Raw genomic sequence first — 53,318 nt, 5'->3', positions numbered from 1 at the left:
GTTAATCCAGCGTCCTATCTTATTTTTGGTATAGAGATCTATCAGCTCAAGTTGTTGACAATCTGCCGTCTTTTAGCACTATTGCAGAACCAAATTATAACCCTAGCGTTGTTTTTTTCTAAAATATACATATTATGACATTTCCACGCAAATTAGGAGCAGACCGGTGTTAATTTTTAGGATTTTTTAAGTTATTCTTTTGTAAATTGTCAAGAGACCCCATAAAAATGAGTTGCTTCATACGAAAGAATATACCAGCTGAGGCAAGAAATCACAATACCTTGTGGTTGCTCCCAGCGTCGTATACTGCAGATTTGATTTTTACTCACTTTTCTGGTATACTTAAGACACAACATAATCTCCGAATTCAATTATTATGAAGCGGGGGAACCGATTTTAGGGGTGAATCTTGATAGTATTATCAAGAGGGGCAACTTGGGTGTCCTAATCCGTCAGCTAACCTCGTAGGAGTACTCCAAGCGTGAATCTACTTTAGAAGATGTCGTTAAAAGTAGATCACGCTTTTTGATTTCATAATAGTTGAAAGGAGATGGACCGCATGCAAATCTGCAATAACATCCACGCTAACTTTCCGATTAACATATTCCGCTTTACTGCTACTCAATGCTGCAAAATATCACATAATCAACGTCCCAATCCTCATGTAAGACTTGATGGACATTGAGACACGGTCTGCACAAGTCAAATTCCAGACAATATACCAGTTTAATGTCGTTAATAAGGGTAACTTGTGGTGAACGGTCGAATGCGGAAGTCTAGTGTCGAAGCTTAATGGCTCAGCATTAATTCAATGAATGAAGGGGGAGACGTTGATGTCAGGTCAACCGCTAACAATTGATCAAATCCGTACATTCATGGACAAGAATCTTGGGAAGAAGGTAGTTTTAACCGTCAATCACAGTCGTAAGAAGAAGACGATTAATAGAGGTATCGTTGCTGAAACTTATCCGAGGCACTTTGTTGTCAAACTGGACAAAACAGCAGCTGTTAAAAATGCATCTTACACCTACGCCGACTTACTAACAAAAACAGTAGAACTTGAATTTCAAGAACAGGATCGAGTCTCCTAGCACAAAGAGAGGGTGAAGCTTAACGCTTCACCCTCTTCGTTTTATCCCGCTTTAGTTACTAAACTTAAACCAGCCAAAATCGAAGTTAGAACCGGGCAGGAAGATAAAGGTAACAGTCTGCTTCCCGGTCACCTTTTCGATCGGAAACTCCAGTTTCTGGTATTCCTCAGATGCAGGGAATTCGATAATCTGGCGGGTTTCTCCATCTTCATCGGCAAAGCTGATGTGAATGGTATTTTTGCCTTGGGGAGCCCTGCCGTATATTACCAGCTTATCAGCACCGGAATCACCAAAGTCCATGTCTTCGAACACCAACGAGACGTTGTTGCCGATCCCCTCAATCGTGTCTTCCTTGATGGTGTAGGTATCACCATAAAGCTGATCATGCTCCACAGCGCGATTTTGAGCAAAAGCTCGCGGCGATTCAGTAAACTCGAAGCCTTTAATCTGCATCCGCTCATATACAACGAGGTAGATGTCGTTAGGTCCCCTCAACCGTCTGTTGAGGCGGTAGGTTTCAGGCTGATACACCATCCATTTCGGCGCTTTCTGATAAACATCATCTAACAGTTTCCGGCTGCCCTCCTGGTTCGGCACGCCGTCCCAAATCTCAATCCTAACTTCAGCCCGGGAGTTGAAGAAGATCGGGATCGTAATCTCATCGGATCCATCGGGACCGAAATCCAGGTTCTTAAAGCCCAGAACTGCTCGCTGATGCAGTGGAGTCGCAATGCTCCGCTCACTACCGCTGCCCAGTTCTCCTTCACCGTAGTCATAGAGCGCGGCGGGTACAAACTCGTAAGGACTTTTAGCTACTGCCCCTAAGCCCACACCTTCAAACTCCAGCTGAGAGATGAGCTTCGGCTTGTCGCTGCCGTTGGTGGTAATGCACCGGAGCCGGAACTTACCATCTCCTAATGCTCTCACTACAGCTTGATGGCCATCTGCTTCTACCTCAGCGTAAGGCACCGGAATTCCCAGATCATTAACCACGCTCCACTCCAGCTCCTGGTAAGAAGCATTTTCCGGATAGATGCGGGCTTGAACCGTGATTTCTTTTCGATCTTTGGTCAGCACCCGATCCGGATCGCAGTGCAGCTCGACTTTGCGAACGGGAACTTCCTCACTGCTTCCCATCACGATTGGTCTGGCCTGGTTTTCCATCAGAGCCGAAACACCGATTGCTGCACTTGGATCAACCGGCAGTGCCTCGAATTCAAGGATCTCACTGGGCAGTCCCTTAGATGAAACCCGCACCTGGATTTTTCCAGGTTCGAGTTTAGCACCGATGATTGCCATCAGCTTGCCGCTGAACAGCCTGCGGCTTACGCCTTTGTACTGATCATAGTCAGTGCTGTCTCCGTTATCGAGACCGAGGAGGCGGCCAGCACCGCTGACTTCAACCTCAACGCGGTTAGTGGCATTCTCTACCGGATTGCCATCTTCATCTTCCATGGAAATCTCAACAAAGATCAGATCAGTACCGTTGGCCTGTAGCTGGTACTTATCTGGTTTAAGAATAATCTTCTTGGGATCTTTGAACGATCTTCTCACTGCTGTGGCAATCACTTGATCGTTTTCATCATAAGCAATTGCTTTCAGTTCGCCTTCCTCGTAAGGAACCTTCCACCAGCCGATTAACTGATCCCCATGCTCGTGGTCGATATCAAAGGTGCCGATCGTTCTGCCGTTCAGCTGCAGCTCAACATTCGGCGCATTCGAGCAGACCCGCACATCAATAATCTGACCCGGGTTGAAATCCCAATAGGGGAAGATATGAATCATGGGATTGGTTTTGTAATCGGTCCAAGCAGATTGATAGATATAAAAGGAATCTTTCGGGAATGTAGCAGTATCTATCTGCCCAAAATATGAATTCTTGGTGCGGTATGGAGTCGGCTCACCGATGTAATCAAAACCGGTCCATAAAAACTGGCCTAAGGAGAACTGGTGATCCCTTTCCGCGATAATGCAGTACTCCGCTGACTTAGCCCCCCAGCTTACCGTGCTGTTTCCAAGAGCTGAGCACTGCTCGTCATCATCAGCCAGAATCTGCTGCTCAAACGGGAAATGATAAATGCCCCGGCTCTGCACCACTGAGCTGGTTTCACTGCCGTAGATTACCCAGTCCGGATATTTTTCATGATGCTCTTGGTAGAGCCTTTCGGCGTAGTTATATCCCGCAATTTTTAAGATGTCAGCGCATTTTTGGGCGTTTTCCCACGCCATATAGTTGGAGCCGATTGTAACTTGAGCGTTTTCTTTCGGATCATGCTCTCTCACATAATCCCGCAGCATTCTCGTGATTGCCTGCCCCCGCTCGCTCGCATGGGTATCATAGATCTCGTTACCGATACTCCAAAGCAGCAGGCTGGGATGATTGCGGTCCCGCCGCACCCAGCTGCGCACATCCCGCTCTGCCCAATCAGGGAAAAACCGGGCATAGTCGTACTGGGTTTTGCGCTTTTCCCACATATCGAAAGCTTCATTAACAATAAAGAAGCCCATCTTGTCTGCAAGATCCATTAAAGCCGGCGCCGGCATATTATGGGCTGTTCGAATCGCGTTTACACCCATCTCTTTAAGTATCTTAAACCGCCGCTCTAGCGCCACTTTATTAAACGCTGCGCCCAGCGCTCCCAGATCATGGTGCTCGCACACCCCATTTAATTTCATCTTCCTGCCGTTAACGATCAAGCCCTGATTCGGGTCAAGAACAATTTCCCTAAAGCCCACATTTTGAACAATGGTTTCCACCGCTTGAGCGCTGCCTGCCGGTTTAAGCTCGCTCACCAACCGGTATACATTCGGTTCGTCTGGACTCCAGAGCCGCGGATCAGATACATACAAGACCTGCGAGTCTATCTGCTGTCCACCCTTAGCTTTAACTAAGCTTTTAGAAACAGCCATGACCCGATTTTGGGCATAAATTGTGTGAATTAGTTCTGCATCATCTTTCAGCACCAGCTCGGTATCAATTTCTACCCGCCACCTGCCGTCTTCAGGCTTAATCGATACATAAGTGCCATCGGTAGGAATGTAGTTACTGCCGCGGGTGATCAGATACACGTCGCGATAAATTCCCGCTCCCGAATACCAGCGGCTGTTCGGCGCTTGATGCACCACTTTCATTAAGATTTCATTTTCGCCTTCAATAATAAAGTCAGTCAGATCATGCTCAAAGGAGGAATAGCCGTACTTCCACTCCCCGACCAACTCGCCGTTGACGTACAGAGTGGAATCCATATAGACACCTTCGAAATACAGCAGCAGGTGTTCGGGCTTGGTTTCGCAGACCAGTTTTCTGCGGTACCAGCCAATGCTGTTTTCATAGAGATTTAAGGTATCGTGAACTAACCAGTCGTGAGGCAGATCGATGGGCTGAAATTCCAAATTGGTCGGTTCAGCAACGTCCAAACTGCTCTTGGCAAACTCCCACCCATCGTTAAAAAGCCGCTTCTGATTCAACCAAATTACCTCCCTGTAATTTTATTGGCTCCTATTGATTGCCTTTCAGGCCAATCGCTTCAGCCGCTGTGCGCATCCCGAGAATGGTTTCCTGGATCAGGTCATCTAAATCTGCACCCAGCATCTGACAGCCTGTTTCAATTACTTCCCGATTTACACCGGCAGCGAAGTTCTTCTGCTTGTACTTCTTCTTAACAGACTTGACTTCCAAATCCAAAACACTTTTGGAAGGCCGCATTAAGCAGACCGCGTTGATTAAACCGGTCAGCTCATCTATAGCATAGAGAACCTTCTCCATGAAGTGAACAGGCTTAACATCGGTGCAGATTCCATAACCGTGGCTGCACACAGCGTGGATGATTTCTTCATCAACGCCTCGCTCGCGCATGATTTCTGCGCTTTTATGGCAGTGCTCATCAGGATATTTTTCATAATCCAAGTCGTGCAGCAGCCCGATAACACCCCATTTGTCCGCATCTTCGCCGTGTTTGGCGGCAAAATGGCGCATCACTGCTTCTACAGCTAGGGCGTGCTTCAACAGCGCGTCGGATTGATTATACTCGGTTAACAGCTCCCAGGCCTGCTCACGCGTTAATTGGGCCATATCCAATCCCCCCAAATCCTATGATAATTGTCCTGAAATTATGTGGAATATCAAGATGGTACTTCGCACTAAGTCCTGGAAAGTCCTGCCTAACCCTACCCAACGAGACACTGTTTATCTGCGTACTGAAGCTGATGCAGGTACCTGTAAAGGCTGTTAGGATCAGCGAGCAGCTCGGAATGGGTTCCTGATTCTGCCACCTGCCCCTGATTGATAACCACAATCCGATCGGCTTTTTCGACAGTGGACAGGCGGTGGGCAACCGCGATTGTAGTTCTGCCAACCATCAAACGCTCCAAGGCTTTCTGGACAAGATATTCAGATTCAGAATCCAGCGCTGAGGTAGCTTCGTCAAGAAGCAGAATTGGAGCATCTTTTAAAATCGCTCGGGCAATGGCAATCCGCTGCCGCTGTCCTCCCGACAGATAAGCACCCCGCTCACCGACCTTTGAATCATATCCATTGGGAAGCTGAACAATGAAATCATGGGCGTAAGCTGCCCGGGCGCAGGCTTCAATCTGGTCCATGGTTGCGTTTGGGCTGCCGTATGCAATATTCTCGGCAATGGTCCCGGTAAAGAGATAGCTTTCTTGCGGCACATAAGCGGTCAGCCCGCGAAGTTCCTCCAGGCTTAAATCATAGATTGGGCGTCCATCAATCACAATCTCACCAGCTGACGGCGCATAAAACCCTAACAGCAGCTTTAAAATAGTGCTCTTGCCTCCACCGCTCGGACCAACCAGGGCATACATCTGGCCTTTTGGCACTGTCAAGTTAAGCTTGCGCAGCACCTGCTCTCCATTGGGATAGCAAAAATCCAGCCCGGCAATCTCTACCGCGGTTGACGCATCTGCAGCGGTTCTGGTCCTACTTGGCTTGATTGATACCGGTTTAGGCAGCCTGACCGGCTCTTCCTGCTGATCTAAAAGTTCCAGCACCCGCTCTGCTCCCGCCAGTCCGGTCTGGATCTGGGTGATCTGGTCGCCGAGACTGCGAAACATCCGAATAGCATCATTCTGCATCTGCACCATGAAAACAATATCACCAAAGCCTACCCGTCCTCTGAAAACGAAGAAGCCGCCAATAATCATCAGCCCCACAGCGCTGAGAAAACTGGTAAAGAAATTGACTGAACCCAAAGCTGCGTTACAGCGAACTCGCCTATCCGCCAATGCCAGCACCGAACGGTTTTCCTCGCAGTAATCGTTATTCATCTTCGCTTCCAAACCATAAATCCGGGTAGTCTGCATTCCAGCCAATAGATCTGAGAGCCTTTCCGTAAGCTTACCCAACCGCTCCTGCACCTGATTTGAGAGCTTCCGCACTAGTTTAGCAAAACGGGCGTTAAGGTAAGTGAAGATCAAGCCTAAGCCAATAGTAAAGGCAGCGAGCTCCGGACTGCGGATGAACATCACCGCTAATGCGGCGGTACCGCTCAGCACGCTCTGGCAGATTGCCTGAATATTGCTGCTGTAAACTAACTCGAGGGTTTTTAGGTCGTTAGTCACCCGGGAGGTTAAATCTCCACTGTGGTTTTCTTCCAGAAAGCTGGCGGGAAGCCGCTGGATTTTCGCAAAAGTGATGGTGCGGAAGTTTGCGCTGGTGCGGTTGACCACATATGTAAGCAGATAGTAGCTGATTCCGCCTACCAAAGCGGTTCCACCCAGCAGCCAAGCTGTTTGAGTCAGTTTTGCAAGTAGGACTGCCAAATCTCCTAACTCCATCGCTGCGGACATGTCGGCAAAAAATGCAGCCACAATATAATTGATGGCAAAGGACAGCAGACTAACTGCTGTTAAGGAAATAAAGTAAAGCGGCTTGAGCTTGATGTATTTGATAATCCTCATTAAAGTACGCTTTTTCATTCTTCTTCCTCCTCAACCAGCCTGCTGCAGCTGGGTTTGGTATAGGCGGTAGTATGTTCCTTTAAGTTGTAGGAGTTCCTCATGGGTACCCGCTTCAACAATCCGTCCCTGATCAATCACCAGAATCCGATCTGCGTTTTTAATCGTAGACAGCCTGTGGGCAATGACAAGGGTTGTTTTGTCCTGCATCAGCCTCTCCAAAGCCTGCTGAACCAGGTGTTCCGCTTCCATATCCAAGGCAGAAGTTGGTTCATCTAAGAGCAGAAGCTCCGCATCTTTTAAAAATGCTCTGGCAATAGCAATTCTCTGCTTCTGCCCGCCTGATAGGCGGCTCCCCCTTTCACCCACAACTGTGTCGTATCCATGCGGCTGCTGGAGGATAAACTCATGGGCCGCTGCCGCCTTGGCTGCGGCAGCAATTTGGTCATCATCGGCACCCAGCCTTCCAAAAGCGATATTTTCTTTGATTGTTGTGGGGAATAAAAAGGGATCTTGAGTAACTAACGAGATGCGGCTCCGAAGCTGCTGGGGATCCCATTTCGCATATTCATGGCCGAAAATATTGATTGTACCGGAATTAGGACGATAGAACCCGGTAATTAGCTTAAAGATTGTTGATTTCCCTGAGCCGCTGGGACCGACTAATGCTGTTATCTCGCCTTTTTTGATCTGAAATGACAGATCTTTAAACAGCTCTGATTCTCCATAACCGAAACTGACACCACAAAATTCCAAAGCAGTGTCGTTATCCGCGGGATCGGTCACTCCCCCTACCGGTTCTTCTGGAATCTCTAAAAGCTCCTGAATACGGCCGTATCCTGCCATTGCCCGGTGATACTGGCCGATATAATGGGGCAGTGCGGTTAAAGGATTGCTGACATGGTTAAGAAGATTGATAAAAGCAAATAAGGAACCAATCGAAAGCCGGCCGGAAATCGCCAAATATCCGCCGTATCCGAAGCAGATTAGAAAAGGCGTAAGTCCAACCAGGTAGGAAACCGCGTGCATCAAGCTCTGCTGCCTGCCTAGTTTTAAGCCGTGCTGCAGGCTTCTTTTTACAAAGCTCTGGAATTTTTTCTCCCGCTCTACTTCAATCCCGAAGGCCTTAACTTCAAAGCTGCCGGCGATGCTGTCCTGAACCTGGCTGTTGATATCACCGAGGCTGTCCTGCAGTTGGCGGCTGGCTTGATGAATCGGTTTAGAAATTAAGGTTACCGCCGCTGCCAAGACTGGTGTGACAACTATCACCGCTGCGGTCAGCTGCCAGTTAATGATCAATAAATAGATTAAAGCCCCAACCGCAGATAAAGGAAAGTAAATCAGGGGCATCAATCCGCCTGCCAGAAATTCTCTTACCAGGGTAACATCATTGGTTAAGCGGCTGATCAAATCACCGGAATGGTGCTGCTCCAGATACGAAATCGGCAGCCGATTGAGCTTTTCCACAGCCTGCTGCCGCATCTGCGCCCCGGCCTGCTCGCCGAAGCGGCCTAATGCCAGCCTTCTTACAAAAACAACGCCCGTCATCACAACCGTAATTACTGTAAACCAGATACCGACAGCGAGCAGGTCCTGATAGCTGCCACCGGTAATTGCATCAACTCCGGTCCGCAGAACTGCTGCTACACTCAGATCCGCTAATGCTTCTACCAAAATACAGAGTAACGCTAAAATCAAGAGTGGGCGGTGCTGTTTGAGATCCGCTAATAACTGCTTAAAATACTGCATATTCTCAACCTCCTTGATTAGAGGATATCAGGAACAGCTGGGTCGGGCTACGGTCCGAGGAACGGATATTTTTCCTCCTTAAGGCTGAGATGAAAATAAGACTGCCGTTCTAACACAGCAGTCTTATCTCAAAAAATAATATTTTTCATGCTAGAGCATTACTGAAACCTGATCCCGATCCATGCGGGCAATGCACTCCTTGAGTTTGTTGCGCAGATAAGCATCTTCTGCCGCGACGTTGCGAACTTGGCGCAGCAGATCGATGCCGCGGCGGAACGCAAATACTAAGTCACCTTCATCAATTTGCGATGCCTCCATCAGCACAGTAAAGCTCTCTCCCTGGGACCAGCGGTAAGCTAGAACCGCAATATGGTCGTTAAATTCAACCGTTGAAAATCCTAAGAACCGTTTTTCCATGTTGGCAAGCTGGAATACCAGCTTATAGGCGGGGGTAAAGTTCAGCTTATGCCGAATTTTAGTTTCATTGCGGCGCGGTTCATAGCCAATCGCTACCGCCAGAGCATTCAGCTCGGAAATGCTGTACTTGTGGAACCAGCCTTCCATAAACAGCTCGGTAATCAAAAGCTCGTGGCCGTGGATGTGACTGGCAAACTCTCCGGCACTGGTAAGTTTATCTCCCTGCAGATAACCTAAAGCCTGAAGCAGAGCTTTCTTATCCTGATACTCCTGGTAATACCGGCTTTGTGGGTCAATCTGCTGCTCCCGCTTGATTAAGTTCTGATAGCGGTGGACCAGTTTCCGATAGCGCTTGCTGTCTTTGCGGCACTCGCGCTGCGTTTCCTGCGGGCAGTCCACAACCTCTGTTTCGTTAATAGCCTGATTAATGGCTGCCAGCTGCTGGCGCAGACGCCTTTTTGCCCGCGGATAGCGTTCCTTCCGCAACCGGTTCTGCAGCTGTTTCTGCTGACGGAGCATCCGCTCAAAGACTGCTGGGCAGGCTTCCTGGTCAGTATGCTCGCAGAACTGATCAAGCTCTGCCTTCAAATCATCGATCCGCTCCCTGAGAAACTCCCGCTCATCGAGAGCTTGGTATGTAGCAAAGTTCTGGCCTAGGATGCGGTAAATCTGCTCATCATCATAGTTTTTAATTAAGTTGAGAATCGAGTTATAGGTCAGGGCAAACTGGCTCTGAAGCGGTTCAATCTGGGATTCTTTCATGCTGGGCAGATCATGTGGATCATAATAATTAAAATCAACCAGCATAAACACAAAGCCTTCGGTATCAATTCCCCGCCTGCCGGCTCGTCCCGCCATTTGAAAGTATTCCCGGTTGGTAATCGCCCTAAACGACCGGCCGTCCCACTTAGTGCTGGAATCGAAACAAACACTGCGGCAGGGGAAATTCAGCCCCACTGCGAATGTTTCGGTACAGTACAGCACTTTGATTAAACGCCTGGTAAACAACTCTTCAACCACATCTTTTAGAGCCGGCAGCATTCCGGCGTGGTGGTAGCCAATGCCTTTGAGCAGCAGGCTGCGCAGGCCTTTCCACCGCTCACTTAAGATGCGCGGATAACGGGCACTGACTGCATCGATGACAGCCTCCGCTTCTCTGCGCTCATTAACTGTCAGGAAGCTGTTGTCAGCTCCCAACTCAATAGCATTTAACTCAGCTTTTTTGCGGCTGAAAGTGAAAAACAAACAAGGCAGATACCCATCCTTTATTTCTTCGATTAGGTCCACATGGGTAGTTGCAGGAACTTTATAGCCGTCTGCCTGCTTGATCCTGCCCAAAACCTTTTTAGCCCGCTTGCGAAACTGATTAACTGGAACAGCACCCATGCTTTTTTCAAAGATATAGTGGCGCAGGGGCACAATCCGCTCAAAGTGAGTGACGATCTTAATCTCCTGCCGCTGAGTCTGGCCGATCCACTCCGCCAGCTGCTCCACATTGGGAATAGTAGCGCTTAAGCCTAAAAACCGCATTGTATCCGGCATGAAGATCAAGCTTTCCTCCCACACGCTGCCCCGCTCTGGATCATCGATGTAGTGGATCTCATCAAAAATCACATAGCGCACATCGGCAACCCGCTCAGGAGACTGCTGAAGGAGGTTGCGAAAAATCTCAGTGGTCATAATCAATACCGGAGCTTCGGAATTGATCACCACATCACCGGTTAAGATCCCGACTGCGTCTTCGCCCATAATAGCTTTAAACTCTTTAAATTTCTGGTTGCTGAGCGCCTTAATCGGCGCGGTGTAAACTACCCGCCCATTTTCTTTGTAGATTTTTTCGATCAGGTAATCGGCAATTAAGGTCTTACCCACACCGGTTGGAGCGGCAACCAGGACAGAATAATTCTGATCAATGTACTCTACTGCTTCCTGCTGGAAGGGGTCGAGTACAAAACCGCGATAAACCTGAGTTGTGCCGTTATTACTCAAAGAAATCCTCCTTATAATCCCAGATTAGCTGCCGCGTTGGGCAGCTGCTGCCAGCGAAATTTCCGCAGCGTAGGCACTGGAAGAGACTGTATCACCCATACCCACCGTGCTGACAGGGTTCGGGACGATATGGGCGGGGACAACCAAAGCCCAGTGGTCATCCAGTTCCATAATGCCTGTAGCAAGTACTGCCTCGCCTGCCGGCAGTCCTAAACTCTGCGCTTCGCTGACAAATTCCTGCAGCTGCTTCATACCAACATCACTTAACGGATAATCAACCATCTGATCAACATCTTCCAGCGGCACCGCGCCTCCCTGCATAGCTTTCACTGCATTAACCGCGGAAGCAAACAAGCAGGCCTGCCGCACAATCTCCGGATCAACTCCATAAGGTTTCATGAGTACAACTACATAATAACCAAGATTATGCAGATGGATACGGGGAACGTTCAATTCCCTGGCCACCGCGAGAGCTCCCTTGTAGAGGCTGAAAGCTCTCTCATTTTCTGCAATCTCGGCTGCTAATTCACCATACCCGAGTCCTGCTAAGAGCCGGCGGATCTCGTTTTCATTAATTCCGAAACTGGTAAACAAAGGCGCAAGACTTTTTAGCAGTTTCTTTTCGTCATCCGCATCGGGCATAGGCACATATTCTAAGTGCAGTTTTAATTCCGGATTCTTGGACTTAAGGCGCAGCAGGTCATCACTGCTCAGCTTAATGTACTCATCTAAAGTTTCTGCCCGCCCTTCAATCCGGCCGTGGTGGTAGCCAGCCATAAAAGCTACATCTATAGTCTGTCCTAATTCAGGTAAATGGGACGCTATTTCCGGATCAAATCCCATTGCCGCTTTCGGGTTGCGTGTACCTAAAATCACGCGATTAGCTCGAGGTGAAGTGATTTCTTCATCGCCAAATTTAAAAGTAATTCCTTTAGCATACTCAAAAATGTAATTAAGTTTTGTCCACTGATCATTAACTGATTCCCGAACCGGAATCCAGGTAATGCCGCTGTTTACCTCGGGATATAATACCCTGGAGTCAAAACTGGCAGCCTGTTTCGACGATAAGACCGGGCTGTAAACGGAGCTGGTGGCTCCTAAAGCTGCCATCTGGTTTGCAATAATTCCAGCCTGTCCGCCCATCGCCTCCGAACGCTGCAGAAAGACCTGACTAAACCAATCACCAAGCTTGCTGTCCATGACCCCGTAGTGGGATTTACCTACCTTGATGCACTCTTTAAGCAGAGCCATAAACTCAGTATTGGTAGTGACAGGCCACACTTCGGTTGGTTCCGCAGGAGGATTGTCCAAAATCTGTGGTTCCTGCTTCATGATGCCGGCAATCATGTCTGCGTTCAGCTTAATAACTACGTCAACATTTGCATTAAATCCGGCAAATACCCTGCAGTTAAGTTTAGTTGTAATCGCATGCCTTAAATAATCGTGCCACATTACGCGTCTGCCTCCCTTATCCACCAAATCTAACTTCTATATTAACGGTTCTGCGGAAATATCCTGCCTGGAAAGCCAATAAATACCCAATGGGCAAAGTATTGCCAAGGGTGTTGTAAATCACTGGCGAAAGGTGTATACTTATCAATGTAGTAATAATTAATGCGAAGGAGGTGCCTTTCTTGAATACACTGCAAGAAAGAGTGCAAAAAGTGCTGGACTTAATCCGTCCCCAAATTCAAGGCGACGGTGGAGATGTAGAGTTGGTTGGCATTAATGAGGACAATGTTGTTACTGTTCGTTTAACCGGTGCGTGTGTTGGGTGCCCCATGTCCCAATTAACTTTAAAAGCAGGTATTGAGCGCATTCTCAAACAGCAGATTCCGGAAGTCACAGCTGTTGAGGCTGCTAACTAGTAGATGATGATAAGGTAGGCGGTCTGCGCCTACCTTTTGCTTTTTAAGGGAGGTTTAAGAGTGGAGCAGTTTTTTGCAGAAGCAGAACAGCTGGGGTTAGACGCGGTCGCTGTTACCCATGCGGAGAAATTCACAGAATGCCTGTGGCATTTAGAGAAAATAAAAAGCGAAGGGCATTATCCCGATTTTACCGAGCAGGATCTCCAGATTCGGATTGATCCCAAAGCAGTGCTGCCGAGCGCAAAAACAATCATCAGTACTGCAATTGCCTACAAAACTGAGCTGCCGAAGTTAAGTCCTCAGTCCGGGCTGCTCTCCCGCTACGCATGGGGTATTGACTACCACCGAGTCCTGACCCACAAGCTGGAAACACTGGCAGAGTGGATGCAAAAAAACCTCGGCGTTAAGAACTATGCTGTCTGTGTTGATACTAAACCCACCCTAGACAGGGCTATCTTTTTGCGGGCTGGGCTTGGATGGCGGGGCAAGAACTGCTGTGTTTTCCATCCCCAATTTGGATCCTGGATCTTTTTAGGCAGCATCCTTGTGGATGTGGAACTGCCGCAAATCAACCCTCATCCTTTTTCATCAGCATCTCCCTGTGATAAGTGCGATCTGTGCATTCAAGCCTGTCCAACCGGAGCACTGTTTGCCCCGTATCGGATCAACCCGTATATCTGCATTTCTTACTTAACCCAGATGAAGGGCTTTATTCCGGTTGAGCTGAGAGCAAAAATCGGCGTTAAATTGTGGGGCTGTGATAACTGCCAGCAGGTGTGCCCCATTAACAAACAGGCTCCTTCCTGTTCCCATTTGGAGTTTGCTCCCAAAGACGAGCAGAGCATCCCGGTGATCCCGCTGTTAAACATCAGCAATCGGGAGTTTAAGCATCGCTTTGGCGATACACCCATGGGCTGGCGCGGCAGAAGCGTAATCCAGCGCAACGCTGCGATCGTGTGCGGAAATCTCCAGTTAGGCGAAGCTGTTTCCGAGCTTAAAACCAGTCTGGAGGATCCCAAACGGGTTGTGCGGGGCACTGCTGCCTGGGCATTGGGAAAGATTGGCACCAAAAAAGCCAGGGAAATCCTGGCTGATCATAAAACCAAAGAAACGGATCTGCAGGTATTAGCTGAAATTGAATCAGCTTTAACCAGTCAGTGAGCGTTCCGAACCCGTACCGGAAATCCATGCTCTTTGAGAATCCGGACCGCTTTTTCTGCCGACCCGATTTTAGCAAAGCCCAGTCGTAATGTGCCGCCTTCGCCTTCCCGAACCCTAAGAATCTCAATATCGTCTATATTTACGTCCTGCCCGCCTAAAATAGCTGCTACCTGTCCAATCATACCCGGACGGTCAGGAATGGTAACAATAATCTCATCTAAGAAAGGCCAGTAGCCTTTCATTTTCGCCGGAATCTGATCGCGAACAGTTTTAGCCGCTGCCAGCTGCATTTCAAAATCCGGTCTTAATTCCTCGGCCAAAGCCCGCTTCATTTCGTTTAAACAATTTGTGAAGCGATCAATCATGGCAATTACCTGCTCTTTATTGCTGAAGCAGATATCCTTCCACAAACCGGGATTGCCTGAAGCAACTCTGGTAGTATCCTTAAAGCCCCCGGCAGCCAAAGCTAAAGTCATGGGATGTTCTCCAGCGAGCTCAGCTGCTGTCTGCACCAAGGCGGCAGCCGCAAGATGAGGCAGATGACTGATCGCTGCGGTAATTTTGTCATGAGTGTCCGGATCCAGGACCAGAGCTCTGGCACCAACTCCTTCTACTAGATTTCTCACCCGTCCCAGCGCCTGCGGATCAGTTGTCTCAGTTGGAGTCAGCAGATAAAAAGCATTTTCAAACAGATACGGATCTGCTCCGCCAACACCCGCTGTTTCCGCCCCTGCCATAGGATGCCCACCCACAAAGGCGTTGTTGGGCAGAAGCTGCTCTGCCTGAGCTACAAATTCACTTTTTGTGCTGCCCACATCAGTGACCACAGCCTGTGGCGCCAGGTACCCGCGGATGTTTTCCAAGATTTTTAAGTTGGAGAAAATCGGCGCGGCTAAGACAACCAGATCTGCATCCCGCACCGGTGAATAATCAAGCGCGTATGTATCAACAGCTCCTAATTCTTTGGCCATTTGCAAACTGTTCTCATCAAGATCGATACCAACAACTTTATCAGCCAGCCCGTGCTTACGCACCGCCATTCCTAAGGAGCCGCCGATCAAACCGACTCCGATGATTACCATCTGATCAAAGATTACAGCCACGGGTACTCCTCCTAATTCACAGTCCATTAAACTGTAATATTTGACTAAACTATTCCAAACCCTTCTTGATCGCTTCCCGCGCCAGCTCATCGCAGCGATTGTTCCAGAAATTGTCGCTGTGGCCTTTCACTTTAATCCACGTGATTTCATGCTTCTTGGCTAATACCAGCAGTTCTTCCCATAAATCTTGATTGCTCACCGGCTGATTTCTGGCGTTTTTCCAGCCCCGCCTCAACCAGCCGGAGAACCAGTCCTGCAGAAAAGCATTAACCAGGTAAGCGCTGTCAGAGTAAAGATTAACTCTGCTGGGAGTTTTCAGCCGCTTTAAAGCCTCGACAGCAGCGGTCAGCTCCATTCTCTGATTGGTCGTGTTCGGCACATAACCGCTGTATTCTTCAACTACTTCACGAATATGATCATGATAGATAATAACTGCCCCCCAACCTCCCGGACCGGGATTGCAGCTGCAGGCACCATCGGTGTAGATTTCTATTGTTTTTTGCGTCATGTTTACCACTCCTTGGATGGATTCTTCGTTTTTCTTGGCATTTCGGACGGAGTATGATAAATTTAAAATATATCCACTATTATACTTAGGAGGTGAAACCGTGGTAGAGAAACTGGAAGTTCTCACTGAAGACTCCCGCCATGTGGGCAAGAGCTGCGCCAAGTGTGAACAAAAACTGGAAATCGGTGCTGAAATTGTCGAATGTCCCCGCTGTCACGCAGTCCACCATGCTGACTGCTGGAAGCAGAATGGCGGCTGCGGCCGCAGAGGCTGCGCCCAGGTCGCCAAAGCAGTGGTCGGTGAAAAATCTGCCGGTGATGGTCCACCTCCCCCAATCCCGCCGCATAGAATATTACTGGGACTCGGGATCGTACTTGCTGTTATTTTAGTTTCTATTTTGTGGCCAGAACCACCGGATCCGGCTGCGGGGCGGACCAAAATTTATGTTCTGTTTGAAGCATCACTGGATGAGCAGAATGAATTGAACCGCATTATTAATGATTTTAATGCCGAAAGCAGCGATATTTATATTGAACTGCAGACATCATCGCGCAGCATGATTGAAAACCAATTGGTTGTGCGCATGGCAGGCGGCGATGCTCCGGACATTTTTGCGCTTCCCTATGACCGCTATGAAGCAATGCTGGATCAGATCGGAGCAATGTATCAGCTCGGGGACAGCGATAATCCTGTCTATGGTGTGCAGCATCCTTCTCAGCTGAGGGTAATTAGTATTTTTGTCCACACTCCCCATCCATATGAAGCTGTCGAAGTGCTGCGCTATCTGCTGCAGGAGATGCCCCGCCGAGATTTAACAGAGCTCAAAGAGCAGGCTCATATTCTGGATCCGGAGTATATGGTCGATGTCGATACCTTCTTGAGCTTAACTGAATAAGCAAAGGAGCCCTTTTTATGAACATTGCAATGTTTACTGACAGCTACACCCCGTATATAAGCGGTGTTGTCCGCTCAATTCAGCGCTTCAGCCGCGGATTAACCGCGCTCGGACACAATGTTTACATCTTTGCACCACAGTATTCGAAAAAACAGATGGCCAATGTCAGTGAGCAGGATGGGATTAAGGTCTTCCGCTTTCATTCCTTTCCTGCTCCTACCTGTCCTTCCTACGCGCTGCCGATTCCCATCTCCTTAAAAGCAGATCGGCTGATTCGCACGCTCAACATCGACATTATTCATACCCATTCACCATTTATCACAGGACAGTTAGGAGCAATCTTGGCGCGGAGAAACCGCATTCCGCTTGTATTTACTCATCATACATTATATCAGGAATACAGCCATTATTTACCCGGTCCGCAAAAATTGACCAAGCAGATGATTACGAGCTATCTCAAACGCTATTTTCGCCACTGCCATCATATCATCGCCCCAACCGAACTGGTTAAGGACTATATCCTGGATCTTTATCATATCACAAATCCGATCACCATCGTACCGACGGGGATCGATCTCAGCCAGTATGAAATGGCTGATCCTGACTGGCTCCGTCATAAGTATCAGATACCGAAGCACCAGCGGATCATTTTGTATGTGGGACGTTTATCAGTAGAAAAAAGTCCCCGCTTAATCTTGGAAGCATTTCTGCAGCTGAATAAATCAATTGCAGATCTCCACTTGGTATTTGTAGGGGATGGTCCAGAAAAAGTCAACCTCGTCAAAATGGCCAAAGCTCACGGCTTGGAGAAGCAGGTTACCTTTACCGGCGCAGTTGATGCCAAAGAGGTAGTCCACTGCTACAGCGGCGCTGAGCTGTTTTTATTCAGCTCCACTACCGAAACCCAGGGTTTGGTCATGATTGAGGCCATGGCAGGGGGTGTGCCGGTCGTAGCGGTCAATGCCACCGGTTCCAGTGAAAGCGTTATAGATGGCTACAACGGCTTCTTAACTGAAAATTCCACTGAAGCTCTGGTTGAAAAAGCCGAATTGATCTTAACCAACCGAACACTATGGCAGGAGCTGCGGGAAAATGCCCTTAAAACAGCTCAGCTGTACAGCATTGAAAATACATCCAGGCAGCTGATCACTGTGTACGACCAAACCTTAGAACAAGAAAAAGTCAGTTAACAGATTCATCCCTCCCCTCATAGGCTGTAATAAAGAGCCTCACGGTGGAGTGAATCATCTTGTCCAAGCAGAGAATAATCAATCCTCACCGGATTTACGACTACCAATATGATCTCTATGGATATAACTATGACTTTGATAATTATTCGTTCGCTAAATCTGCCCAAACTAAGCAGAAGCTAAATCCAAAACAGGTCAAAAACAAAGAAGAGCCGGGGTAACCCAGCTCTTTTCTTTGTATCTTAAAACTGTACCTGCGGTACTTCTTCTGCTCCCGGACGCGCTTCAAAGAACGGCCGCGCTTGTTTTCCGAACATGTTAGCGATCACAACTGTCGGGAACTGTTTGATTTTCACATTCCACGCCTCAACCGCTTGATTGTAGCGGCGGCGCCCCTGAGCAATTTTATTCTCAGAAGCAGCCAGCTCATCCATTAAGCGGGTGAAATGCGTATCCGCTTTTAACTGGGGATACTGCTCAACAATTACCAACAAACGGCTTAAGGCTGATTCTAACTGCTGATTAGCTTCCAGCGCTTCTGAAGCAGAACCGGCACCAATCAAACGGGAACGGGCGTTAGCAATTTCCGAAAATACTCCTTCTTCATGGCTGGCGTAGCCTCTCACGGTTGCCACAAGATTGGGAATTAAATCAGCCCGATTCTGCAGCAGGTTTTCAACCTCTGCCCAGCTGGAATCTACTGCCGTTTCCATGCTTACCAGCGAGTTATAGCTGGAGACGACTCCACCGATAAGAGCCACTAAAAGAATTACAATAATGCCTAAGACCAAAGAACCTTTTTTCATCGCTGACCCTCCAATACTTAGTCTAGAATTTACGGCTGGCACCGCCGCCACCGCTGCGTCCTCCGCCAAATCCTCCGAATCCTCCGCTGCGTCCTCCCCCACCGGAGCGCGGAATCCGGGTAGTCGGAACAATTACAGTGCGGGGATACCCTCTGCCTCCGGTTCCGGAACCACCTGTCCCCCCCGGAGTATTTGGAGGCTGCTTGCGGGCCATCACTGAGATAAAGATAGCTATCGCAACAAAAACCAAAAATGCTGTTAAGTCACCTGAATCGTCGGTTTTTCTATCTAATTCAAAAGACTCATCGCTCAATACTGCTTGAAAAACTCTTGCAGCTTCAACCAATCCGGTATTGTAATCATTCTTCGCTAGATGCGGGATGACGTATTGATCAAGAATGGCGCCCACTTTTCCAGCTGGCAGCACGGTTTCAATGCCGTATCCGGTCTCAACCCGCAGATCCCGGGATTCAAGTACCAGTAGAATTAAAATACCGCTGTCTTCCGGACCACCTATTCCCCATTCTGCAAACAAATCTACAGCATAGTTCTCTAAAATCTCATCACCAATATCTGAAATTGTTACAACTGCTAGTTCTATTCCCTGCTCCTCTGCCAGAGATTCGGCAATGGCTGTAATATGTGCCCTGCTGCCGCTGTTGAGGATACCTGCAAAGTCATTGACATATCCGACCGGCTTAGGAAAAGCAGCTGCAACAACCGGTGTTACTGCCAAAATCAAAAATAACACTATTAAGAAACGATTATATCTGCTGATATTCAGCCCTCCCTCACCTAATACTATGCATAAATATATTATACTACGAACACAAAATAACTGCTATGGTAAATTTTCGACCGGAATCTGATGGTATACCTGGACATCCGGCTGCCACTGGAACTGATCCGCAGTGATCTCCTGGAGCATGCGGTAAATCTGATCAACTTGATCAGGAAGGACATCCACACTAAAGGTTACTTCCGCAAGGTACTCAGTATCATGAATTATCACACCGCTGTTGACTAGTTCATTCTGGACCTTGCCCATCAAGGTGTAGTCTACGGTTACCTTAATGCGCTGGTGAGGCACATAGCGGACAATTCCCGCTGCCCGCAGTGCTTCCGCGGCTGCACCGCCGTAAGCGCGGATTAAACCTCCCCGGCCGAGGAGTGTGCCGCCAAAATAGCGGGTGGTTACGACCACTACATTAACCATATCAAGAGATTTGATCGCCTCTAGGGTAGGCAGTCCGGAAGTGCCGCTTGGTTCACCGTCATCAGAGCATTTCTGCTGCTCAGCCTGGTTGCCGACAACATAAGCGTAGACATTATGGGTAGCATCCCAGTGCTTTTTGCTGATTTCGGCGATGAACTCTTCCGCTTCTTCAACTGTGCTGACCGGCTTTGCCCGGCCGATAAACTTGGATTTGCGCTCAATTAAAACTATTTCACTGGCTTTCGCCACAGTTAAGTACTCACTTAACAACCTGATTCACCTCATTGTCTGCTTATCTCTCAATATTCTCCTTTGTCTTGACGAAATCCTATAAATATCTGATATAATCAAGGTGCCGATAAATCGGCTGGGAAGGAGGCAGGCGCAAGCCTCAATTTATGGATATTATTCACCAAATAGCTCAGGAACTAAAAATTAGTGCTAAACAAGTGGAGCAAACAGTTAAGTTATTAGACGAAGGCAACACCATTCCCTTTATTGCGCGCTATCGTAAAGAAGCAACCGGGGAGTTAGACGAAGTAGTAATCCGCAATCTCGCTGACAGATTGAGTTATCTGCGCAATCTGGAAACACGCAAGAGTGAGGTGCTAAGCTTAATTGCGGAGCAGGACAAACTGACAGAGGAAATTCAAAAGCAGATTCAAAGCGCGGTAACTCTCCAGGCCCTGGAAGACATCTATCGACCATTCCGGCCTAAGCGCCGCACCAGAGCTTCGATCGCCAAAGAAAAGGGGTTGGAACCCCTTGCAGACTTGATTTTCGAGCAGAGCGGCGCAGCTCTGGACAAGCTGGCTGAACCTTTTATCAGCGAAGAAGTGGATTCGATCGAAGCGGCGCTTCAAGGGGCAGCCGATATTCTCGCGGAACGCTTTGCCGATGATCCAAATCTGCGGCAGACAGCCCGCCATTTTACCTGGAATTATGGCGTGATTGTCTGCGAAGCGGCCAATAAGGAGCCTTCGGAGCAGGATTTGGAATTCAAGATGTACTTTGATTACCAAGAACCGGTCCATAAGATTCCCCCCCATCGGGTGCTGGCGATCAATCGAGGGGAACGGCTGAAAGCTTTAAAAGTTAAGCTTTCTGTCGAACCGGAACCGATTTATCGCAGCTTTGCCAAAAAGCTGATCACTTCTTCTACCAGTCCCGGATCCCAGTGGCTGCACGCTGTGATTGAAGACAGCTATCAGCGGCTGCTGGCACCAAGTGTGGAGCGGGAAATCCGCAATCAGCTGACGGAAACTGCGGAAGAACACAGCATTGCCATCTTTGCCAAGAACTTAAGGCAGCTGTTGATGCAGGCTCCGGTGCGCGGCAGAAATCTGTTAGGCATTGATCCGGCGTACCGCACCGGCTGTAAGGTCGCTGCGCTCAACAGCTATGGCGACCTGCTGGCAACTGCGACAATTTATCCTCATGATCCCCGCAATCAGTGGGAGCAGTCGCTGCAAGTGCTGGCTGAGATGGTTGATAAACATAAGATCGATTTAATCACGATCGGCAACGGCACTGCCAGTCGCGAAACAGAACAGCTGGTGGCAGAACTGATTAAAAACCACAACCGCAAACTAGAATATCTGGTGGTGAATGAAGCCGGAGCCTCAGTTTATTCCGCATCAGATCTAGCCAGGCAGGAGTTTCCGGAACTTGATGTTTCCATGCGGGGAGCAGTCTCAATTGCCCGCCGGGTTATTGATCCACTGGCAGAACTGGTTAAAATCGATCCTAAATCAATTGGTGTCGGCCTCTATCAGCATGATGTCAATCAAAAGGAGCTGGCCAAGGCTTTAGGGGAAGTTGTGGAAAGCTGCGTCAACTATGTGGGTGTGGAGCTAAACAGCGCTTCTCCCGCTTTACTGAGGCATGTTTCGGGCTTAACCGCACCGGTTGCGGAAAGAATATCTGCGTACCGCAGCGAAATCGGAGGATTTACCAGCCGGGAGCAGCTTAAAGAAATTAAAGGTTTGGGAGCAAAGACATTTGAGCAGTGCGCCGGATTCCTGCGCATCGCCCAAAGCACAGATCCTCTCGATAATACCGCTGTGCATCCTGAATCCTATCCCTTAGCCCGGCAGATTCTGCGGTTAATCGGATATGAGACCCAAGATTTAAATACATCGCTTCCAGAAATCAGGGCTAAGCTGAAGACCCTGGATCCCAAAGCGGTTGCTGCAGAGCTTAATGCCGGTGAACCTACAGTCCGAGATATTTTAGCCGCCCTGGCCCAGCCGGGCAGGGATCCCAGAGATGAGCTTCCTCCTCCGTTCTTTAGAGCAGATGTGCTGGAAATCTCTGATCTGCGTCCGGGGATGATCCTCAAAGGCACTGTCCAAAATGTGGTTGACTTCGGCGCCTTTGTTGATATCGGCGTTCAAAAAGCGGGATTGGTCCATATCTCCCAGATCAGCGAACAATACATCAGCCATCCCACCGATGTTCTGCAGGTCGGGGATATTGTGACCGTGCAGGTGCTCAGTGTCGATGAAGCGCAGGGCAGAATCAGTTTAACGATGAAAATCAAACAGCACCCGTAAATCGGGTGCTGTACTTATTATCCGCGCTCCTGCGAGCGAACCTGCTCAAAGCCGTTTGGATAGCGCTTACGCAATTTAGCAATGTTTTTTTCCGCAATTTCGCTGAGGGAAAGGCCTACAGCATCCGCTAAGTTAGCCAGATACCAGAGCACATCTCCCAGCTCTTCCTCCACTTTCTGAGCGTCTAGCTCGTGGCCGTGAAAAACTACTTTTTTCAGATAATCGCAGACTTCTCCTGCTTCACCGGCTAAGCCCATGCCTAAGTTGGCATATAAATATAGATCTTTAACTTCTGTATTTAAAGTGCGTTTTGCTTGCTCCTGATAGTCATCAAACTGGTTCAAAATAATCACTCCTGATCAGCAATCCCGGCAAAAGCTTCCGGCATCCGGAAAATATGAATTCGATCCAAAGGCCAATAAGACCAAATTGCTCTGCCGACAATATTCTCCCGCGGTACGAATCCTACCCGAGGATCGCGGCTGTCTAAACTGTTATTGCGGTTGTCCCCTAAGACAAAATAATGGCCCTCGGGAACGATGTGAGGGTTGAATCCTCTGATTGTGGTCTCGGCAATATAATCTTCTTCGATTACAACGCCGTTAACATATACCTTTCCGCCGGCAATCGCAACAGCGTCTCCCGGCACAGCAATGACTCGTTTAATAAATTCTTCTTTAGGATTGGCCGGATATTTGAAAACTACAATATCTCCATGCCGGGGTTCCCGGAACCGATATGTCAGCTTATCCACCAGCAGCCGCTGGTTATTTTCAAGCGTAGGCATCATTGAACTTCCATCCACAACAAATGACTGCGCAATAAAAATAATAATAAAAGCAGTAAGTACGGCTGCCCCGACAATCGTTTCAATCCACTCTTGCAACGGCGATTTAGTTCTTTTTACCTGCATCCCCTTCACCTCTATATGAAAATTCCACATCAAATAAATAAATTCCTGCTAACCTCCGATAAAGCTAGCAGGAACAAGCTGGTAAGATTAAAGTTCCCACAAGCAGCTGCTGCAGACCTTTTTATACTGCTGCACTTTTTCCTGAAATCTCTGCTGATCGCCTTCTTGAAGTGCCTTATCAATCTCGGTTTTCAGCACCACACCTGAGAGCAGCAGTTCTACCTGTTCCCGAATTAACCGGGAGATTTCATCATCTTTCGCACTCTCAGCGGTAAATTCCTCAACCGCCTGCTGATACCAGTCTGGAACATCACCGGCGAACCTAAACTCCATATAAAGCACACCGTTAAAGCGGCGCAGCACTTCAACCGCCTGCACCGGGTCATGCACCCACAGCGTTCTGCTCTTTCGCTTCTGCTTCACTAAGCGACCGTTTACCAAGGAAATTTCCTCACGCTCGACTGCCCCCAATTCCAGTTCAAAAGACGGTCCCTCCGCTCTGGCCTGCGCTATCATCATTGTATCCGGCAGATATGCTCGTGAGGTCACAATCCTAATTCGTTTCAGCAGCTCTTTGTTTTCCAGCAGATAGTCCAACAAGTACTTGCTCATGCGGTGTTTGAGCGGGGTTTTACTGAACCTGCGAATTGCATCAACAACAATCATCATCCACCACCCCTACTCTGAAAGCAGATTGATATTATAAATATATGGCTAACGGCACTGTCAAATGCCTGTTAGATCCCAATTATCAATCCATCATATGCAAGCGATACCCCCGGCGGCAGTTCTGAGTTCACTGCGCCGTGCTCCAGCAAATGGGAAAGATGAGTAAAATAAGCCTGATCCGGCTTGAGCTTGCTGATCAGCTCCAAAGCTCCGTCAACATGCATGTGCGTTGAATGAGGCTCGTAGCGCACTACTCCTAAAATCAGGACTTTTAAGCCCGATAGCAGCTCAAGCGATGGCTCCGGAATTTTACTGCAGTCGGTAATATAAGCCATATCGCCAATCCGATAGCCGTAAATTGGCAGATTACCGTGGAAAATCGGGATTGGAATCACCGTCAAATCCTTAATCTGAAAGGGACCATCAACCACGTTTGGCTCCACCTGCGGTTTTCCACCCCCGATTTGAGTTTTGCGGAAAACATAGCTGAACACCTGCAGCATTTCCTCGATGGTTTCCCTATTACCGTAAAAAGGCACCGCTTTACCTGAGCGCTGGCTGAAAATCCTTAAATCATCAAAACCAAAGACATGATCTGCGTGGCAGTGGGTGTACAGCACAGCATCAACTGTGCTGATGCCTGCCCGCAGCGCCTGCAGACGAAATTCGGTAGCAGTATCGACTAATAAGGACAAACCCTTAGTTTCGATTAAAATTGACGAACGAGTGCGCTGATTGCGCGGATCCTTACTTTGACAGACATCACAATTACATCCAATTACCGGCACACCATGGGATGTTCCGGTTCCCAAAAACGTTATTTTCACTTCTATCCTCCTGGCATAATTAACCACTTGACGCGAACAAGTGTTCTGTATTACAATTGATTTGCGATCATATGTTCGTAAGGGGTTGGTGAAAATGATCGTCTACTGTCAGATTAACAGGGCAGCAATTGAAGCCGATCAGCGAGAACACCTGCTGCAGTTCTGCCGCAGCTGGACCGAACAGATTGAAATTGAAACGCCCTGTACTTGGTACTGCCGTCTTCCAGAACACTTTGCGCCGGCTGAATTTGGTGCTCAATTTCTAACACGGCTGAAGCAGAATTATCTTGCGGGTATCTGGGGTGCCGGTGCCAGTAAGATAATTGCTAAACTAGCCGCCTTGACCCGCGCAAATACCTATATCCCGGGATCAGAAAGCAGCGCATTTCTTGCTGGCTTATCCCTTAATTTACTGGATCTACCGCAGACTTCCCAGCTTAATAAGCTGGGGATCGATACATTCGGAGCCCTGGCCCAAGTGCCTTTAAAATCTTTAAGACTCCAGTTTGGCAGTGATGCAGAAATGCTTGCCAAAATTGCCCGCGGTCAGGATCCCAAACCCTTTACTCCGGATAAACCAATCAAAATTCATTGGGAGTTCGATTTCTTGACCGATCCAGAAATCGCTTCTCCAGTGGGCCAACCACAGCTGGAGCTGTTTCTGCGGCAGGGTTTAACCGCAGTGGCTGAGCAGCTTCGTTCCCGGCGGCTGCTTGCGGCTAAAATCCGCCTGGACTGGCGGCAGAACGGAACAAATTTTACTGCAATCCGCCGCTTTGATCCACCCACTGCAGAGCAGGATGTATTTTATCGCTCTTTACTGGTAGCCATTCCCAATGAACCGATTGATCAAATACAAATATCCGGGTTGGATCTTGCTCCTCATCTACATAAACAATTAGACATCTTTGGGGAAAATCCTACTAGTCGAAAAATTGTTTCTTTAAAATCCCAGCTCAGCAGTGTTTTGGTGCAGCTAAAACCATCCCGCCGCGAAAAAATCTTAGCCATGTGGGAGCAGTCCTATCTCTAAGATCATCAACAGCGAGATCACCGTTGAAACCGCCGCGAATAAACCCCAAGCCTTTATCTACCAGCGCCCGTACAAAATAGACCTAATCGCAGAATACTGGCGGGAATCCGGGCAGTGGTGGCTGGAGGAACCGGAGCTGCATGTTTACCGGGTTATTTCAGAGGCGGTTTTATTCGAGCTGCACCATTATCCTGATCAATCCCGCTGGGTGCTTTATAAAATTTATGATTGATGCAGTTAGGTGATGGAAATGTTTGCCCACTTACATGTGCACTCCTTTTATTCTTTTCTAAGCGGCACTGCTTCGCCCACCGCATATCTGGAACGGGCCGCCGAACTCGGCATCCCGGCAGTAGCTTTAACCGATCACAATAATGTCAGCGGCGCGGTAGAATTTCATAGAACAGCTCTTGCGCTGGGAATTAAGCCGATTCAAGGGGTAGAAATCACGATCGAAGGCGGATATCACCTCACCTTGTTAGCCCAAAACAGCTTGGGCTATCAGAACATCTGCCGGCTGCTTACCGCCGGATTCCAAGTAGACCGCAAACAGCCCATCGTCACCTGGGAAGATCTGTCCGCCTGCCATCAGGGTCTGTTGGTGCTCACCGGCTGCCGCCGGTCAGCCCTGTGGCAGGCGCTGCTCAGGGGAAAATACCAGGCGGCGCTTGAGCATGTAAAGAAGCTGATCGGGATTTTCGGCCGAGAAAACATTTACTTGGAGATGATCAACAGCTATCTGCCGAAAACCAAGACTGTTTTGGCAGCAATTGCCGAACTAAGCGAGCATGTTAAGCTTCCTCTCGCTGCCACCAATGATGTGCATTACCTTGCTAAACATGATTTCCGGCTGTATGATTTAATGGTCTGCGCCCGAACTTTAACTCAGCTGAACGACATTCATCCTGAGCGGCCGTTAAATGCAGAGAACTATTTTGCTTCACCGGCAGAAATGGCGCAGAGGTTCAGACAATACCCTGAGGCGATTGCCAACACCAAAGAAATAGCGGAGCGCTGCGAAGTTTCCTTAACACTTGACCGCAATCTTTTTCCCAGGTATCCCCTGCCAAAAGGATTCCGTTCCGCCGGACAGCTGCTGCGGCACTTGGTCTTCCGGGGAGCGGTGAAGAGATATGGCAGAATCACTCCTAGGATTGAAAAGCGCTTAAATCATGAGCTCAGCATTATCGACCAGCTGGATGTCAATGATTATTTTCTGGTGGTCTGGGATATTACCGCCTATGCCCGCAGAAATAATATTCGCTACGCGGGGCGCGGTTCTGCCGCAGATTCTGCGGTTGCTTACTGTTTAGGCATTACAAATGTTGATTCGATTGCCCGCAATCTCTTGTTTGAGCGATTTTTAAGCCTTGAACAGGCCCGCAAGCCTGATATCGATGTGGATTTTGATGCGGCCAAAAGAGATCAAATCGCTGCCTATGTTTATGAAAAATATGGCGAAGAGCACACTGCTTCCGTCTGCACTTTTGCAACCTACCATGCCCGCTCTGCACTGCGGGATTTGGGCAAAGCTTTCGGCTTGAGCGAAGGGGAAATTAAGCAGCTGACCCGCAATATTCCTTCCTACATTCCGGCCGATGGAATCCGCAAGGTTTTGAAAACCCTGCCGGAGCTTAAGAATCATCCCCTCAAACAGGAGCAGTACCGCGAGCTTATCGATCTGTGTGAGCAGTTAACCGGTATTCCCCGCCATATGGGAACCCATTTAGGCGGTATGGTGGTAAGCGGACCGCCTTTGAATGCGGTTACTCCGCTCCAGCCTTCCGCCAAGGGAGTGCTGATTACTCAGTTCGATAAAAATACCATTGAAGATCTGGGTTTGATTAAACTTGATCTCCTCTCGCTGCGAACATTATCGGCTGTGCATGAGGTGGACACAGCTTTGAAAGCAGAGCATAATTTCAGCTATGACCAAATTCCTTTAGATGATGCCGCAACTTACCAGATGCTGAACAGCGGTGATACTGTCGGCGTTTTTCAGTTAGAAAGTCCGGCCCAGCGCAATCTCCAGGCGCGGCTTCTAGCTGACAATATTGAGGATATTGTAGCCAGCGTAGCTCTCATCCGCCCCGGACCGATCAAGGGCAACATGGTTGAACCGTTCATCGCCCGCCGTCACGGGTTAGAACGGCCCACTTATATTCATCCCAAGCTGGAACCGATCCTCAAAGATACCTACGGTGTGGTGCTTTATCAGGAGCAGGTAATTGAAATTGCCACCGAGATCGCCGGCTTCACTCCGGGAGAATCGGATCGGCTGCGCCGAGTCATGTCGAAATTCCGCTCTCAAAATGAGATGGACCAAATCGGCGAGCTTTTTATCAGCAAAGCGGTTGCTAATGGTGTCAGTAAAGAAACCGCCGAAATCATCTTCTCTTATATTTTGGGCTATGCCGGCTATGGATTCTGCGAAGCCCACGCGGCAGCTTTTGCCGATACCGCTTATAAAACCGCTTATCTGCTCAAACACTATCCGGCTCAGTTTTACGCAGCCCTGCTCAATCACCAGCCGCTGGGCTTTTATCCGCCGAACACCCTGTGCGTCCAGGCGCGCCAGCGGGGCATTACCATTCTGCCCCTTGATATCAATCTAAGCGAGGCTGATTTCACAGCTGATGACAATTCCATCCGAATCGGCTTAAAACAGGTCAAAGGCATGGAGGCCAAATTTATTGATTCGATTCTTGCCCAGCGCCAAAAGCAGCCTTTTATTGCCCTATCGGATTTTGTATTCCGCACAAATGTGAGTAAAGATGTGATCGAAAACCTGATTCTAGCCGGCGCTTTTGATAGTTTTACCCCAAACCGCCGCTCTCTGTTATGGCAGCTGCCCAATTATCTTAGCAACAGGCAGGGCAGTCTCTTTCTTTTAGAATCAGCTCAAGAACAGGCGCTGCCGGATTTTACGCCGTGGCAGCGGTGGATGTTAGAATTTGAAGTGCTTAATTTATCTGCTTCGACACATGTAATGGACTTCTTTAGACCACGGCTTGCGCAGCGAAAGTTTGCCTCCAGCCGCGATGTTAAGAAGCAGGCAGAAGGAGCTAAAGTCAAAACAGCTGGCTATGTAATCCGGCCGCACCGGCCGCCAACCCGCAGCGGTAAAATCGTCGTCTTTCTTACCCTTGAAGATGAGTTTGGACTTCTTGATGTAACCGTATTTGAAAATGTTTATCAGCGCTATGGAGAAAACCTGTACCAGCATCCTCTCCTAATTGTTGAAGGCACGGTTTCCAGCCGTGGAGGCAAGGAAGTAAGTCTTGTGGCCGAAAGAATTATGCCCCTTACTCGATCCGGGTGATTTTTACTTCTGCGCCATCAGCGGCGTTGATGTAAATTAAGAATTGATCAGATCCATGGTTTACACGAAATTCATAAGTCAGCACCTCGTTAAAATTCGAGTCTAGAATTACCGCCAAGCGCTGGCTTATAATCTCGGCAGATTCCTTAATAAACTGCTGCGCTTCTGCCGCTGTCAGCTTCGGAATCAGATCTCTAGTGTTTTTGAAGCTGTGGTAGGCTGAACCCTGGAAACCAACAATTTCGCCATTATCCGCGGCAACCTGTACTTTCAGGTGCTGCGGATAAATCACTACTCCGTCTTCCAGCAGCGCATAACTGCACATCAGGCGATTTAATCTTAAATCTGTTTCTATCAGTTCCAGCTTGGGAAATCCCCGCTCGTTCAGAAACGCTTCTGCCTTTTCAACCATTTCATCTTTACCGAGCCGATTCGACTCAACAATGCGGGGATTAGTCATCCATAAAACATGTCCTCCCAGCTTGGAGACTTCTATTATTACCGGACTTTGGTCTGCTGCTGTCATGGTTACTGTAAAGGTAGGCAGCGGCCCTTCTGTCTGATTAGTTACAGCTGCTTCCCGCTTTATTTCTGCTTCCGGGAGAAATGCCTCGGCAGCTGCCTTAGCTTCGGCTTCGGCAATGGGATCACCTGTAGGCAGCGGTCCTTGCAGCCGGCCCAACTCACTGGGAAAATTAGAGTCGACAAACCGCTCCATGCCATCTTCAATCATGACTAATGCCTGCATCAGGGGATAGCGCTCATCCGGTTCAACAACGGCTCGGGAGATTGATGTCTGGACATAGCGGCGCCAGTCTACCCAGCTGGTCCGCCGTTCTCCAAGGGCCAGCTGCGTTTGGAGCTCACCATTAAGATATTGAACCTGTTGATACAGATTGGTCAATTTATCTTCAAGCTTAAAACCGCTTTGAGCTGCATTTACTGCAGCTGCCTGAATTTCGGCCAGAAGGTTTTCGGTTCGAGTAAGATTTAAGCTGTTGATCGGCAGCTGCCCAAGATTAGCCTGGGAAGCATAAACTAAGCGGAGGATGTTGGCTGCGCTTTCCAGCTGCAGTTTAGGCGAGCTGCTTACTAACAGCTTACTGAGCTCAGTCTCTAAACCAGCAACATGGATCGCTAACTCTCGAAATGCCCGCTGATACCCCGCTTCCAGCTGCATCCGATATGTTTGGTTTAAATAATATTGACTGATGCCGAACAGCAGCAGTCCGAATACTAAAACCCAAGCTCCAAAAGTTTTTAATCGCCCCATTATCCCACTCCTAACCTGCAAAGATATGCTTACCGATAGTCTTCATAACTGGCCGCGAACGAATCCAGCGATTCTGGGTTTTATTGGGATTATAAAAGTATAATGCGCCGTTGGTGGGATCAAGTCCATGCAGTGCCTCGTAGGCGGCCTGCCGGGCAGCCTCATCCGGTTCCTGGTTGATTGTACCGTTAGCCACTACCTGAAAAGCCAGCGGCTCATAGATCACTCCGGCAATAGTGTTGGGAAACTCAGGATGGTCAACGCGGTTGAGAATCACGGCAGCAACCGCAACCATACCCTCATACGGCTCACCCTTAGCCTCGGCATGCACAGCCCGTGCCAACAGATCAAGCTCATTGTCTTTAATAGAAATCCGGGGCTGCTTGTCCTTTTCATCCGGCTTGGATGGCGGTGTCCCACGGTTAACTGCGTAAAGTACCAAGCCTGCGACTACAGCCAGGCACAGCACAGCATAGCGATAATACTGCTGCTTCCACTTCAATCGCACCCGAAACCCTCCTTTTAATCCGCATCTTTACTGATAGCTTAACCTCCTTGTTTAAATTTTAGAGATGAAAAGATGAGTTGAAAAATAAATTCCCGCAGATACTAACAATGAGGTGAATGCGGGAATGCTGACATGGATCAAACGCTATCGCTATACAATTCTGGCTCTAATTCTTTTGATGCTGCTGCCGCTGGTAGTTGTCTTTGTTAAAGGTTACTTCACCCTAAAGGACTTTGATATCGGAGCACCGCTGCAGACTGCGTCCATCTTTGATCGAGAAGGAAAACTAATTGGCACACTGGGCGAAAACGGACGCTATGTTACCATTGATGAGGTGCCGAAAGACCTGGCCAACGCCGTAGTAGCTGTGGAAGACAGCCGGTTTTACCAGCACGCTGGGGTTGATGTGATTGGAATCATCAGGGCTGTCTTTGCTAATCTCCGAGCAGGCGATACCGTACAGGGAGGTAGTACAATTACCCAGCAGGTGGCCAAGAACCTCTTCCTGCATCCGCGGAAGACCCTAGCTCGCAAGCTTGAGGAGCTGGCTTTAGCAGTGCTTTTGGAAGCTCGCTATTCTAAAGATCAGATTTTAGAGCTTTATCTTAACTCTTCCTACTTCGGCGAAGGAGGCTACGGAGTAGAAAGCGCTGCCCGCACTTATTTTGATAAATCAGTATCGGAGCTGAATTTAGGCGAAAGCAGTCTCCTGGCCGGTCTGCTGCAGGCTCCCTCCTCTTACTCGCCCTATAAGCACATGGAAAGGGCGTTGAATCGGCGCAGTATTGTCCTTGACCGAATGGTGGCTGTGGGATATTTAGAGCCGGACGAAGCAGAACGAGCCAAATTCACACCGGTTAAACTAGCAGAGCTTACCGGCGGCACCGCCCGCTACTTTCTGGATTGGGTAAGCCAAATCCTGATGGAGCAGTTTGGCGAAACCGCTGTATTCAGCAGTGGACTTAGAGTACATACATCCCTTGATTTAGAGATGCAGAAAATTGCAGAAGAGATCTTCAGCGAACAAGAGCATCAAGGCGCCCTGGTCGCGCTAGACCCCCAGGATGGCACTGTTTTAGCCTTGGTGGGCGGCCGCAGTTATCAAGAAAGCCAGTTTAACCGCGCGGTAAACGCCCGGCGTCAGCCTGGGTCGGTGTTTAAACCGATCATCTATGCCGCAGCCATTAAAGAAGGCTGGCAGGTAAACTCGATTGTCGAAGACATCCCCCGAGAGTACAGCGGCTACAAGCCCGATAATCATGGAGAAGCCTATTGGGGTCCGGTAACCATGAAACACGCGATTGCCATGTCCCTGAATAACGCAGCCGTCTGGACTCTAAATGAGATCGGCATTTCCGCCGTTTTCAAATTTGCCAAGGAAGTGGGGATCGAGCTGCCTCAAGAAGACCGCAACCTTGCCTTGGCGCTAGGAGGACTAACCAATGGGGTCACTCCCCTGGAAATGACTGCAGCTTTTGTCCCCTTCGCTAACGGGGGGGCATACTTTGCTCCCAACCCAATTGTCAGGATCGTGGACCAAGAAGGAACCGTGCTGTATGATTACCGACCTGACAAAAAGCAAGTTTTATCGCCGCAGCAGGCTTATCTTGTCAGTGATATGCTCCAGGCGGTTATGGACTATGGAACCGGGTCCGTGGTTCCGATCGAGCGTCCATCAGCAGGGAAGTCAGGTACTACTAATAATCAGCGGGATTTGTGGTTTGTGGGCTTTACTCCCGACATTGCAGTGGGTGTGTTTATGGGCAACGATGATAACTCACCCATTGAAGGCTACGGAGGATCGATTGCCGGACCAATCTGGGCTGAGTTTATCAACCGGGCTTTGGAAGATAAGCCAGCCCGCGATTTTCCCGTGCCTTCGCTGATTGTGACAGATGTAATGATTGATGTGTTTACAGGACTCTTAGCTACGGAGCGGTGTGAATGGACCGAACTTGATGCCTTCATTGAAGGAACCGTTCCCACCGAGCGCGCTCCCTGCGCCATCGATTGGACTCCCAGGCAGGAGCGGCAGCTGCCTATTCCTGAATTGCCTGAAACTCCCGAGCCGGAGCAGGAACAGCCAGAACCAGAGGTGCCGGAAGAACCAATAGAACCCACACCAGAGGAACCGCAGGTGCCAGTGGAGCCGGAAGCTCCCCAGCAACCTCCGGTGCAGCCTGAGCAGCCTGCGCCGGAAGAACCCATCCTGCCCACAGAACCGGAGGAGGTGCCAGAAGTTCCGCCAATGCCGCCTCAGCAGGAGCCGGAACCGCCGCCAGTTCAACCTCAAGAGCCGCTTCAGCCTCTGCCAGAAGCTGAAGCCGAAGCAATAAAAAAACCCCGGAATATTCCGGGGTAATTTTGATCTGAAAATTAACGCTTGGAGAATTGAGGTGCTTTCCGCGCTTTTTTCAAACCGTATTTCTTTCTTTCCTTCATCCGCGGATCGCGAGTGAGATATCCAGCTTTCTTGAGCGGAGCTCTCAGTTCAGGATCAGCCTGCAGCAGTGCTCTGGCAATGCCGTGGCGGATAGCGCCTGCTTGTCCTGTTGTGCCGCCGCCGTGAACGTTAGCAATCACATCGTATTTACCGTCAGTATTGGTTAATACTAGTGGCTGCATTAAGATAGTGCGGAGTACTGCTCTGCCAAAGTAGTCTTCTATATCACGCCCGTTGATAATCACCTTACCGTTTCCTGGTAAGAGACGCACACGAGCAACAGATTTTTTTCTTCTGCCGGTACCATAATATGTTTCCGTATTTGCTACTGCACTCACTTTTTAGCCCCCTCTCTTATATGTCTAGTTTCTCAGGCTTCTGAGCACTGTGAGGATGCTCATTACCAGCGTAAACCTTCAACTTCTTGAACATCTTTCTGCCTAACCGATTATGAGGCAACATACCTTTAACAGCGAGCTTGAGCACTTGCTCTGGACGTCCGCTGCTGAGAATCTGCCCAGCAGTTCTTACTCTCAGTCCACCAGGATATCCGCTGTGGCGGTAGTACTTTTTATCCTGAAGTTTATTTCCGGTTAATCTAACTTTTTCAGCGTTAATTACAATAACATGGTCGCCTGTATCAACATGCGGAGTGTAAATTGGTTTATGCTTGCCGCGCAAAATTGTTGCGATTTGTGTTGCCAGACGGCCTAAAGTTTTATCTGTAGCGTCGATAACATACCATTTTCTTTCGATATTTTCTTTGTTTGCCATGTATGTTTTCACGATCTTCCCCCCTTGCAAGCTTATGCGTAACTGTATACTCACCTCATTGGAACAGTTGTACGGGGCTGGACAACAATCCAATCAGGAGGTTACCTAAAAATCACCACATATCATTTTACAGAAAAACGAACAACATGTCAAGTAAGATCAGGATAAATAATGCTTTCCAAAAACAACCCCTGCGCCGGTGCTGTAACTCCCGCTTGAGTTCGATCCCGGGAACATAAAATCCGCGGTATATCTTCCACTGGGCGTTTGCCGAGACCAATTTCCACTAAGGTTCCCACCATATTGCGCACCATATTGTACAAAAATCCATCGGCGGTAAAACGGATGTCTCCGCCATTAACTGCTTTAGTAAGTGAATAATTGCTGATGGTACGCACGGTAGTTTTTACACCTGATCCGCTGGCAGCAAAGCCGGCAAAATCATGGGTACCTACAAGCAGCAAACCCGCTTGTTCGATCAAATCCCAGTCAAGTTCTCGCTTCAGCCACCAACAGTACTTATGCTCAAATGCAGATTCGATTTGGCCGTGGCGGATGCGGTATAAGTAGGTTTTCTCCACTGCATCATAGCGGGCATGAAAGCTGTCAGGGACTATTTCGCATCCTCTAACCCGAATGTCCTTCGGCAGCAGACTGTTCAGCGCTACGGCCATTCTTTCTACCGGCACCGTCAAATTAGCATTAAAATTAACAACTTGATTAAAGGCATGCACACCGGCATCAGTGCGCCCGGCTGCGATAATCTTAACTTCAGTCTTAGCAATTCTACTCAAGGCTTCTTCCAAAAGACCCTGAACAGTTATGCCGTTCGGTTGAATTTGAAAACCATTATAGTTTGTCCCATCATACTCGATTACCAACTTATAATTAGCCATTCTGCCTTCATCCTAAAAATAGATGCTGACTAAAACAACAAACGCAGTGACAAATAGCAGAGTAAAGCCATCTTGGTGAGTAAACTTTAAGACCCGGAATTTGGTTCTGCCTTCTCCGCCGCGGTATCCTCTTGCTTCCATGGCAGTTGCCAAATCATCTGCCCGGCGAAACGCATTGATAAATAGAGGAATCAGAATCGGAATTAAGCTCTTAGCCCTTTGGAAAATATTGCCAGATTCAAAATCCGCTCCCCTGGCCATCTGCGCTTTCATGATTTTCTCCGTTTCTTCAACTAAGGTAGGAATAAAGCGCAGGGCAATGGTCATCATCATTGCCAATTCATGTGCCGGAACCCCAATGACCTTAAACGGTTTCAGCAGGCTCTCAATCCCATCTGTCAGCAGAATTGGCGAAGTGGTGAGAGTGAGGATTGAAGTGCCGATTACCAACAGCACCAACCGGGAGCCCATCATTAAACCGCGCACCACTCCTTCTTCGGTAACCTTGATGAAGCCGAGCTGAAAGATAACTCGACCATCGGTCATAAAGAAATGGAGCGACAAAGTCAAAACAATAATTACTGCCAAAGGCTTGATCCCCCGGAGGATAAACTTAATCGGGATTCTTGACAGAATGACTGACAGCAGGATTAGAACAGCACCACATGCATAGCCAATAAAAGTATCCACCAAAAATAACAGCGCGATAAACAAAAATGTTGCAATAATCTTGGTGCGGGGATCTAAGCGGTGGATGAGGGATTCACCTGGAATATACTGTCCGATTGTAATATTTCTCATCATTGCCATCTTATTTCGTCTCCAATAATCTCACAATTTCGCCTTCAGCGGCCTCGATTGTATAATGATCCGGATGCACGTCTAATCCCTGTGCCTGCAGAGCCTGCAGCAGCTTTTTCATCTGGGGAACCCCTAAACCGATCTTCTCCAGATAATCAGCCTCTTTAAAGACAACTTCTGGTGGGCCTTCCAGTACAATTTCACCATTAGCCATTACAATCAGCCGGCTTGCCAAGCGGGCAATATCTTCCATACTGTGGCTGACCAAAATAATCGTGGTTTTTTCCTGCTGATGCAGGCGGGAAACCAGCGATAATATCTCATCCCTGCCTTTTGGATCCAGACCGGCGGTAGGTTCGTCCAGAATCAGAATCCGCGGCCGCATCGCCAATACGCCGGCGATGGCCACTTTCCGCTTCTGTCCTCCTGAAAGCTCAAACGGCGAACGCTCTTTGAAGCTGCTGTCTAAGCCGACTAAATCCAAAGCCCAATCAACTCGCTCATCCAGTTCCTGATCGGAAACGCCCATGTTTTTTGGTCCAAAAGCGATATCTTCAAACACAGTTTCTCCAAAGAGCTGATACTCGGGATACTGGAAAACCATGCCAACTTGCTGTCTCACCGAACGGAGAGTTATCCCTTTGCTGTGGATATCGATACCATCAAGGTAAATCCGGCCTTTGGTAGGTTTTAACAGACCATTGAAATGCTGTACCAAGGTAGATTTCCCCGAGCCGGTATGCCCAATCAAACCAATAAACTCGCCATCCTCAACCGTCAGGGAGACATCATTGAGAGCCAGCTTCTCCATGGGCTGACCGGCGTTATAGATATATGATAATCCTTCTACTCTAATTGGCATAACACATTCACCATCTCTTCAATGGTCAAGATATTATTTGGAATCTGCGTATATCCCCGTTTGCGCAAGCGATTAGCCAGGGCAGTAACCTGAGGGACATCCAGACGCAGTTGAGTTAGAGTTTCGACTTGAGAAAAGACTTCTCTAGGAACCCCGGACAAGACCACTCTTCCTGCTTCCATAACTATGATTCGATCAGCAAGGATTGCTTCTTCCATTGCGTGGGTAATGAGAACAATGGTGATGTTCTCTTGGCGGTTTAGTTTCAAGATCGTATCCATGACTTCCTGTCTACCCATTGGATCCAGCATCGCAGTCGGCTCGTCCAGCACAATACAGCGGGGCCGCATGGCAATCATGCCCGCGATAGCAACGCGCTGCTTCTGCCCTCCAGAAAGCTGGTGCGGAGAACGCAGACGAAACTCACTCATCCCAACCAGTTCCAGAGCTTCATCAACTCGATGGTGAATCTCAGGAGTAGGAATACCAAGGTTTTCCGGTCCAAAAGCCACATCTTCTTCAACCGTCGTAGCGACCAGCTGGTTGTCTGGATTCTGAAATACCATTCCTGCAGTCTGCCGTATTTCCCAAACCCGATCTGCATCCTTGGTATCGATCCCGCCTACCACTACACTCCCGCTTGTTGGCACAAGTAGGGCGTTGATATGCTTGGCGAGGGTGGATTTACCCGAGCCGTTGTGGCCCAGCACTGCTACAAACTCTCCGGCTGCGATTTCTAAATTAATTCCCGCTAACGCTTCTAATTCCTGCGCCGAATCTGCACCGTAAGAAAAGCTGACATCAGTAAATTTAATTAAAGCTTCTGCCATGGTAATCACTCCACATTGCAAACCTATAAATAACAGAGAACGCAGAGGTAACTACCTCTGCGACCTGCAACTATCCTCGAATTTCTGCCCACAAGTACAATGGGTGGCTAAACCCACTCTATAATAGCCATCGGAGCTGCATCACCGCGGCGTGGAGCTGTTTTCATAATGCGCGTGTATCCACCACTGCGATCCTCGTACTTAGGAGCGATATCGTCAAATAATTTCTTTACGGCCTCTGGCTGTATAAGGAAAGCAGCTGCCTGTCGCCGAGCATGCAAATCTCCACGTTTACCTAAGGTAACCATTTTATCAGCTAAGGGCTTGACAGCTTTTGCTTTTGCTTCTGTTGTTTCTATACGCCCATGAAGCACTAATTGTGTTACTAAGCTGCGCAGTAAGGCCCGTCTATGGCTGGAAGTGCGGCCTAGTTTTTTCAGTTTCACATTCGTTCACCTACCTTATTCTTCAGATTCCCGTAACGAGAGTCCTAAAGCGGCGAGCTTTTCTTTGACCTCTGCGAGGGATTTCTTGCCTAAGTTACGGACTTTCATCATGTCTTCTTCTGTTTTTCTGGTTAACTCTTCAAGTGTGTTAATGCCAGCCCGTTTGAGGCAGTTATAGGAACGTACTGAAAGATCCAGCTCTTCGATGGTCATTTCCAGCAAGCGATCAATCGCTTCTTCCTCTTTCTCGACCATGATCTCAACTTCATCGCTGGTATCAGTGAGATTGGTAAACAATTTAAGATGCTCGATGAGAATCTTGGATGCCAGGCCCAGCGCCTCATCCGGTGCAATTGTTTTGTCGGTCCAGATGTCGATAGTTAACTTGTCGTAGTCTGTAACCTGACCAACCCGTGTATTATCGATCTGGAAGTTGACCTTGCTTACAGGAGTAAAAATAGAATCGACAGGAATAATACCTATAGGATGCTCAGGAAGCTTGTTTCGTTCGGCCGGAACATAGCCTCTTCCTTTGGCAACGGTAATTTCCATATTGAGGCTCCCATCCTCCTGTAAAGTTGCAATATACAGATCGGGATTCAGGATCTCCACACTTGCATCGGCAATAATATCCCGCGCGTACACAGGGCCTGCTCCATTAGCCTCAATTCTAACCACAACAGGCTCATCAGTGTACAGCTTTACGAGCAGTTTCTTCAGATTCAGGACGATATCTACTGTATCTTCGACCACCCCTGGGATGGTGGAAAACTCATGGAGCACACCGTCAATCTTCACTGAAGTCACCGCTGTGCCAGGCAGCGAAGAAAGCAGAACTCGACGCAAGCTGTTACCAAGCGTAATGCCATAACCTCTTTCCAGAGGCTCTATCACAAAACGGCCATAGTCCTCCGTTAATTCAATCTGCTCGACTTTTGGTTTTTCAATCTCGATCATTACCAAAAACACCCTCCTTCTCGATTGCACGTTTGTCAAGCTACAGAGCCCCATAAAACGACATCTGCAGCTAAGGACTCGAACCTTTTGAGGGTTAAAGTGATAGTATTCCTATCTGGAGTAGAACTCAACAATGAGATGCTCTTCAACAGGAATGTCGATTTGCTCCCGTGCAGGAACAGCTTTAATGCTTCCCTCTAATTTCTCCAGATCAAACTCCAGCCAATCAGGCAGAGCTCGTCCGGATGCAGCTTCAGCATTAGCTTTAACCACATCAAGATTGCGTGAAGACTCTTTTACTGCAATAACGTCTCCAACTTTAACTTGATATGATGGGATATCAACTTTCTTACCGTTAACAGTCACATGTCCGTGCATAACCAATTGTCTTGCTTGCGGTCTAGATGCACCGACACCAAAGCGATAGAGCACGTTATCTAAACGCATTTCCAGAGTTTGGAGCAGAATTTCACCGGTAATACCGCGTTTGCGGGCTGCGTCATCATAATAGTTCTCTAACTGACGCTCAGAAACACCGTAAATCCGGCGCAGTCTCTGCTTCATTCTCAACTGCAGTCCGTACTCAGATAACTTTTTGCGGGATTGTCCGTGCTGTCCCGGCGGGTATGCCCGGCGCTGAACTGGACATTTATCTGTATAGCACTTGTCACCTTTCAGGTAAAGTTTAACACCTTCCCGTCTGCACAGGCGACAAACTGGTCCTGTATATCTCATTCACTTTCACCTCCGCTGACCATAATTATACTCTTCTCCGTTTCGGTGGTCTGCAACCATTGTGAGGAATCGGAGTAACATCTTTAATAACATTAACATCTATGCCTGCACTTTGTAAAGACCTTATTGCTGCTTCTCTTCCAGCTCCAGGTCCTTTAACATATACTTTTACCTCGCGCAAACCATGCTCCATAGCGGTTTTGGCAGCAGTTTCAGCAGCCATACCAGCAGCAAAAGGTGTACCTTTGCGCGACCCTTTAAAACCCATATTTCCTGCGCTTGCCCAGGAAATTACATTACCCTGTTCATCACTGATACTGACAATTGTATTATTAAAAGTAGAACGGATATGAGCAATACCGCTTTGAATATTCTTCCGCTCACGCCTTCTGGGACGTTGCCCTCTGCGGGTTCTTGCCATTAACTAGTTCCTCCTTTCTCTAGCGTCTCTTACCAGCTACACGCTTCGGTCCCTTGCGAGTCCGGGCGTTAGTTTTTGTTCTTTGGCCGCGAACTGGCAGGCCTCTGCGGTGACGCAAACCGCGATAGCAGCCAATGTCGCGCAGTCTCTTGATGTTCATGTTTATTTCACGCCGCAGGTCACCTTCAACCAGGAATTGGTTCTCAATGACTTCGCGCAGCTTGATTTCTTCTTCCTCTGTTAAATCACCAACACGTGTATCCGGGTCAATACCGCAGATTGTGAGGATCTTTTGAGAGGTGGAACGTCCAATGCCAAAAATATAAGTTAAACCGATTTCCACCCGTTTCTCACGAGGCAGATCTACCCCAGCAATTCTTGCCACTAGCTAAGCACCTCCTTGGAAATCTATCCTTGTTTCTGTTTATGCCGTGGGTTTTCGCAGATAACCATCACTTTACCCCGGCGGCGAATTACTTTGCACTTTTCACACATCGGCTTTACAGAAGGTCTGACCTTCATTTGTATCCCCCTTTAGCCGTCTATTTTTTTCGATAAACGATTCTACCTCGAGTTAAATCATAAGGGGAAAGCTCTACTGTTACTTTGTCACCCGGCAGAATTCTGATAAAATGCATCCTCATCTTGCCGGAGATATGAGCCAAAACCTTATGACCATTTTCTAATTCTACACGAAACATCGCGTTCGGCAGTGGTTCCACTACTGTGCCTTCAACTTCGATCACATCATCTTTAGCCATTACCAGACGAAACCTCCTCTCGCTCCTCCGCTGACTCAGTAAGAGATTTTATTGCTAACCTCAGCTGCTGATTGGTGAGCTTTTGTTCTTGCTGTAACGCCTGTGCTACTTCAGTGGCTATTTGACGATGTGCCACCAAATGTCGGATATTCTTCTTCTTTGGTTGGATAACTTTTCGGGTTACACCATCAGCGACCAGCACATGCTTGTCATTCAGTTTGGCAAGTACCAAGTATCTTCTTCCAGCATCACGTCCCGCTTTCGAAGAAACTAATTGGCCAATCTCCAACCCCACATTATCCCTCCTACAATTTGGTAAGAATTTCCGGACCATCAGCCGTTATAGCAATGGTGTGCTCAAAATGAGCAGACCAGCCTCCATCCACCGTTACTGTTGTCCAGTTATCCGGTAAAATGCGCACATGATAACTCCCCATATTGACCATCGGTTCGATTGCCAGCGTCATTCCCGCTTTTAACCTAGGACCGCGTCCGGGTTCACCAAAGTTGGGAATCTGGGGTGACTCATGCATTTTGCGTCCTATTCCGTGCCCGACAAAATCGCGCACAACCGAGAACCCATTGCTTTCAACAACAGTTTGGATCTGATGGGAGATGTCGGATAGGCGATTGCCAATCACTGCTTGCTCGATGCCTTTGTACAAAGACTCTTCCGTAACCGTAAGCAGTCTCTGCGCTTCGGCATCTATTTCCCCAATCGGATAAGTCCAAGCTGAATCCCCGCAAAAACCATCGACAAAAGCACCGATGTCGACACTGAGAATCCAACCTTCTTCTAACGGGAGATCATTTGGTATCCCATGCACTACAACTTCATTAACAGATGCGCAAATTGTCGCAGGATAGCCGTTGTATCCTTTGAAAGCTGGAACCGCATTTTGGGACAGAATAAACTCTTCCACTATCTGATCGAGCATTTTTGTAGTAATGCCCGGCCGCAGATTTTCCTTCACAAGCTGATGAGCCTGCGCAACCACCTGACCTGCTCTGCGCATTGCCGCCAGTTCGTGCTCTGACTTCAAAACAATCACAGTTGATCACCTGCTTTGTTTTTATCAAACAACGCAGCAACGGCAGCGCTTAGATCTCGAAAAACTGCGTGGATATCCTGTTCTCCATTGATGCTGGTTAACCTGCCTGACTGAGCATAGTAATGCACAACAGGATGTGTTTGTTCCATGTAAACGAGAAGACGATGCTGCGCAACTTCAACATTGTCATCGGGTCGCTGATAAAGTGGGCCACCGCAGCGGTCGCAGACCCCGGATACTTTTTCAGGGCTCTGCTCCAAACTGTAAATCTGACCGCAGCTGCGGCAAACCCGACGCTTCGTGATTCGCAGCACCGCTTCCTGTGCAGAAATCCGAATGTCAAATGCTCGATCGAGCTGTAGAGATTCCTGTTTTAAAGTTTCATCGAGGTGCATTGCTTGCTTAACTGTCCGAGGAAAACCATCTAGAATCCATCCATTACGACAATCATCTGCTAGAATTCTCTGCCGGAGCATTTCCATCATTAAGTTATCTGGTATTAAATTCCCCTTAGAAATATAGGCATTTACAATCTCACCAAGTTTCAAACCAGAATTAATTACTGATCGAATTAGACTACCTGTTGAAATATGGGGAATGCTATATTTCTCGGCTAGTTGTTCACCTTGGGTCCCTTTGCCTGCGCCCGGTAAACCGAGTAATACTAATCGCAATGCCCCTTCCCCCTAACTAATTAAGAAAACCTTCGTAATGTCTCAGAAGCAGATGTGACTCAATTTGTTTCATAGTATCCAGTGCCACACCTACCATAATAATTAAGCCGGTTCCTCCCAAGCTTAAAATCTGCTGTGGAATACGAGTTACTGCCGAAATTACAAACGGCATTACCGCAATTACAGCCAAGAAAATAGCACCTGGCAGGGTAATGCGAGTCAGAACGCGTTCCATATATTCAGCTGTTGGACGTCCCGGACGCAGCCCAGGCACAAATCCACCATTTTTTTTCATATTGTCTGCTACTTCCTGCGGATTGAAGGTCACCGCTGTGTAGAAATAGGTAAAAAAGACAATCATAACAACATATAGCAGATTATACCCAATGGTGCCGTAACCTATCCAGCGGTTGATTACGTTAACCGCCGGTATAAACTGTGCCAGCGTCAGTGGAAAAGTAAGAATTGATGACGCAAAAATAACTGGAATGACACCTGCTTGGTTTACTCTGAGCGGAATATGAGTTGATTGTCCTCCGTACATCTTGCGGCCAACTACCCGCTTAGCATACTGCACCGGAATCCGGCGCTGTCCTTCCTGTACAAGTACAATTGCTGCAATTAAGGCAACGGATACTGCCAAGTAGACAATTACACCGATGATACTGATTGCATCTGCCTGCAGGGCAAGATAAACATTGCGGACATTAGAGGGAATCTCAGCTACAATACCGATAAAGATCAGCATTGAAATTCCATTGCCGATTCCCTTTTCCGAAATCATTTCGCCTAACCACATCAAGAAGCTGGTTCCGGCAACCAAACTGAGGATAATCAACAGCAGGTTGAAGAAACTCGGATTCTCGATGACGCCCCAGTTCTTAGCCATAATCGTAGTGGCAAAGCCCTGGATGAACGCCAGCACTACTGTTCCATAGCGAGTTAATCTGGCAGAAGCTTTTTGGTCCTCTTTAACCATCTGTTCCAGCTGTGGAATTACCAGAGCCAGCAGCTGGATGATAATCGATGAGGTAATGTAAGGACCTACTCCCATAGAAAAGAGAGTAAATCTTCCCAGCGCTCCGCCGGAAAATAGATCTAAGAGCCCAAAAATGTTACCGCTGTCCAAGCCCAGCTGTTCTGCTAATCCTACTGCGTCAACGCCGGGCACTGGAACATAAGCACCAATTCGAGCTACTGCCAAAAGCACAGCAGTATAAAGAATCTTTCGCCTTAAATCAGGAATTCGCCATGCATTTCTCAAAGCTTCCAGCAATTAGATCACCTCTACCTTACCGCCAGCCTCTTCTATCTTGGCAGCAGCCGATTTTGAAAACTTATGTGCTTTAACTGTCAAAGCATGTTTTAACTCTCCGTTGCCAAGGATCTTTATTCCATCATTTAATTTCTTTACAATACCGGTTTCCTTCAATAGCTCAGGAGTTACGACTGTATCCGGAGCAAAACGGTTAAGATCCTCAAGATTGACCTCCGCATATACCTTCGCAAAGATATTTGTGAAGCCGCGCTTCGGTAAGCGTCTCTGCAGCGGTGTTTGACCACCTTCGAAATGAGGACCCTTGCCTCCTCCTGAGCGTGCTCTTTGACCTTTATGACCTTTTCCGGCAGTTTTGCCTAAGCCAGAGCCGATTCCTCTTCCAACACGCTTCGGACTGTGTTTGCTGCCGGGTGCTGGTTTTAATTCATGGATCCGCACACCTACACCTCCTTGCCCTAATTGACTTCCTCAACTTCGACTAAATGTTTTACTTTGAAAACCATTCCGCGAATGCAGGGATTGTCTTCTTTGATTACTGTTTGATTAAGTTTCCGCAATCCTAGGGCAGCAATTGTATCTTTTTGATCCTTTGCATAACCGATTGCACTTTTCTTCCATGTAATCTTTAACTTAGCCATCACAACCGCCTCCTAACCTAAGATTTCAGATGGATCAAGTCCCCGGAGACGGGCAACTTCCTCAACGGTCTTCAGAGATTGCAACCCTTTCATTGTTGCGCGAACTACGTTGATCGGGTTCGGCGAACCAAGTGATTTAGTCAAGATATCTCTGACACCTGCTAATTCGAGTACGGCGCGAACCGGTCCACCGGCAATTACTCCCGTACCTTCTGAAGCCGGCTTCAGCATGACTTGGGCTCCACTGAATCTCTCTGTTACCCCGTGAGGTATTGTTGTACCCACGATTGGCACTTCGATTAAATTCTTCTTGGCATCATCTACCGCCTTGCGAATAGCATCCGCTACTTCTTTCGCTTTCCCAAGACCGGCACCGACTTTACCGTTGCCATCTCCTACTACAACCAATGCGCTAAACGAGATTGAACGACCACCTTTTACGGTCTTCGCTACTCTATTGATGGATACTAATCGTTCCTCGAGTTCTAATCCTGTAGGATCAATTCGATTTGCCAAACTAATTTCCCCCCTATCCGACTAAAATTCTAATCCGCCTTCGCGTGCGCCTTCTGCAAGCGCAGCAACTCTACCGTGATAGAGGTTGCCCCCGCGATCATATACAACTTGAGTAATACCTTTTTCTTTTGCTCTTTTAGCGATGAGCAGTCCGACTTCTTTAGCAGCTTCCTTATTCTTTGTGCTTGACAGCTTGTTTCTCAGTTCCGGTTCAATGCTTGAGGCTGCTGCAAGAGTTTTGCCTGCGGTATCATCAATAATTTGAGCGTACATATGATTTAAACTGCGATAAACACTTAAACGCGGCTTCTCGGGCGTACCGTAAACTTTATTGCGCACCCGCATGTGACGGCGTTTGCGTGCTTCCTGCTTACTCAACTTAGCCACAAAAACTCACCACCTCTAAAACTAATTAAGCTCTACCAGCTTTACCGGCTTTGCGAATAATCCGTTCGCCTTCATAACGAATTCCTTTGCCGAGGTACGGCTCAGGCGGACGAACTTTGCGAATGTTTGCCGCGAGCTGGCCAACTTTTTCCTTATCGATTCCTTTAACTTGGATCTTAGTTGGTGCCGGAACTTCTATTTCTAGACCATCCTCAGGTATAAACTCCACCGGATGGGAATAACCGACTGTCAAGACAAGTTTTTTACCCTGCATAGCTGCTCTGTAACCAACACCCACGATTTCTAGATTCCGTTGGTATCCTTTGGTAACACCCTCAACCATATTGGCGATCAATGTACGGGTAAGACCATGAAGGGAACGGTGTTCTTTTTTATCTGAAGGTCTGGTAACAGTGATAGCTCCGTCTGCAACTTCGATGTTAATTTCAGGATGGAATTCCCTGACAAGCTGTCCCTTAGGACCTTTGACTGTAAGTGTTGTGCCAGATAAGGATACTTCAACACCTGCAGGAATCTCCACGGGTAATTTTCCGATGCGTGACATCTTTTTCCCCCCTTACCATACGTAGCAGATAACTTCTCCGCCAATATTACCTTTACGGGCTGATTTATCTGTCATAATTCCGTGAGAAGTAGAAAGAATTGCTATTCCTAAACCGCCGAGTACACGCGGGATTTCATCTTTCTTGGCGTAAACGCGCAGTCCAGGTTTGCTGATGCGCTTAATGCCAGTGATAACTCTTTCATCATTGGGGCCGTACTTCAAATAAATCCGCAGGATCCCCTGTTTATTGTCTTCAATAACTTTATAGTCCCGAATATAACCCTCTTCTTTCAGAATCCTGGCAACCTCGCTTTTCATTTTGGAAGCAGGTATATCTACGGATTCATGTTTCACTGAATTCGCGTTTCTGATTCGAGTGAGCATATCCGCGATTGGATCAGTTAAAACCATACGGGAACCTCCTTTCAACCTCAGGTGAACACTGATTACCAACTAGCTTTTTTAACACCGGGAATTTCGCCTTCATGGGCTAATTGCCGGAAGCAGACACGGCACAGTTGAAAGCGCCGCATATAACTCCTGGGACGTCCGCAGCGTCGGCAGCGGTTTACCTGGCGAGTAGAGAACTTCGGACGTCTCTGGGCTCTAATGATCATGGACTTTTTAGCCACGATATCTCTCCTTTCATGCTCTGAACGGGACACCCATCAGCTTTAACAGCTCATACGCTTCCTCATCAGTTTCAGCGGTAGTTCCAATAGTTACTTGTAAACCGCGGATTTTATCAACTTTGTCATACTCAATCTCTGGGAAAATCAGCTGTTCTCTAAGCCCTAAGCTGTAGTTTCCGCGTCCGTCAAAAGATTGGGGTGATACGCCCCGAAAATCGCGAATACGCGGTAGTGCTACATTGATTAGTCTGTCTAAGAATTCATACATCCGATCGCCGCGCAGTGTAACTTTACAGCCGATTGCCATACCGTCACGAATCTTAAATGCAGCAATCGATTTTTTAGCTCTGGTAATGATCGCTTTTTGTCCGGTGATTGTTTCCAGATCCCGAACTGCAGCTTCTAAAGCTTTTGGTTCAGCAACAGCTTCTCCTACACCAATATTAACAACGACTTTATCGATTTTAGGAACCTGCATCACATTAGCGTAATTAAACCGCTCTTTGAGGGCAGGCACCACTTCACTGCGATAATATTCTTTCAGTCGTGCCATCAACTACTCCCCCTTTCCGAATAACCTCAACCTAATCTATTGCCTTGCCGCAGTGCCGGCACTTGCGAGTCAAATTATTCTGCTCATCACGTTCTCTGATTGGACGTGTAGCCTTACGGCAGCTTTGGCATACCAATTGTACATTTGATGCATCAATTGGACCAGGACGCTCAACAATTCCACCCTGAGGATTAGATTGAGTAGGACGAGTATGTTTCTTCTGCAAATTGATACCTTCAACTATCACTTTACCGGTTTTAGGATAAACTTGTAGAATCCGGCCTCGTTTACCGCGATCTGCGCCGGTAAGCACTTCTACTTGATCACCGCTTTTAACATGGACTTTTGCCATCGCTCATCCTCCTTTCTAAACTACAGTACCTCAGGGGCTAGAGATACGATCTTCATAAAGTTCTTTTCCCGTAACTCTCTAGCTACCGGACCAAAGATCCGGGTGCCTCTTGGATTAGTTTGATCACTTAAAATTACTGCTGCATTTTCATCAAAACGAATATGCGAACCATCACGACGCCGAATTTCCTTTTTGGTACGAACAATAACTGCCTGAACGATATCGCCCTTCTTAACCATACCGCCCGGGCTGGCTTGTTTAACGGTGGCAGTGATTACATCACCTACACTGGCGTAACGCCGGCCAGTACCACCGAGAACACTAATGCACAGTATTTCTTTAGCACCTGTATTGTCTGCAACCTTTAATCGCGATTCTTTTTGGATCATGATAGCCCCTCCTTCCCTGCAAAAGTTCTAGGGTTATTAGCGAGCCTTTTCGACGATTTCCACGACTCGCCAGCGTTTATCTTTACTTAAAGGGCGAGTTTCCATAATCCGTACTCGGTCGCCTACTTGACATTGATTATTTTCATCATGAGCTTTAAATTTTTGAGTTCTTCTTACGGTGCGGCCGTACAAAGGATGTCTGACGTCCCTTCTGACAGCCACGACAACAGTTTTATCCATTTTATCACTGACGACTAAACCCACACGAGTTCTGCGCCTGTTTCTCACAGTTTCTGCCATGCGTGCTCCTCCATTCCTTATCTCTAAGGCTAAGCTCGCTTAATCTGGCGAACTCTCTCTGTCATCACTGTCTTAACGCGTGCGATATCCTTCCTGACAGCTCTCACGCGCATTGGATTCTCTAACTGACCGGTGGCCAGCTGGAACCGAAGGTTAAAGAGTTCTTCCTTTAATTCAGCAAGCTTTTTATCTAATTCCTCAGCCGATAATTCTCTTAATTCCTTAGCCTTCACGTGCATCACCACCCGCCACAGTTCTGCTCACAAACTTAGTTTTAATTGGCAGTTTATGAGCGGCTAATCTCATAGCTTCACGAGCAACTTCCTCACTCACGCCTGCAAGCTCGAACATGATTCTGCCGGGTTTAACTACTGCTACCCACTGCTCCGGTGAACCTTTACCGGAACCCATCCGAGTTTCTGCAGGTTTTCTGGTAACAGGTTTATCAGGGAAAATTCTAATCCAGACTTTTCCACCACGTCTGATTGAACGAGTCATTGCTACACGAGCTGCTTCTATTTGTGCATTGGTTATCCAGCCAGGCTCCAATGCCTGTAAACCAAATTCGCCGAAATCAATCTTTGCTCCGCGACTGGCTTTACCGGTCATCCTACCCCGATGGACACGGCGATGCTTTACACGTCTTGGTATTAGCATCCTATTCGCTCCCTTCAGCCTGTTTGTTACCTTTTCTCTCAGGCAATACTTCTCCTTTATAGATCCATACCTTGACTCCGATCTGCCCGAAAGTAGTTGCTGCTTCTGCGAATCCGTAATCGATATCTGCTCTGAGAGTGTGGAGAGGCACGTTGCCTTCCGGGTTCCACTCTGTTCTCGCAATTTCTGCTCCGCCTAAGCGTCCGGAAACCGCTACTTTGATACCTTTAGCGCCTAATCTCAGTGCGCGCTGCTGTGCTTGACGCATAGCTCTGCGGAAAGAAATCCGCTTTTCTAATTGGAAAGCGATATTTTCAGCCACTAACTGGGCGTCTGTTTCGGGAGTCTTTACTTCAACAATGTTAATTTGATACTGCTTGCCGCCTAATTTCTCTAAATCCTTGCGCAGTTTATCTACTTCTGCGCCGCCTTTACCGATAACCATACCCGGGCGGCCGGTATGGATGGTTACTTTACAGCGATTGGCTGCTCTTTCGATCTCAACCTTGGAAATACCGGCAGTATAAAAGCGCTCTTTAATCAGCTTGCGGATTTCCAGGTCTTCGTGCAGCAAATCGGCATAATTGCGCTTGTTTGCATACCATCTGCTGTTCCAGTCCTTGATGACTCCTAGCCTAAACCCAATCGGGTGTACTTTTTGACCCACGCATCTACTCCTCCTTTTCCTTCAATACTACGGTGATATGGCTGGTGCGTTTCAGAATCCGATCTGCCATACCCCGCGCCCGCGGCCGGAACCGTTTTAAGGTTGGGCCTTGATCTACGTAACATTCAGCTACATATAGTAAATCCGGATCCATATCGTAGTTATTCTCAGCGTTAGCAATCGCGCTCAGCAGCAGTTTTTCCACTACAGAGGATGCAGCTCTCGGTGTCAGCTGGAGAATAGCTAAAGCTTCACCGACATCTTTGTTGCGAATTAAATCAACAACCTGCCGCACTTTCCGAGGTGACATGCGGATATAGCGCACGCTTGCTTTTGCACTTGGCATAGTTTCCATTGTCTATCCCCCCATCTATCCTATCTGCCCGATGACCTTTCGCTTCCTGCGTGTCCGCGAAATGTCCGGGTGGGAGCAAACTCTCCTAATTTGTGACCCACCATTTCCTCGGTAATATATATTGGCACATGTCTTCTGCCATCATGAACTGCAATAGTATGACCTACCATTTCAGGAAAAATTGTGGAACGACGAGACCAGGTTCTGATTACTTTCTTCTCGCCTGCTTCATTCATCTTGCGCACCTTCGCGAGCAAGTGCTCATCAGCAAAGGGTCCTTTTTTTAACGATCTACCCATCATTACACCCCCTCATGGAGAACAACGTTATTTCCGACGTCTGACGATCATCCGATCGCTTGCTTTCTTCTTGCGAGTCTTGGTTCCCAGTGTTGGTTTACCCCAAGGTGTGACCGGACTTGGTCTGCCGATTGGTGATTTACCCTCACCACCACCATGTGGGTGATCTACCGGGTTCATTACTACACCGCGAACATGCGGACGTCTATTTAAATAACGACTTCTACCAGCTTTACCAATCACGATGTTTTCATGCTCAACATTGCCAACCTGACCGATAGTAGCGCGGCAGTTCTGATGCACCATTCTAAACTCACCAGATGGCAGTCGCAGTGTAACATAGCTGCCTTCTTTCGCCATAATCTGAGCGGATGCTCCGGCTGAGCGCACCATCTGTCCGCCTTTGCCCGGCTGCAGCTCAACATTGTGAACAACAGTACCTGCGGGAATGTTAGCCAGCGGGAGTGCATTTCCGACCTTGATGTCTGCATCAGGACCGGACTCTACCATTTGGCCAACCTGAAGTCCAACCGGTGCTAAGATGTAGCGTTTTTCGCCATCGAGATAGTGGAGCAGAGCAATGCGAGCCGAACGGTTCGGATCGTATTCGATTGATGCTACCTTGGCCGGTACTCCATCTTTGTTCCGCTTAAAGTCGATAATGCGGTACTTCCGTTTGTGTCCACCGCCTCTGTGTCTCATGGTGATGCGGCCTTTGTTGTTGCGCCCACCAGAATTATTCAGCGGTGCGGTTAAAGACTTTTCAGGTTTAGTCTTAGTAATCTCTTCAAATGTTGAGACTGTCATCCCACGGCGGCCTGGAGTGGTCGGCTTATATTTTTTTACTGCCATGATTCCGTCCCTCCTTATAGTCCTTCAAAAACTTCAATGCTGTGGCCGTCGGCTAAAGTTACGACAGCTTTCTTGTAATCAGAAGTTCTACCTACACTTGTACCTTGTCGCCGTAATTTACCCCGAACACGCACAGTATTAACCTTAGTGACTTTCACGTCGAAGATTTCTTCAACTGCTTGCTTAATCTGAGTTTTATTGGCTTTTAAATGCACAATAAAAGTGTACTTGTTTTGCGAAAGTAGGTCGGTGCTTTTCTCAGTAATTACTGGCCGGATAATGACATCGCGAGCGTCCATTATGCAAGCACCTCCTCAAGTTTTGTTAAAGCATCTTTAGTAAAGATCACACAACCATGATTGAGTACATCATAAACGTTTAAACCGCTGCTTTTAAGTAACAGAGCTTTAGGAATATTGCGGGTTGCAAGTTCAATATTTGTATCCCAATCACCAATCACGATCAAGGGTTTTTTACCAGCATTAAGTGCATTTAAGACATTCACCATCAGCTTGGTTTTGGGCTGATCGAGAGTCAATTGATCTAATACGATTACTTCTCCGTCTCTGACCTTAGCTGACAGAGCTGATTTTAACGCCTGTCTGCGGGCTTTTTTCGGTATCCGGTAGGAAAAATCGCGCGGTGCAGGACCGAAGGTCACACCACCACCTACCCATAAAGGCGAACGGATACTTCCAACGCGTGCCCGCCCTGTTCCTTTCTGACGCCAGGGTTTGCGGCCGCCTCCTCTAACAAACGAACGAGTTTTTGTGGCTGCGGTTCCCTGTCTGCGGTTGGCTAGTTGATTTAAAACTACTTGATGCATGAGCGCATCATTAATCTTGGCTCCAAAAATAGCTTCATTCAGTTCGATGTCGCCAATTTGCTTGCCTTCCATATTGTATAGGGCCACTTTCGGCATAATTGCAGCCTCCTCTCTTGCAATACTTTACACTACTGTTTTACTGTACTCCGAACTGTGACTAAGCTGCCCTTAACACCGGGTACAGCCCCACGCACCAACAATAAGTTTCTTTCGGAATCAACTTTAACGATTTCCAAGTTTTGAACAGTGCGCTTAACACCGCCCATTCTACCTGCCATCTTTCTGCCTTTAAACACTCTTGCCGGATCGACAGAGTTTAACGAACCAATACCGCGGTGGTACTTTGAACCGTGGGACATCGGTCCTCTGGCGAATCCATGGCGCTTAATCGGACCTTGGTATCCTTTACCTTTGGTAATGCCGGTAATGTCGACTTTTTCGCCTTCTGTGAATATATCTACTTTAACTTCATCCCCAACGTTGAGAGATGAAAGCTCATCTGCTTGGTCCAAACGGAATTCCTTCAGATACCGCCTCGGTTTAACGCCGGCTTTATCGAAATGTCCTTTAAGCGGTTTATTGAATAAGCGTTCCCGTTTTTCGCCGAATCCGAGCTGCACGGCCTCATAACCATCTTTTTCAGCAGTTTTCTTCTGTACTACTGTACAGGGCCCAGCTTCGATAACGGTTACAGGAATCAGCGTACCTTGTTCATCAAAAATTTGAGTCATACCTAATTTCTTACCTAAAATTCCTTTGGCCATTGTTACACCCCCTAAAATATGCCTCTGCTAGGCTTAATTTTGCAGTTTGATCTCAATATCGACTCCAGCAGGTAAATCTAAGCGCATCAACGCATCCACCGTTTTGGGGTTTGGTTCCAAAATGTCAATTAAACGCTTGTGAGTACGCATTTCAAATTGTTCCCGTGAATCCTTATGAATATGGACCGAACGCAAAACGGTAAATACATTTCTCTCTGTTGGTAAGGGGATTGGCCCGGAAACAACTGCCCCAGTCCGTCTTGCTGTATCAACGATTTTTTGAGCAGAATTATCAAGGATTTTATGATCAAATGCTTTTAAACGAATTCTTACTTTTTGCTTTGCCATCAACAATTTCCTCCCTTTCGTCCGATTCGCGGACTTGCTCTGTAGAAATTCCCCAAACTTCGGGAGCAGGCCCTGGTTTGGCAACCTTCTACATCATCGCTAGTATTAACAGTGAAAGAGTGACCCGGCGACCGGGTCACCTCTAAAGTCTTACTTCAAAATCTTGGTAACAACTCCAGCGCCTACGGTGCGGCCGCCTTCGCGGATAGCAAAGCGCAGACCTTCCTCCATCGCAATCGGAGTGATCAGTTCGCAGCTGAGTCTAGTGTTGTCACCAG

66 protein-coding genes are annotated in these 53,318 nt (G+C 48.0%); 10 read left to right on the top strand and 56 right to left on the bottom strand.

The window, feature by feature from the left end; all coding sequences use genetic code 11:
- The first annotated feature begins 833 nt into the window (after positions 1–833).
- Positions 834–1,091 (top strand): hypothetical protein, encoded by a 258-nt coding sequence (locus GX019_10740; GenBank protein ID HHT37639.1) that lies wholly within the window; start codon positions 834–836, stop codon positions 1,089–1,091.
- Between the two features lie 51 nt (positions 1,092–1,142).
- Here GX019_10740 and GX019_10735 read toward each other — a convergent pair whose 3' ends face one another.
- The 6 genes from GX019_10735 to GX019_10710 form a co-directional block, all read right to left on the bottom strand.
- Positions 1,143–4,559: a DUF4982 domain-containing protein gene (locus GX019_10735; GenBank protein ID HHT37638.1), complete on the bottom strand. Its 3,417-nt coding sequence runs from the start codon at positions 4,557–4,559 to the stop codon at positions 1,143–1,145.
- Positions 4,560–4,590: 31 nt separating this feature from the next.
- Positions 4,591–5,163, bottom strand: a complete 573-nt coding sequence (locus GX019_10730) for an HDIG domain-containing protein (protein HHT37637.1) — start codon at positions 5,161–5,163, stop codon at positions 4,591–4,593.
- Between the two features lie 95 nt (positions 5,164–5,258).
- Complete coding sequence (locus GX019_10725) at positions 5,259–7,028, bottom strand: ABC transporter ATP-binding protein (GenBank protein ID HHT37636.1); 1,770 nt, start codon at positions 7,026–7,028, stop codon at positions 5,259–5,261.
- Positions 7,029–7,040: 12 nt separating this feature from the next.
- Positions 7,041–8,756: an ABC transporter ATP-binding protein gene (locus tag GX019_10720; GenBank protein ID HHT37635.1), complete on the bottom strand. Its 1,716-nt coding sequence runs from the start codon at positions 8,754–8,756 to the stop codon at positions 7,041–7,043.
- Between the two features lie 150 nt (positions 8,757–8,906).
- Positions 8,907–11,162 (bottom strand): DEAD/DEAH box helicase, encoded by a 2,256-nt coding sequence (locus GX019_10715; GenBank protein ID HHT37634.1) that lies wholly within the window; start codon positions 11,160–11,162, stop codon positions 8,907–8,909.
- Between the two features lie 24 nt (positions 11,163–11,186).
- Positions 11,187–12,641, bottom strand: a complete 1,455-nt coding sequence (locus GX019_10710) for a hypothetical protein (protein HHT37633.1) — start codon at positions 12,639–12,641, stop codon at positions 11,187–11,189.
- A gap of 164 nt (positions 12,642–12,805) precedes the next feature.
- Between GX019_10710 and GX019_10705 the strand changes: the two genes are divergently transcribed.
- Together GX019_10705 and queG are read left to right on the top strand one after the other, a co-directional pair.
- Entirely contained in the window at positions 12,806–13,030 is a 225-nt protein-coding gene (locus GX019_10705) for a NifU family protein (protein ID HHT37632.1), read from the top strand.
- Positions 13,031–13,090: 60 nt separating this feature from the next.
- Positions 13,091–14,191: a tRNA epoxyqueuosine(34) reductase QueG gene (queG, locus tag GX019_10700; GenBank protein HHT37631.1), complete on the top strand. Its 1,101-nt coding sequence runs from the start codon at positions 13,091–13,093 to the stop codon at positions 14,189–14,191.
- Here queG and GX019_10695 read toward each other — a convergent pair.
- Positions 14,185–15,285, bottom strand: a complete 1,101-nt coding sequence (locus GX019_10695; GenBank protein HHT37630.1) for a prephenate dehydrogenase — start codon at positions 15,283–15,285, stop codon at positions 14,185–14,187. The genes queG and GX019_10695 overlap by 7 nt on opposite strands.
- A gap of 58 nt (positions 15,286–15,343) precedes the next feature.
- Positions 15,344–15,802, bottom strand: a complete 459-nt coding sequence (gene rnhA, locus GX019_10690) for a ribonuclease HI (protein HHT37629.1) — start codon at positions 15,800–15,802, stop codon at positions 15,344–15,346.
- Positions 15,803–15,902: 100 nt separating this feature from the next.
- Here rnhA and GX019_10685 point away from each other — a divergent pair, with 100 nt between their 5' ends.
- The 3 genes from GX019_10685 to GX019_10675 are packed head-to-tail and all read left to right on the top strand — an operon-like array spanning position 15,903 to position 18,108.
- A complete protein-coding gene (locus tag GX019_10685; GenBank protein ID HHT37628.1) occupies positions 15,903–16,697 on the top strand; it encodes an extracellular solute-binding protein in 795 nt (264 codons plus the stop codon).
- Between the two features lie 17 nt (positions 16,698–16,714).
- Entirely contained in the window at positions 16,715–17,887 is a 1,173-nt protein-coding gene (locus GX019_10680) for a glycosyltransferase family 4 protein (GenBank protein ID HHT37627.1), read from the top strand.
- A gap of 59 nt (positions 17,888–17,946) precedes the next feature.
- Positions 17,947–18,108, top strand: a complete 162-nt coding sequence (locus GX019_10675; protein HHT37626.1) for a hypothetical protein — start codon at positions 17,947–17,949, stop codon at positions 18,106–18,108.
- A 21-nt stretch (positions 18,109–18,129) separates the two neighbouring features.
- Here GX019_10675 and GX019_10670 read toward each other — a convergent pair whose 3' ends face one another.
- The 3 genes from GX019_10670 to GX019_10660 form a co-directional block, all read right to left on the bottom strand.
- On the bottom strand, positions 18,130–18,693 hold the full coding sequence (locus GX019_10670) for a LemA family protein (protein HHT37625.1): 564 nt from the start codon (positions 18,691–18,693) through the stop codon (positions 18,130–18,132).
- Positions 18,694–18,715: 22 nt separating this feature from the next.
- Positions 18,716–19,444, bottom strand: coding sequence for a TPM domain-containing protein (locus tag GX019_10665; GenBank protein HHT37624.1), 729 nt, complete (start codon positions 19,442–19,444; stop codon positions 18,716–18,718).
- A 90-nt stretch (positions 19,445–19,534) separates the two neighbouring features.
- A complete protein-coding gene (locus tag GX019_10660; protein HHT37623.1) occupies positions 19,535–20,179 on the bottom strand; it encodes a YigZ family protein in 645 nt (214 codons plus the stop codon).
- Between the two features lie 128 nt (positions 20,180–20,307).
- Here GX019_10660 and GX019_10655 point away from each other — a divergent pair, with 128 nt between their 5' ends.
- Positions 20,308–22,464, top strand: coding sequence for an RNA-binding transcriptional accessory protein (locus tag GX019_10655; GenBank protein ID HHT37622.1), 2,157 nt, complete (start codon positions 20,308–20,310; stop codon positions 22,462–22,464).
- 17 nt (positions 22,465–22,481) lie between these two features.
- On the opposite strand, the gene GX019_10650 is transcribed toward GX019_10655, so the two are convergent.
- From GX019_10650 to GX019_10635, 4 genes are all read right to left on the bottom strand, one after another.
- Positions 22,482–22,721, bottom strand: coding sequence for a nucleoside triphosphate pyrophosphohydrolase family protein (locus GX019_10650; protein ID HHT37621.1), 240 nt, complete (start codon positions 22,719–22,721; stop codon positions 22,482–22,484).
- Between the two features lie 92 nt (positions 22,722–22,813).
- Positions 22,814–23,377, bottom strand: coding sequence for a signal peptidase I (gene lepB / locus GX019_10645; GenBank protein HHT37620.1), 564 nt, complete (start codon positions 23,375–23,377; stop codon positions 22,814–22,816).
- 87 nt (positions 23,378–23,464) lie between these two features.
- On the bottom strand, positions 23,465–24,043 hold the full coding sequence (locus tag GX019_10640) for an IDEAL domain-containing protein (GenBank protein HHT37619.1): 579 nt from the start codon (positions 24,041–24,043) through the stop codon (positions 23,465–23,467).
- A gap of 71 nt (positions 24,044–24,114) precedes the next feature.
- On the bottom strand, positions 24,115–24,873 hold the full coding sequence (locus tag GX019_10635; GenBank protein ID HHT37618.1) for an MBL fold metallo-hydrolase: 759 nt from the start codon (positions 24,871–24,873) through the stop codon (positions 24,115–24,117).
- A gap of 94 nt (positions 24,874–24,967) precedes the next feature.
- Between GX019_10635 and GX019_10630 the strand changes: the two genes are divergently transcribed.
- The gene (locus tag GX019_10630) at positions 24,968–25,906 is read left to right on the top strand and encodes a hypothetical protein (GenBank protein ID HHT37617.1); all 939 of its coding nucleotides are present in this window, start codon (positions 24,968–24,970) and stop codon (positions 25,904–25,906) included.
- Positions 25,907–26,156: 250 nt separating this feature from the next.
- Positions 26,157–29,228 (top strand): DNA polymerase III subunit alpha, encoded by a 3,072-nt coding sequence (locus GX019_10625; GenBank protein HHT37616.1) that lies wholly within the window; start codon positions 26,157–26,159, stop codon positions 29,226–29,228.
- On the opposite strand, the gene GX019_10620 is transcribed toward GX019_10625, so the two are convergent.
- Positions 29,212–30,501 (bottom strand): hypothetical protein, encoded by a 1,290-nt coding sequence (locus GX019_10620; GenBank protein HHT37615.1) that lies wholly within the window; start codon positions 30,499–30,501, stop codon positions 29,212–29,214. The genes GX019_10625 and GX019_10620 overlap by 17 nt on opposite strands.
- A 10-nt stretch (positions 30,502–30,511) precedes the next feature.
- The gene (locus tag GX019_10615) at positions 30,512–30,796 is read right to left on the bottom strand and encodes a cell wall hydrolase (GenBank protein HHT37614.1); all 285 of its coding nucleotides are present in this window, start codon (positions 30,794–30,796) and stop codon (positions 30,512–30,514) included.
- Between the two features lie 337 nt (positions 30,797–31,133).
- Here GX019_10615 and GX019_10610 point away from each other — a divergent pair, with 337 nt between their 5' ends.
- The gene (locus tag GX019_10610) at positions 31,134–33,371 is read left to right on the top strand and encodes a PBP1A family penicillin-binding protein (GenBank protein ID HHT37613.1); all 2,238 of its coding nucleotides are present in this window, start codon (positions 31,134–31,136) and stop codon (positions 33,369–33,371) included.
- A 14-nt stretch (positions 33,372–33,385) separates the two neighbouring features.
- Here the strand turns inward: GX019_10610 and rpsI are convergent, their stop codons facing one another.
- The 39 genes from rpsI to tuf form a co-directional block, all read right to left on the bottom strand.
- Positions 33,386–33,790, bottom strand: coding sequence for a 30S ribosomal protein S9 (gene rpsI, locus GX019_10605; protein ID HHT37612.1), 405 nt, complete (start codon positions 33,788–33,790; stop codon positions 33,386–33,388).
- Between the two features lie 16 nt (positions 33,791–33,806).
- Positions 33,807–34,226: a 50S ribosomal protein L13 gene (gene rplM / locus GX019_10600; GenBank protein HHT37611.1), complete on the bottom strand. Its 420-nt coding sequence runs from the start codon at positions 34,224–34,226 to the stop codon at positions 33,807–33,809.
- A 149-nt stretch (positions 34,227–34,375) separates the two neighbouring features.
- On the bottom strand, positions 34,376–35,122 hold the full coding sequence (gene truA / locus GX019_10595) for a tRNA pseudouridine(38-40) synthase TruA (GenBank protein HHT37610.1): 747 nt from the start codon (positions 35,120–35,122) through the stop codon (positions 34,376–34,378).
- 12 nt (positions 35,123–35,134) lie between these two features.
- Positions 35,135–35,926, bottom strand: coding sequence for an energy-coupling factor transporter transmembrane protein EcfT (locus tag GX019_10590; protein ID HHT37609.1), 792 nt, complete (start codon positions 35,924–35,926; stop codon positions 35,135–35,137).
- 7 nt (positions 35,927–35,933) lie between these two features.
- On the bottom strand, positions 35,934–36,785 hold the full coding sequence (locus tag GX019_10585; protein ID HHT37608.1) for an energy-coupling factor transporter ATPase: 852 nt from the start codon (positions 36,783–36,785) through the stop codon (positions 35,934–35,936).
- A complete protein-coding gene (locus tag GX019_10580) occupies positions 36,770–37,615 on the bottom strand; it encodes an energy-coupling factor transporter ATPase (GenBank protein ID HHT37607.1) in 846 nt (281 codons plus the stop codon). The genes GX019_10585 and GX019_10580 overlap by 16 nt, the downstream gene beginning before the upstream one ends.
- 107 nt (positions 37,616–37,722) lie before the next feature.
- Entirely contained in the window at positions 37,723–38,061 is a 339-nt protein-coding gene (gene rplQ, locus GX019_10575; GenBank protein HHT37606.1) for a 50S ribosomal protein L17, read from the bottom strand.
- Between the two features lie 15 nt (positions 38,062–38,076).
- On the bottom strand, positions 38,077–39,018 hold the full coding sequence (locus GX019_10570) for a DNA-directed RNA polymerase subunit alpha (protein HHT37605.1): 942 nt from the start codon (positions 39,016–39,018) through the stop codon (positions 38,077–38,079).
- Between the two features lie 111 nt (positions 39,019–39,129).
- Positions 39,130–39,753, bottom strand: a complete 624-nt coding sequence (gene rpsD / locus GX019_10565) for a 30S ribosomal protein S4 (protein ID HHT37604.1) — start codon at positions 39,751–39,753, stop codon at positions 39,130–39,132.
- Positions 39,754–39,778: 25 nt separating this feature from the next.
- Positions 39,779–40,174 carry a 30S ribosomal protein S11 gene (gene rpsK, locus GX019_10560; GenBank protein ID HHT37603.1) on the bottom strand — a complete coding sequence of 132 codons (396 nt, stop codon included), beginning with the start codon at positions 40,172–40,174 and terminating at the stop codon, positions 39,779–39,781.
- Positions 40,175–40,193: 19 nt separating this feature from the next.
- Positions 40,194–40,559 carry a 30S ribosomal protein S13 gene (gene rpsM, locus GX019_10555; protein ID HHT37602.1) on the bottom strand — a complete coding sequence of 122 codons (366 nt, stop codon included), beginning with the start codon at positions 40,557–40,559 and terminating at the stop codon, positions 40,194–40,196.
- Between the two features lie 23 nt (positions 40,560–40,582).
- On the bottom strand, positions 40,583–40,696 hold the full coding sequence (gene rpmJ / locus GX019_10550) for a 50S ribosomal protein L36 (protein HHT37601.1): 114 nt from the start codon (positions 40,694–40,696) through the stop codon (positions 40,583–40,585).
- A gap of 20 nt (positions 40,697–40,716) precedes the next feature.
- Entirely contained in the window at positions 40,717–40,935 is a 219-nt protein-coding gene (infA, locus tag GX019_10545; protein ID HHT37600.1) for a translation initiation factor IF-1, read from the bottom strand.
- On the bottom strand, positions 40,928–41,230 hold the full coding sequence (locus GX019_10540; protein HHT37599.1) for an RNA-binding protein: 303 nt from the start codon (positions 41,228–41,230) through the stop codon (positions 40,928–40,930). The genes infA and GX019_10540 overlap by 8 nt, the downstream gene beginning before the upstream one ends.
- Positions 41,231–41,240: 10 nt before the next feature.
- The gene (gene map / locus GX019_10535; protein HHT37598.1) at positions 41,241–41,987 is read right to left on the bottom strand and encodes a type I methionyl aminopeptidase; all 747 of its coding nucleotides are present in this window, start codon (positions 41,985–41,987) and stop codon (positions 41,241–41,243) included.
- The gene (locus GX019_10530) at positions 41,984–42,661 is read right to left on the bottom strand and encodes an adenylate kinase (GenBank protein ID HHT37597.1); all 678 of its coding nucleotides are present in this window, start codon (positions 42,659–42,661) and stop codon (positions 41,984–41,986) included. Before GX019_10530 ends, map begins: the two co-directional genes overlap by 4 nt.
- Positions 42,662–42,677: 16 nt before the next feature.
- A complete protein-coding gene (gene secY, locus GX019_10525) occupies positions 42,678–43,937 on the bottom strand; it encodes a preprotein translocase subunit SecY (GenBank protein ID HHT37596.1) in 1,260 nt (419 codons plus the stop codon).
- Complete coding sequence (rplO, locus tag GX019_10520; GenBank protein ID HHT37595.1) at positions 43,938–44,378, bottom strand: 50S ribosomal protein L15; 441 nt, start codon at positions 44,376–44,378, stop codon at positions 43,938–43,940.
- A gap of 17 nt (positions 44,379–44,395) precedes the next feature.
- The gene (gene rpmD / locus GX019_10515; protein HHT37594.1) at positions 44,396–44,578 is read right to left on the bottom strand and encodes a 50S ribosomal protein L30; all 183 of its coding nucleotides are present in this window, start codon (positions 44,576–44,578) and stop codon (positions 44,396–44,398) included.
- Between the two features lie 12 nt (positions 44,579–44,590).
- Positions 44,591–45,094 carry a 30S ribosomal protein S5 gene (rpsE, locus tag GX019_10510; protein HHT37593.1) on the bottom strand — a complete coding sequence of 168 codons (504 nt, stop codon included), beginning with the start codon at positions 45,092–45,094 and terminating at the stop codon, positions 44,591–44,593.
- Positions 45,095–45,115: 21 nt separating this feature from the next.
- Entirely contained in the window at positions 45,116–45,481 is a 366-nt protein-coding gene (locus tag GX019_10505) for a 50S ribosomal protein L18 (GenBank protein HHT37592.1), read from the bottom strand.
- Positions 45,482–45,506: 25 nt separating this feature from the next.
- Complete coding sequence (gene rplF / locus GX019_10500; GenBank protein ID HHT37591.1) at positions 45,507–46,046, bottom strand: 50S ribosomal protein L6; 540 nt, start codon at positions 46,044–46,046, stop codon at positions 45,507–45,509.
- Positions 46,047–46,058: 12 nt separating this feature from the next.
- Complete coding sequence (rpsH, locus tag GX019_10495; GenBank protein HHT37590.1) at positions 46,059–46,457, bottom strand: 30S ribosomal protein S8; 399 nt, start codon at positions 46,455–46,457, stop codon at positions 46,059–46,061.
- A 35-nt stretch (positions 46,458–46,492) separates the two neighbouring features.
- Positions 46,493–46,678 (bottom strand): type Z 30S ribosomal protein S14, encoded by a 186-nt coding sequence (locus GX019_10490; protein HHT37589.1) that lies wholly within the window; start codon positions 46,676–46,678, stop codon positions 46,493–46,495.
- A 13-nt stretch (positions 46,679–46,691) separates the two neighbouring features.
- On the bottom strand, positions 46,692–47,231 hold the full coding sequence (rplE, locus tag GX019_10485; protein HHT37588.1) for a 50S ribosomal protein L5: 540 nt from the start codon (positions 47,229–47,231) through the stop codon (positions 46,692–46,694).
- 31 nt (positions 47,232–47,262) lie between these two features.
- Positions 47,263–47,583, bottom strand: coding sequence for a 50S ribosomal protein L24 (locus GX019_10480; GenBank protein ID HHT37587.1), 321 nt, complete (start codon positions 47,581–47,583; stop codon positions 47,263–47,265).
- Positions 47,584–47,603: 20 nt separating this feature from the next.
- Complete coding sequence (rplN, locus tag GX019_10475) at positions 47,604–47,972, bottom strand: 50S ribosomal protein L14 (protein HHT37586.1); 369 nt, start codon at positions 47,970–47,972, stop codon at positions 47,604–47,606.
- A gap of 36 nt (positions 47,973–48,008) precedes the next feature.
- Positions 48,009–48,272, bottom strand: coding sequence for a 30S ribosomal protein S17 (gene rpsQ / locus GX019_10470; GenBank protein ID HHT37585.1), 264 nt, complete (start codon positions 48,270–48,272; stop codon positions 48,009–48,011).
- Positions 48,273–48,301: 29 nt separating this feature from the next.
- Positions 48,302–48,505 carry a 50S ribosomal protein L29 gene (gene rpmC, locus GX019_10465; GenBank protein ID HHT37584.1) on the bottom strand — a complete coding sequence of 68 codons (204 nt, stop codon included), beginning with the start codon at positions 48,503–48,505 and terminating at the stop codon, positions 48,302–48,304.
- Positions 48,495–48,929 carry a 50S ribosomal protein L16 gene (gene rplP, locus GX019_10460; protein ID HHT37583.1) on the bottom strand — a complete coding sequence of 145 codons (435 nt, stop codon included), beginning with the start codon at positions 48,927–48,929 and terminating at the stop codon, positions 48,495–48,497. Before rplP ends, rpmC begins: the two co-directional genes overlap by 11 nt.
- 1 nt (position 48,930) lies before the next feature.
- Entirely contained in the window at positions 48,931–49,596 is a 666-nt protein-coding gene (gene rpsC, locus GX019_10455) for a 30S ribosomal protein S3 (protein HHT37582.1), read from the bottom strand.
- A 4-nt stretch (positions 49,597–49,600) separates the two neighbouring features.
- Entirely contained in the window at positions 49,601–49,942 is a 342-nt protein-coding gene (gene rplV, locus GX019_10450) for a 50S ribosomal protein L22 (protein HHT37581.1), read from the bottom strand.
- Positions 49,943–49,971: 29 nt separating this feature from the next.
- Complete coding sequence (gene rpsS / locus GX019_10445; protein HHT37580.1) at positions 49,972–50,250, bottom strand: 30S ribosomal protein S19; 279 nt, start codon at positions 50,248–50,250, stop codon at positions 49,972–49,974.
- Between the two features lie 27 nt (positions 50,251–50,277).
- Positions 50,278–51,102, bottom strand: coding sequence for a 50S ribosomal protein L2 (gene rplB, locus GX019_10440; protein ID HHT37579.1), 825 nt, complete (start codon positions 51,100–51,102; stop codon positions 50,278–50,280).
- 14 nt (positions 51,103–51,116) lie between these two features.
- Positions 51,117–51,401 (bottom strand): 50S ribosomal protein L23, encoded by a 285-nt coding sequence (rplW, locus tag GX019_10435; protein HHT37578.1) that lies wholly within the window; start codon positions 51,399–51,401, stop codon positions 51,117–51,119.
- Positions 51,401–52,024, bottom strand: a complete 624-nt coding sequence (gene rplD, locus GX019_10430) for a 50S ribosomal protein L4 (GenBank protein HHT37577.1) — start codon at positions 52,022–52,024, stop codon at positions 51,401–51,403. The genes rplW and rplD overlap by 1 nt, the downstream gene beginning before the upstream one ends.
- Positions 52,025–52,056: 32 nt before the next feature.
- On the bottom strand, positions 52,057–52,692 hold the full coding sequence (gene rplC, locus GX019_10425; protein HHT37576.1) for a 50S ribosomal protein L3: 636 nt from the start codon (positions 52,690–52,692) through the stop codon (positions 52,057–52,059).
- Positions 52,693–52,725: 33 nt separating this feature from the next.
- Positions 52,726–53,040: a 30S ribosomal protein S10 gene (gene rpsJ / locus GX019_10420; protein ID HHT37575.1), complete on the bottom strand. Its 315-nt coding sequence runs from the start codon at positions 53,038–53,040 to the stop codon at positions 52,726–52,728.
- Positions 53,041–53,190: 150 nt separating this feature from the next.
- Positions 53,191–53,318: elongation factor Tu (tuf, locus tag GX019_10415; GenBank protein HHT37574.1), on the bottom strand; the 128-nt coding region annotated here is incomplete at its 5' end.

The organism is Bacillota bacterium (genome assembly GCA_012837335.1).
GTDB lineage: Bacteria > Bacillota > Limnochordia > Darwinibacteriales > DTU012 > DTU012.
This window is presented reverse-complemented; position numbering and strand designations above follow the sequence as displayed.

Bases quoted from the DNA above. Each gene is read 5' to 3' on its own strand.
- GX019_10740 (HHT37639.1), top strand. From the start codon at position 834: ATGTCAGGTCAACCGCTAACAATTGATCAAATCCGTACATTCATGGAC.
- GX019_10730 (HHT37637.1), bottom strand. From the start codon at position 5,163: ATGGCCCAATTAACGCGTGAGCAGGCCTGGGAGCTGTTAACCGAGTAT.
- GX019_10725 (HHT37636.1), bottom strand. From the start codon at position 7,028: ATGAAAAAGCGTACTTTAATGAGGATTATCAAATACATCAAGCTCAAG.
- GX019_10720 (HHT37635.1), bottom strand. From the start codon at position 8,756: ATGCAGTATTTTAAGCAGTTATTAGCGGATCTCAAACAGCACCGCCCA.
- rnhA (HHT37629.1), bottom strand. From the start codon at position 15,802: ATGACGCAAAAAACAATAGAAATCTACACCGATGGTGCCTGCAGCTGC.
- GX019_10680 (HHT37627.1), top strand. From the start codon at position 16,715: ATGAACATTGCAATGTTTACTGACAGCTACACCCCGTATATAAGCGGT.
- GX019_10670 (HHT37625.1), bottom strand. From the start codon at position 18,693: ATGAAAAAAGGTTCTTTGGTCTTAGGCATTATTGTAATTCTTTTAGTG.
- GX019_10655 (HHT37622.1), top strand. From the start codon at position 20,308: ATGGATATTATTCACCAAATAGCTCAGGAACTAAAAATTAGTGCTAAA.
- GX019_10650 (HHT37621.1), bottom strand. From the start codon at position 22,721: ATGGGCTTAGCCGGTGAAGCAGGAGAAGTCTGCGATTATCTGAAAAAA.
- lepB (HHT37620.1), bottom strand. From the start codon at position 23,377: ATGCAGGTAAAAAGAACTAAATCGCCGTTGCAAGAGTGGATTGAAACG.
- GX019_10640 (HHT37619.1), bottom strand. From the start codon at position 24,043: ATGATTGTTGTTGATGCAATTCGCAGGTTCAGTAAAACCCCGCTCAAA.
- GX019_10630 (HHT37617.1), top strand. From the start codon at position 24,968: ATGATCGTCTACTGTCAGATTAACAGGGCAGCAATTGAAGCCGATCAG.
- GX019_10625 (HHT37616.1), top strand. From the start codon at position 26,157: ATGTTTGCCCACTTACATGTGCACTCCTTTTATTCTTTTCTAAGCGGC.
- GX019_10620 (HHT37615.1), bottom strand. From the start codon at position 30,501: ATGGGGCGATTAAAAACTTTTGGAGCTTGGGTTTTAGTATTCGGACTG.
- GX019_10615 (HHT37614.1), bottom strand. From the start codon at position 30,796: ATGGTTGCGGTTGCTGCCGTGATTCTCAACCGCGTTGACCATCCTGAG.
- GX019_10610 (HHT37613.1), top strand. From the start codon at position 31,134: ATGCTGACATGGATCAAACGCTATCGCTATACAATTCTGGCTCTAATT.
- rplM (HHT37611.1), bottom strand. From the start codon at position 34,226: ATGGCAAACAAAGAAAATATCGAAAGAAAATGGTATGTTATCGACGCT.
- truA (HHT37610.1), bottom strand. From the start codon at position 35,122: ATGGCTAATTATAAGTTGGTAATCGAGTATGATGGGACAAACTATAAT.
- GX019_10590 (HHT37609.1), bottom strand. From the start codon at position 35,926: ATGATGAGAAATATTACAATCGGACAGTATATTCCAGGTGAATCCCTC.
- GX019_10585 (HHT37608.1), bottom strand. From the start codon at position 36,785: ATGCCAATTAGAGTAGAAGGATTATCATATATCTATAACGCCGGTCAG.
- GX019_10580 (HHT37607.1), bottom strand. From the start codon at position 37,615: ATGGCAGAAGCTTTAATTAAATTTACTGATGTCAGCTTTTCTTACGGT.
- GX019_10570 (HHT37605.1), bottom strand. From the start codon at position 39,018: ATGATCGAGATTGAAAAACCAAAAGTCGAGCAGATTGAATTAACGGAG.
- rpsD (HHT37604.1), bottom strand. From the start codon at position 39,753: ATGAGATATACAGGACCAGTTTGTCGCCTGTGCAGACGGGAAGGTGTT.
- rpsK (HHT37603.1), bottom strand. From the start codon at position 40,174: ATGGCAAGAACCCGCAGAGGGCAACGTCCCAGAAGGCGTGAGCGGAAG.
- rpmJ (HHT37601.1), bottom strand. From the start codon at position 40,696: ATGAAGGTCAGACCTTCTGTAAAGCCGATGTGTGAAAAGTGCAAAGTA.
- infA (HHT37600.1), bottom strand. From the start codon at position 40,935: ATGGCTAAAGATGATGTGATCGAAGTTGAAGGCACAGTAGTGGAACCA.
- rpmD (HHT37594.1), bottom strand. From the start codon at position 44,578: ATGGCTAAGTTAAAGATTACATGGAAGAAAAGTGCAATCGGTTATGCA.
- rplF (HHT37591.1), bottom strand. From the start codon at position 46,046: ATGTCACGCATCGGAAAATTACCCGTGGAGATTCCTGCAGGTGTTGAA.
- rpsH (HHT37590.1), bottom strand. From the start codon at position 46,457: ATGGTTTTAACTGATCCAATCGCGGATATGCTCACTCGAATCAGAAAC.
- rplE (HHT37588.1), bottom strand. From the start codon at position 47,231: ATGGCACGACTGAAAGAATATTATCGCAGTGAAGTGGTGCCTGCCCTC.
- GX019_10480 (HHT37587.1), bottom strand. From the start codon at position 47,583: ATGGCAAAAGTCCATGTTAAAAGCGGTGATCAAGTAGAAGTGCTTACC.
- rplN (HHT37586.1), bottom strand. From the start codon at position 47,972: ATGATCCAAAAAGAATCGCGATTAAAGGTTGCAGACAATACAGGTGCT.
- rpsQ (HHT37585.1), bottom strand. From the start codon at position 48,272: ATGGCAGAAACTGTGAGAAACAGGCGCAGAACTCGTGTGGGTTTAGTC.
- rplP (HHT37583.1), bottom strand. From the start codon at position 48,929: ATGCTAATACCAAGACGTGTAAAGCATCGCCGTGTCCATCGGGGTAGG.
- rplV (HHT37581.1), bottom strand. From the start codon at position 49,942: ATGCCAAGTGCAAAAGCAAGCGTGCGCTATATCCGCATGTCACCTCGG.
- rpsS (HHT37580.1), bottom strand. From the start codon at position 50,250: ATGGGTAGATCGTTAAAAAAAGGACCCTTTGCTGATGAGCACTTGCTC.
- rplB (HHT37579.1), bottom strand. From the start codon at position 51,102: ATGGCAGTAAAAAAATATAAGCCGACCACTCCAGGCCGCCGTGGGATG.
- rplW (HHT37578.1), bottom strand. From the start codon at position 51,401: ATGGACGCTCGCGATGTCATTATCCGGCCAGTAATTACTGAGAAAAGC.
- rplD (HHT37577.1), bottom strand. From the start codon at position 52,024: ATGCCGAAAGTGGCCCTATACAATATGGAAGGCAAGCAAATTGGCGAC.
- rplC (HHT37576.1), bottom strand. From the start codon at position 52,692: ATGGCCAAAGGAATTTTAGGTAAGAAATTAGGTATGACTCAAATTTTT.
- rpsJ (HHT37575.1), bottom strand. From the start codon at position 53,040: ATGGCAAAGCAAAAAGTAAGAATTCGTTTAAAAGCATTTGATCATAAA.